The organism is Streptomyces sp. MUSC 14, assembly GCF_001866675.1.
Classification (GTDB): domain Bacteria; phylum Actinomycetota; class Actinomycetes; order Streptomycetales; family Streptomycetaceae; genus Streptomyces.
In genome coordinates this window covers 224803-275019 of sequence record NZ_MLYN01000037.1, presented here as the reverse complement: position 1 = coordinate 275019, position 50217 = coordinate 224803, and the positions used below count along the sequence as shown (strand labels likewise).

Annotated in this window: 47 protein-coding genes and 5 pseudogenes; 20 read left to right on the top strand and 32 right to left on the bottom strand. The window is 73.1% G+C overall.

All coding sequences use genetic code 11. The features are described from left to right. The 3 genes and pseudogenes from BIV25_RS24645 to BIV25_RS24635 all read left to right on the top strand — a co-directional run. Positions 1-712 (top strand): annotated as a pseudogene (locus BIV25_RS24645) (hypothetical protein); the annotation flags it as partial. 46 nt (positions 713-758) lie between these two features. Continuing rightward, entirely contained in the window at positions 759-1988 is a 1230-nt protein-coding gene (locus tag BIV25_RS24640; protein ID WP_071374570.1) for a MoxR family ATPase, read from the top strand. Then, positions 1985-3226 (top strand): VWA-like domain-containing protein, encoded by a 1242-nt coding sequence (locus BIV25_RS24635; protein ID WP_071374569.1) that lies wholly within the window; start codon positions 1985-1987, stop codon positions 3224-3226. Before BIV25_RS24640 ends, BIV25_RS24635 begins: the two co-directional genes overlap by 4 nt. A 65-nt stretch (positions 3227-3291) precedes the next feature. Here the strand turns inward: BIV25_RS24635 and BIV25_RS24630 are convergent, their stop codons facing one another. Continuing rightward, on the bottom strand, positions 3292-4431 hold the full coding sequence (locus tag BIV25_RS24630; RefSeq protein ID WP_071374568.1) for a hypothetical protein: 1140 nt from the start codon (positions 4429-4431) through the stop codon (positions 3292-3294). An 81-nt stretch (positions 4432-4512) separates the two neighbouring features. On the opposite strand from BIV25_RS24630, the gene BIV25_RS24625 reads away from it, so the two are divergent. Further along, on the top strand, positions 4513-4953 hold the full coding sequence (locus tag BIV25_RS24625; protein ID WP_071374567.1) for a MarR family winged helix-turn-helix transcriptional regulator: 441 nt from the start codon (positions 4513-4515) through the stop codon (positions 4951-4953). A 194-nt stretch (positions 4954-5147) separates the two neighbouring features. Here BIV25_RS24625 and BIV25_RS24620 read toward each other — a convergent pair whose 3' ends face one another. Together BIV25_RS24620 and BIV25_RS24615 are read right to left on the bottom strand one after the other, a co-directional pair. Then, positions 5148-5912 (bottom strand): GNAT family N-acetyltransferase, encoded by a 765-nt coding sequence (locus BIV25_RS24620; protein ID WP_071374566.1) that lies wholly within the window; start codon positions 5910-5912, stop codon positions 5148-5150. Then, the gene (locus BIV25_RS24615; RefSeq protein ID WP_071374565.1) at positions 5909-6841 is read right to left on the bottom strand and encodes an NADP-dependent oxidoreductase; all 933 of its coding nucleotides are present in this window, start codon (positions 6839-6841) and stop codon (positions 5909-5911) included. The genes BIV25_RS24620 and BIV25_RS24615 overlap by 4 nt, the downstream gene beginning before the upstream one ends. 171 nt (positions 6842-7012) lie before the next feature. Here BIV25_RS24615 and BIV25_RS24610 point away from each other — a divergent pair, with 171 nt between their 5' ends. From BIV25_RS24610 to BIV25_RS24590, 5 genes are all read left to right on the top strand, one after another. Further along, positions 7013-7618: a sulfite oxidase-like oxidoreductase gene (locus BIV25_RS24610; RefSeq protein ID WP_071374564.1), complete on the top strand. Its 606-nt coding sequence runs from the start codon at positions 7013-7015 to the stop codon at positions 7616-7618. A gap of 52 nt (positions 7619-7670) precedes the next feature. Beyond that, positions 7671-8411 carry a ferredoxin reductase gene (locus tag BIV25_RS24605; RefSeq protein ID WP_071374600.1) on the top strand — a complete coding sequence of 247 codons (741 nt, stop codon included), beginning with the start codon at positions 7671-7673 and terminating at the stop codon, positions 8409-8411. 296 nt (positions 8412-8707) lie between these two features. Beyond that, positions 8708-9292: a DUF3592 domain-containing protein gene (locus BIV25_RS24600; protein WP_071374599.1), complete on the top strand. Its 585-nt coding sequence runs from the start codon at positions 8708-8710 to the stop codon at positions 9290-9292. A gap of 187 nt (positions 9293-9479) precedes the next feature. Next, positions 9480-10448: an acetylxylan esterase gene (locus BIV25_RS24595; protein ID WP_071374563.1), complete on the top strand. Its 969-nt coding sequence runs from the start codon at positions 9480-9482 to the stop codon at positions 10446-10448. A gap of 141 nt (positions 10449-10589) precedes the next feature. Continuing rightward, positions 10590-11348: a GntR family transcriptional regulator gene (locus BIV25_RS24590; RefSeq protein ID WP_071374562.1), complete on the top strand. Its 759-nt coding sequence runs from the start codon at positions 10590-10592 to the stop codon at positions 11346-11348. Here the strand turns inward: BIV25_RS24590 and BIV25_RS24585 are convergent. Further along, a complete protein-coding gene (locus tag BIV25_RS24585; RefSeq protein ID WP_071374561.1) occupies positions 11318-12073 on the bottom strand; it encodes a class I SAM-dependent methyltransferase in 756 nt (251 codons plus the stop codon). The two genes, BIV25_RS24590 and BIV25_RS24585, sit on opposite strands and share 31 nt — an antisense overlap. 4 nt (positions 12074-12077) lie before the next feature. After that, positions 12078-12641, bottom strand: coding sequence for a PadR family transcriptional regulator (locus tag BIV25_RS24580; RefSeq protein ID WP_071374560.1), 564 nt, complete (start codon positions 12639-12641; stop codon positions 12078-12080). Positions 12642-12713: 72 nt separating this feature from the next. Here BIV25_RS24580 and BIV25_RS24575 point away from each other — a divergent pair, with 72 nt between their 5' ends. Beyond that, entirely contained in the window at positions 12714-13112 is a 399-nt protein-coding gene (locus BIV25_RS24575; protein ID WP_071374559.1) for a nuclear transport factor 2 family protein, read from the top strand. Here the strand turns inward: BIV25_RS24575 and BIV25_RS24570 are convergent. After that, positions 13081-14216: pseudogene (locus tag BIV25_RS24570) on the bottom strand (cytochrome P450). The gene BIV25_RS24575 and the pseudogene BIV25_RS24570 overlap by 32 nt on opposite strands. Positions 14217-14546: 330 nt before the next feature. Between BIV25_RS24570 and rho the strand changes: the two are divergent. Next, positions 14547-15695, top strand: coding sequence for a transcription termination factor Rho (rho, locus tag BIV25_RS24565; protein WP_071374558.1), 1149 nt, complete (start codon positions 14547-14549; stop codon positions 15693-15695). 94 nt (positions 15696-15789) lie between these two features. Further along, positions 15790-16692 (top strand): annotated as a pseudogene (locus BIV25_RS47560) (D-alanyl-D-alanine carboxypeptidase family protein); the annotation flags it as partial. 11 nt (positions 16693-16703) lie between these two features. On the opposite strand, the gene BIV25_RS54525 reads toward BIV25_RS47560, so the two are convergent. The 13 genes from BIV25_RS54525 to BIV25_RS24495 all read right to left on the bottom strand — a co-directional run bounded on the left by BIV25_RS54525 (position 16704) and on the right by BIV25_RS24495 (position 29753). Next, on the bottom strand, positions 16704-18107 hold the full coding sequence (locus BIV25_RS54525) for a glycosyltransferase family 87 protein (protein WP_071374556.1): 1404 nt from the start codon (positions 18105-18107) through the stop codon (positions 16704-16706). Then, positions 18104-19507 (bottom strand): polyprenol phosphomannose-dependent alpha 1,6 mannosyltransferase MptB, encoded by a 1404-nt coding sequence (gene mptB / locus BIV25_RS24550; protein WP_071374555.1) that lies wholly within the window; start codon positions 19505-19507, stop codon positions 18104-18106. The genes BIV25_RS54525 and mptB overlap by 4 nt, the downstream gene beginning before the upstream one ends. A gap of 142 nt (positions 19508-19649) precedes the next feature. After that, positions 19650-20588: a glutaminase gene (locus BIV25_RS24545; RefSeq protein WP_071374554.1), complete on the bottom strand. Its 939-nt coding sequence runs from the start codon at positions 20586-20588 to the stop codon at positions 19650-19652. Positions 20589-20638: 50 nt separating this feature from the next. Next, positions 20639-22048, bottom strand: a complete 1410-nt coding sequence (gene aspA / locus BIV25_RS24540) for an aspartate ammonia-lyase (protein WP_071374553.1) — start codon at positions 22046-22048, stop codon at positions 20639-20641. 59 nt (positions 22049-22107) lie between these two features. Then, entirely contained in the window at positions 22108-23124 is a 1017-nt protein-coding gene (locus BIV25_RS24535; protein WP_071374552.1) for an asparaginase, read from the bottom strand. Positions 23125-23165: 41 nt separating this feature from the next. Next, on the bottom strand, positions 23166-24605 hold the full coding sequence (locus tag BIV25_RS24530) for an amino acid permease (protein WP_071374551.1): 1440 nt from the start codon (positions 24603-24605) through the stop codon (positions 23166-23168). Next, on the bottom strand, positions 24602-25282 hold the full coding sequence (locus BIV25_RS24525) for a FadR/GntR family transcriptional regulator (RefSeq protein ID WP_071374550.1): 681 nt from the start codon (positions 25280-25282) through the stop codon (positions 24602-24604). The genes BIV25_RS24530 and BIV25_RS24525 overlap by 4 nt, the downstream gene beginning before the upstream one ends. Positions 25283-25466: 184 nt before the next feature. After that, positions 25467-26303, bottom strand: a complete 837-nt coding sequence (locus BIV25_RS24520; protein WP_071374549.1) for an undecaprenyl-diphosphate phosphatase — start codon at positions 26301-26303, stop codon at positions 25467-25469. An 85-nt stretch (positions 26304-26388) separates the two neighbouring features. Then, positions 26389-26763 carry a fluoride efflux transporter CrcB gene (gene crcB, locus BIV25_RS24515; protein WP_071374548.1) on the bottom strand — a complete coding sequence of 125 codons (375 nt, stop codon included), beginning with the start codon at positions 26761-26763 and terminating at the stop codon, positions 26389-26391. Further along, entirely contained in the window at positions 26760-27140 is a 381-nt protein-coding gene (locus BIV25_RS24510; protein WP_071374547.1) for a DUF190 domain-containing protein, read from the bottom strand. The genes crcB (BIV25_RS24515) and BIV25_RS24510 overlap by 4 nt, the downstream gene beginning before the upstream one ends. Then, positions 27137-27598 (bottom strand): fluoride efflux transporter CrcB, encoded by a 462-nt coding sequence (gene crcB, locus BIV25_RS24505; RefSeq protein ID WP_071374546.1) that lies wholly within the window; start codon positions 27596-27598, stop codon positions 27137-27139. Before crcB (BIV25_RS24505) ends, BIV25_RS24510 begins: the two co-directional genes overlap by 4 nt. Positions 27599-27712: 114 nt before the next feature. Continuing rightward, a complete protein-coding gene (locus tag BIV25_RS24500; protein WP_071374545.1) occupies positions 27713-28000 on the bottom strand; it encodes an ArsR family transcriptional regulator in 288 nt (95 codons plus the stop codon). 190 nt (positions 28001-28190) lie between these two features. Beyond that, a complete protein-coding gene (locus tag BIV25_RS24495) occupies positions 28191-29753 on the bottom strand; it encodes a glycosyl hydrolase 53 family protein (protein ID WP_071374544.1) in 1563 nt (520 codons plus the stop codon). 105 nt (positions 29754-29858) lie between these two features. Between BIV25_RS24495 and BIV25_RS24490 the strand changes: the two are divergent. Both BIV25_RS24490 and BIV25_RS24485 read left to right on the top strand, forming a co-directional pair. Next, a pseudogene (locus tag BIV25_RS24490) lies at positions 29859-30257 on the top strand (carbohydrate ABC transporter permease); the annotation flags it as partial. Further along, on the top strand, positions 30254-31285 hold the full coding sequence (locus BIV25_RS24485; RefSeq protein WP_071374543.1) for a LacI family DNA-binding transcriptional regulator: 1032 nt from the start codon (positions 30254-30256) through the stop codon (positions 31283-31285). The pseudogene BIV25_RS24490 and the gene BIV25_RS24485, both read left to right, overlap by 4 nt. Positions 31286-31633: 348 nt before the next feature. Here BIV25_RS24485 and BIV25_RS24480 read toward each other — a convergent pair whose 3' ends face one another. Then, the gene (locus BIV25_RS24480) at positions 31634-32359 is read right to left on the bottom strand and encodes a response regulator transcription factor (RefSeq protein ID WP_071374542.1); all 726 of its coding nucleotides are present in this window, start codon (positions 32357-32359) and stop codon (positions 31634-31636) included. Further along, positions 32356-33201 carry a sensor histidine kinase gene (locus BIV25_RS24475; protein WP_256256032.1) on the bottom strand — a complete coding sequence of 282 codons (846 nt, stop codon included), beginning with the start codon at positions 33199-33201 and terminating at the stop codon, positions 32356-32358. The genes BIV25_RS24480 and BIV25_RS24475 overlap by 4 nt, the downstream gene beginning before the upstream one ends. Positions 33202-33434: 233 nt before the next feature. Between BIV25_RS24475 and BIV25_RS24470 the strand changes: the two genes are divergently transcribed. After that, positions 33435-33785: a VOC family protein gene (locus BIV25_RS24470; protein WP_071374541.1), complete on the top strand. Its 351-nt coding sequence runs from the start codon at positions 33435-33437 to the stop codon at positions 33783-33785. An 88-nt stretch (positions 33786-33873) separates the two neighbouring features. Then, a complete protein-coding gene (locus BIV25_RS24465) occupies positions 33874-34293 on the top strand; it encodes a MarR family winged helix-turn-helix transcriptional regulator (protein ID WP_071374540.1) in 420 nt (139 codons plus the stop codon). On the opposite strand, the gene pqqB is transcribed toward BIV25_RS24465, so the two are convergent. After that, positions 34290-35180, bottom strand: coding sequence for a pyrroloquinoline quinone biosynthesis protein PqqB (gene pqqB / locus BIV25_RS24460; RefSeq protein ID WP_071374539.1), 891 nt, complete (start codon positions 35178-35180; stop codon positions 34290-34292). The genes BIV25_RS24465 and pqqB overlap by 4 nt on opposite strands. Positions 35181-35308: 128 nt before the next feature. Further along, positions 35309-35713: an SseB family protein gene (locus BIV25_RS24455; RefSeq protein WP_071374538.1), complete on the bottom strand. Its 405-nt coding sequence runs from the start codon at positions 35711-35713 to the stop codon at positions 35309-35311. Positions 35714-35863: 150 nt separating this feature from the next. Here BIV25_RS24455 and BIV25_RS24450 point away from each other — a divergent pair. Beyond that, positions 35864-36718 (top strand): annotated as a pseudogene (locus BIV25_RS24450) (alpha-L-fucosidase); the annotation flags it as partial. Between the two features lie 430 nt (positions 36719-37148). Beyond that, entirely contained in the window at positions 37149-38222 is a 1074-nt protein-coding gene (locus BIV25_RS24445; RefSeq protein WP_071374537.1) for an NAD(+)/NADH kinase, read from the top strand. Positions 38223-38241: 19 nt separating this feature from the next. On the opposite strand, the gene BIV25_RS24440 is transcribed toward BIV25_RS24445, so the two are convergent. The 6 genes from BIV25_RS24440 to lnt all read right to left on the bottom strand — a co-directional run bounded on the left by BIV25_RS24440 (position 38242) and on the right by lnt (position 44766). Next, complete coding sequence (locus BIV25_RS24440) at positions 38242-38916, bottom strand: ankyrin repeat domain-containing protein (protein ID WP_071374536.1); 675 nt, start codon at positions 38914-38916, stop codon at positions 38242-38244. Between the two features lie 62 nt (positions 38917-38978). Further along, a complete protein-coding gene (locus tag BIV25_RS24435; protein WP_071374535.1) occupies positions 38979-39539 on the bottom strand; it encodes a pyridoxamine 5'-phosphate oxidase family protein in 561 nt (186 codons plus the stop codon). A gap of 155 nt (positions 39540-39694) precedes the next feature. Next, complete coding sequence (locus tag BIV25_RS24430; RefSeq protein ID WP_071374597.1) at positions 39695-41614, bottom strand: GAF domain-containing protein; 1920 nt, start codon at positions 41612-41614, stop codon at positions 39695-39697. Positions 41615-41740: 126 nt separating this feature from the next. Further along, positions 41741-42556 (bottom strand): 3-hydroxybutyrate dehydrogenase, encoded by an 816-nt coding sequence (locus BIV25_RS24425; RefSeq protein WP_071374534.1) that lies wholly within the window; start codon positions 42554-42556, stop codon positions 41741-41743. Positions 42557-42611: 55 nt separating this feature from the next. After that, positions 42612-43091: an NUDIX domain-containing protein gene (locus BIV25_RS24420; protein ID WP_071374533.1), complete on the bottom strand. Its 480-nt coding sequence runs from the start codon at positions 43089-43091 to the stop codon at positions 42612-42614. A gap of 67 nt (positions 43092-43158) precedes the next feature. Then, positions 43159-44766 (bottom strand): apolipoprotein N-acyltransferase, encoded by a 1608-nt coding sequence (gene lnt / locus BIV25_RS24415; RefSeq protein WP_071374532.1) that lies wholly within the window; start codon positions 44764-44766, stop codon positions 43159-43161. A gap of 437 nt (positions 44767-45203) precedes the next feature. Between lnt and BIV25_RS24410 the strand changes: the two genes are divergently transcribed. Further along, complete coding sequence (locus BIV25_RS24410; RefSeq protein WP_071374531.1) at positions 45204-46175, top strand: O-antigen ligase; 972 nt, start codon at positions 45204-45206, stop codon at positions 46173-46175. Between the two features lie 27 nt (positions 46176-46202). Here the strand turns inward: BIV25_RS24410 and BIV25_RS24405 are convergent, their stop codons facing one another. Further along, entirely contained in the window at positions 46203-46748 is a 546-nt protein-coding gene (locus BIV25_RS24405; protein WP_071374530.1) for a hypothetical protein, read from the bottom strand. Positions 46749-46853: 105 nt separating this feature from the next. Beyond that, complete coding sequence (locus tag BIV25_RS24400; protein ID WP_071374529.1) at positions 46854-47639, bottom strand: glutamate racemase; 786 nt, start codon at positions 47637-47639, stop codon at positions 46854-46856. Positions 47640-47708: 69 nt separating this feature from the next. Here BIV25_RS24400 and BIV25_RS24395 point away from each other — a divergent pair, with 69 nt between their 5' ends. Continuing rightward, complete coding sequence (locus BIV25_RS24395; protein WP_079176861.1) at positions 47709-48872, top strand: glycosyltransferase; 1164 nt, start codon at positions 47709-47711, stop codon at positions 48870-48872. 6 nt (positions 48873-48878) lie between these two features. On the opposite strand, the gene BIV25_RS24390 is transcribed toward BIV25_RS24395, so the two are convergent. Further along, positions 48879-50174, bottom strand: coding sequence for a TerD family protein (locus BIV25_RS24390; RefSeq protein WP_177235398.1), 1296 nt, complete (start codon positions 50172-50174; stop codon positions 48879-48881). Positions 50175-50217: the final 43 nt, after the last annotated feature.

Here is a 50217-nt window from a genome sequence, read left to right as displayed (position 1 = left end):
CCGAACCGGCGGACCCCCAGACCCATCCGGGCCCGCACACCGGGACCGGCTGTACCCCGTCGCGGACAGTGCCCGCGGGGCGGATCTGCGGATCGGCACCGGGCGCGTACCGGGGGGCCTCTCCGCCGTGCCGGTGCTGCCGGACGCGGCGACCTGGATCCCGCCGGACCTGGAGCTGCTCCGCGCCGGGCTGATCACGCCGGACCGGCTGCATCCGCTGGTGGCCGCCGCGCTGGTCCCCGGGCACCGGCCGGACGGGCCGTCGTCCGGCGCCGATCCGGTGGCGGAGGCACGTGCCGTGGACTGCCGGGGCGCCCGGCACCGGATCGGTCTGGTCGACGGCGTCCTGATGCCGCTGGACCACGGACCGGACGACATCCGGCGCGAGGAACTGCTGGCCGCGCTCGGCGGCCCGGTGCTGCCGTGCCTGCGGGTCATCGACGAGGCGCACCGGCGCCCGGACTGTCTCACCGGCGTCCGGGAACGGCTGGACCACGGTGACAGCGCCGGGGCCCTGGCCGTGGTCGAGGCGCTGCTCGGTCCGGGCGCGGTGCTGCGCGACGGTCCCCTGCGGGACGAGCTGACGGCCGCGGCCGAGCGGCGCATCGCCTACGGCCTGTACCGCGCCGGTCTCACCGGCCCGGACCACGCCCACGCCGACCCGTACCGCAACCGCGTCCGGCAGCGGCGCCTCCGCCGCCACCAACGCTGAACGCCCTCTCTTCCAGGCTTACTTCACACCCCTCAGGTGATCCCACATGACTGTCTCCGTCTCCCCTGCCCCTCAACTCCACGTAGCCGAGACCTTGTTGAACCTGCTCCGTGACACCACCACCGAGCCACGCGCCGACACCCAGCTGGAGGCGCTCACCCTGGCCGTGGCCGCCGACCTTCCGGTCCTGCTGTGGGGTGAGCCCGGCATCGGCAAGACGGCGGCGCTGACCCAGCTCGCCAAGGCGCTGGACCTGCCGCTGACCACCGTGATCGCGAGCGTGCACGAGCCGTCCGACTTCTCGGGACTGCCCGTCGTAGGAGACGATCCCGCCGTGCAGGGCGTCCCGATGGCGCCGCCGGACTGGGCGGTGCGGCTGGTGCGCGCCGGGCGGGGGCTGCTGTTCCTGGACGAGCTGTCCACCGCTCCCCCGGCGGTGCAGGCGGCGTTGCTGCGGCTCGTGCTGGAGCGGCGGATCGGCGCCCTGCGACTGCCGGCCGGGGTACGGATCGTGGCCGCCGCCAACCCGCGCTCCTCGGCCGCCGACGCCTGGGAGCTGAGCCCCCCGCTGGCCAACCGGTTCGTGCACCTCCAGTGGACCCACGACCACGAGGTCGTCGTACGCGGCCTCGGCGGGACCTGGCCGCGTGCGGACCTGCCCCGGCTCGACCCGGCCCGGCTGCCCGAGGCCGTGGCGTTCGCCCGGCGCGCGGTGTGCGCGTTCCTCGGCGCGCGGCCGGGGCTCGTGCACAGGCTGCCGAACGGGGAGGGCCGGCGGGGTGGGGCGTGGCCGTCGCCCCGCAGCTGGGAGGCGACGCTGCGGCTGATCGCCTTCGCGACCGCCGCCGGTTCCTCGCGGGACGTGCTGTCGCTGCTGGTCCGCGGCACCGTCGGGGACGGACCCGGACTGGAACTGCTCGCGAGCCTGGACCGGATGGACCTGCCGGACCCGGAGTCGCTGCTGGCCGATCCGGCGGGTGCCGTGCTGCCCGAGCGCGGCGATCTGCGGCAGGCCGCGCTGGACGGGGTGGTGGCCGCGGTGCGGGCACGGCCGGAGCGGGCCCGCTGGGACGCGGCCTGGGCGCTGCTGGTGCGGGCGATGGAGACCGGCGCGCCGGACGTGGTGGTCGTCCCGGCGACCACGCTGGCCGCGCTGCGCCGGGAGGACTGGGACGTACCGGCGGTTGTCGAGCGGCTGGCCGGGGTGGTGTCGCTGTCCCGGCGGGCCGACGAGGCCGCCCGGCGCCCCGCGCGGACCGCGGGGGCCCGGCGATGACGGCGCACGCGCCCGGGGCGCTGGACCGCGGCAAGCTGTTCGCGGCCCGGCTGCACGCGGCCCGGGTCCGGCCGTATCTGGCGACGGCGTTGTTCGCGCTGCGCCCGGTGGAGTCGCGGCAGGTGCCGACGATGGGCGTCGACCGGTACTGGCGGTGCTACGTCTCCGCGGCGTTCGTGGACCGCACCCCGGTGGCGGAGTTGGCGGCGGTGTGGGTGCACGAGGTGGCGCATCTGCTGCGCGACCATCACGGGCGCGGCGACCGGGTGGCCGGCGAGCGCGGGCTGACCGGTCCGGCGGAGCGGCTGCGGATGAACATCGCCGCGGACTGCGAGATCAACGACGACGTGTACGGCGACGGGCTGGTGTGCCCCGAGGACGCCGTGACACCGGAGAAACTGGGGCTGCGCGCGGGTGAGTTGATGGAGGACTACCTGCGTCAGTTCCAGCTCGGGCCCCGCCTGGCACGGGAGGCCTGGCTGGACTGCGGCAGCGGTGCCGACGGGCTGGAGCGGCCCTGGGAGCTGGGGCCCGACGGCGCGCACGGGCTGAGCGAACAGGAGCGGGACGCGGTCCGGTTCCGGGTGGCCCAGGGCATCAGGGGCGCTCCGGGCGACACACCGGCGGGCTGGCGGCGCTGGGCCGAGGAGGTGTTCCATCCGCCGCAGCCCTGGCGCCAGTTGCTGGGTTCGGCACTGCGCTCGGCCGTCTCGGCGTCGGGCGTGGGCGAGGACTACCGCCACGGCCGTCCGGCGCGGCGTTCGGCCGGGCTGCCCGGGGTGGTGCTGCCGAGCCTGCGGCGCAGTCCCCCACGGGTCTGTGTGGTGGTGGACACCTCGGGCTCGGTCAGCGACGCCGAACTGGGCAGCGCGCTGCTGGAAGTCGCCGCGATCTGCCGGGCGTTGGGCGGGCGGCGGGACCTGGTCTCCGTACTGTCCTGCGACGCGGCGGCCCAGACCGTGCAGCCGCTGTGCCGGACGGAGGGCATCGAGCTGGTGGGCGGCGGCGGGACGGATCTGCGCAGCGGGTTCGCCCGGGCGCTGCGGATGCGGCCCGACGTGGTGGTGGTCCTGACGGACGGTCAGACTCCGTGGCCCGGAGCGCGGCCGCCCTGCCGGACGGTGGTGGGCCTGTTCGCGCGGACCGGCGGGTCGTACGACGAGGACGATCCCGGCTACCGGCCGGAGGTACCGCCCGCGTGGGCGCGGGTGGTGACGATCGGCTCGGCGTCGGGATGAGGCACGGCAGGAGCACCGCCCGCAGCCGGGCGGCGCGCTCCCTGTCGTCGGCGGCCGGCGCCGGATCAGACGCCGACCGTCTCCTCGACCTCTTCCTCAAGCTCTTCTTCGGCCTCGGCCCGCACCCTCGCCTGGTCCGCCGACGTCCGCAGCGCGCCAGAGACGGCGGGGGCGGTCGGGGCGGTGGGGACGGTGAGTGCCGTGGCCGGCTGGGCGGCGGTCTCGCCGTGACCGGCCGCGTGCCGGGCGTGGCGGGGGCGCTCGTACAGGGCGGCGATCCCGGTCACCACGAGGCCGGCCAGCAGCCAGGCCACCAGGGTCCACACGTTGCGCCCGAGGCCGTCGTCACCGAAGTACAGCAGGCTGCGGATGCCCTCGACGAAACCGGCGCCGTTCCAGAAGGCGTGCAGGGTGCCGAAGAAGCCGTTCTGGAGCTCGGGCCGGAACAACCCGCCGGAGCTGGTGAAGTTCAGCATCACGAACAGCACCATCATCGCCAGCGTGGTCCAGCGCTTGAGGAAGGTGTGCAGGCCGACGCCGATGAGGAGGATGCCCGCCGAGTACAGCCACGCCATGCCGAACAGGCTCGCGAGGTCGTGGTGCGCGAGGTGGAACACCGGCCCGGCGAGCAGGGCACCGATGCCGCCGACGACGGCGGAGACGCCGAGCGCGAGCAGCGCCCGTATCCGCATCGGCAGCGCGGCACCCGCGGCGCCGAGGGCGGCGACCGAGGCGTAGGAGCCGATGCTGACCGCGATCAGCAGGAAGAACAGGCCCTGGCCGGTGGGGTCGTCGGAGACCGGCTCGGCCACGTCGGTGATCTTCAGCGGGAGGCCCTGCCCGGCGGCGACCGGGGTGAAGACCTTCTCGACGGCAGTCGCGCCCATGTCCGAGGCGGCGCTGGCCACGAGCAGTTCGGGCGCCTTGGCGCTCGGCACGTAGGCGCCGGTCACATCGCGGGACTTCAGCAGTGCGACGGCGTCGGCGCGGGTGGCGACGGTACGGACGTCGAGCTTGTCCCCCGCGGTGTCCTTGACCGTCTGGGCGAAGACCATCGCCCGCGGGGTGGTGCCGACGACGGCGACCGGCAGGTGGTGCGGTTCGGGGGTGACGAAGGCCCCCATGTACGCGAGCCCCATGCCGATGCACATCAGCAGCGGGGTGATCAGGTGCGTCAGCACGTGGCGCAGTGCCGGTGACCTCATCGGGCGGCCTCCAATGGTTGGCTTATACAACTTCAGCTTCAAGTTGTACTATACAACTAGAACGCCTGAGGAGGTATTCCCGTGAGCTCAGCGGAGTCGGCCGTCGAGACGATCCAGCGCGAGATGACGATCTTCGCCCGCCGGGCCCGCGCCTCGGCGGGCCGTATGCACCCCGAGCTGTCGCTGGTCTCTTACACCCTGCTCAGCCACTTGGAGGAGCAGAGCGGCTGCCGGGCCACGGACCTCGCGGCGCACTACGCCCTGGACAAGTCCACGGTGAGCCGGCAGGTGGCGGCGCTGGAGCGGACCGGGCTGGTCGAACGCCGGCTGGACCCGGAGGACCACCGGGTCCAGGTGCTCCATCTCACGGAGGCGGGCGAGGAGATCCTCGCCCAGGTGACCCACAGCCGCCGGGCCGCCTTCCACGAACGGCTCGCCGACTGGCCGGAGGAGGACCTGGTCCGCTTCGCGGCGTATCTGGAGCGGTACAACGCGGGACGGGGCGACTCCGGGTCCGCGTGAGCGACGCCGGTCGGGCCGGGCAGAGCCGACCGGGCCCGGCACGCGCGGCCGACGCCGGTTTCCCCGGTTTCCCGTGACGGCTGCGGCTACGTCACCGCGACCGGCGAGATCACCACCGCACGTGGTGGTGCACCGCACACCAGAGCACGGCCGCACACGCCCGTATCCCGCGACAGCTACGGCTACGGCTACGGCTACGGCACCGGAACCGCCGCGCGGTCGCCCTCGGCCAAGTGCTCGGGGACGCGGGCCGCGCCGAACGCGGTGCTGCGGCGCAGCCGGAAGCCCAGGGACTCGTACAGCCGGATCGCGTTCGTGTTCTGGGCGCCCGTGTGCAGGAACGGCGTCTCGCCGCGCGCCCGGATGCCGTGGGCGACGGCGCGGATCAGCCGCGTCGCGAGGCCCTCGCCGCGGTGGGCCGGGGCGGTGCAGACCGCGCTGATCTCGGTCCAGCCCGGCGGGTGCAGCCGCTCCCCCGCCATGGCGATCAGCGCCCCACCGCGGCGGATGCCGAGGTAGGTGCCGAGTTCGATGGTGCGCGGCAGGAACGGTCCGGGCCGGGTGCGCGCCACCAGGTCGAGCATCTCGGGCACGTCCGCCGGGCCGAGCGGCACCGCCTCCGGGTCCGGTGCGGTGTCGAGGCCGTCGTCCACGAGCTGCACGCCCTCGACGCGGAAGGTGATCTCCCAGCCGTCCGGGACCTCGCCGCGGTAGCCCAGCAGCGGAACCTCCGCGCCGGGACCCGCCAGCGCGGCGAGGTCCGCCCAGTCCCGTGCGTCCGGCTCGTCGGGCAGGGCCAGCCACGGGGTGACGTCGGCGGGGTAGCGCACCACCCGGCCGCGCCACTCGGCGAAGTGCGCGTGCGGGCCGGTCAGCGCGGCCAGGGCGGGACGGTCGAGGATGTGCGGGGCGGCGGCGGACGTCCGGTCGTCGCCGCCCGGTCCGGCTATGAGGTTCACGCGGCCACCTCGATCACGATCTTTCCGAGGGTGTGCCCGTCCTCGACCGCACGCAACGCCCGGCCGGCCTGCTCCAGCGGGAAGGTGCGGGTGACGTGCGCGTTCAGCGCGCCGCGCACCGCGAGGTCCGCGACCGCCTCCAGGACGGCGGCGGTGCGGGCGCGCTCGACCCGGGCACCGCCGAGCGAGGCGACGGCGTCGAGCGGGGAGCCGGCCGTGATCAGCTTGCTGCGGTCCTTGAGCAGTTCGGCGGCCTCGGCGAGCACCGGCCCGCCCACCAGGTCGTACACCGCGTCGATCCCGTCGGGCACCGCGGCGCGCACCCGCTCGACGAGGCCGGGACCGGATGGACCGTAGGAGACGTGAACCGCGCCGAGCGACTCCACGAACTCCCTCTTGCCCTCGCTCGCCACGCCCACGACCCGCAGTCCGAAGGCCCGGGCGATCTGTACGGCCGCGCTGCCGACCCCGCCGCCGGCGCCCGTGATCAGCAGCGTCGTCCCGCCCGGCAGGCCGAGCTGGCGGATGCCGTCGTAGGCCGTGGCCGCGGCGACCGGGAACGTCGCGGCGTCGGTGAAGGACAACCCGGCGGGCTTGTGGACGGCCACGTCGGCGGTGAGCAGGGCGAACTCCGCGTATCCGCCGCGGGCGGTGCTGCCGAAGACCTCGTCGCCCACGGCGAAGCCGGTCACGCCCGGGCCGACCTCCGCCACGACGCCCGCGGCCTCGCTGCCGAAGACCCGGGGAAAGAGCAGCTCGTCCTCCCCGGGGCGCAGAAAGCCGTTCCGCAGCTTCCAGTCGACGGGGTTGACCCCTGCCGCGCGCACCGCGATCAGGATCTCGCCGGGGCCGGGGGTCGGACGGTCCAGTTCGGCCAGCGCCTCGGTCTCCGGTCCGCCGTGCCGCGTGTAGACATACGCCTTGGGCATGTTCTCTTCCTCGCTTCTCTCGCACTGCCACCGGTGTACCGGCACCCGCATCGAGCGCAAAGGAGAAGCGCCGCACAGCTATTCCCGGGGCCCGAAAGAGTTCATACGGGCGCAATGATCCAGGCGATGACCTGGGGCGGGGCACCCGGGACGACAGCGTACGGTTGAAGCATGAACGTCACGCGAGGCTTCACGGGCCGTCCGCGCGTCGACAACCCGGGGCTGCCGCCCGGGCAGTACGACGCGGGCGAGGACTGGCCCGTCCTGTCCGCCGAGGTCACCCCGGACCTCGCGGCGGCCGACTGGTCCTTCCGCATCGACGGCCTGGTCGAGCGGCCGCGCACCTGGGACTGGGACGCGGCGCACACGCTGCCGGAGTCGGCGTACGCCGGCGACATCCACTGTGTGACCGGCTGGTCGAAGTTCGGCGTGCGCTTCGGCGGCGTCTGCCTGGACGCGTTCTTCGACGTGGTGCGGCCCCATGGGTCCGCCACACATGCCGTGGCCCACTCCCACACCGGCTACACCACGAACCTGCCCCTCGCGGACCTCACCGGTGGGCGGGCCTGGATCGTCTGGGAGTACGGCGGCGAGCCGCTGCCGTCGGAGCACGGCGGCCCGGCGCGGCTGATCGTGCCTCATCTGTACTTCTGGAAGAGCACCAAGTGGATCGCGGGTCTCACCCTGCTCGACCACGACGAGCCCGGCTTCTGGGAGCGCAACGGCTACCACGAACGCGGCAACCCCTGGCAGGAGCAGCGGTACTCCGGTGACTGAGACGGCGACGACGAACCCGACGGCTCCGCCGGCCCCGGCCGGCGGAGCCGTCGTGCCCACGACGCGGTTCGCCGTGCCGGGGCGGATCGAGGTGAGCGGCCGGGCGGCCACGGTGTGGCAGACGGCCACACTGGCCGAGATCCGGCGCGAGACGCCACGGACGGCCACGTTCCGGCTGGCCGTGCCCGCCTGGGCGGGGCATCTGCCCGGCCAGCACCTGATGCTGCGGCTGACCGCGCCGGACGGCTACACGGCGCAGCGCCACTACTCCCTCGCGTCGGCGCCCGACGACTCGGGGCACATCGAGCTGACCCTGGACCACGTCCCGGGCGGCGAGGTCTCCGGCTGGTTCCACACGGTGGCCCGTCCGGGTGACACGGTCGAGGTGCGCGGCCCGCTGAGCGGCTTCTTCGCCTGGCCGGGCGACCGGCCCGCGCTGCTCGTCGGCGCCGGTTCCGGTGTCGTACCGCTGATGTCGATGGTGCGCCACCACCGGCTGCGCGCCCTCGACGTGCCGCTGCGTCTGCTGGTGTCCGCGCGCAGCCCCGAGGAGCTGATCTACGCGTCCGAACTGGGCGCGGAGACGACGCGCGTGTTCACGCGGAGCGCCCCACAGGGGGTGGCGGTGGGACGTATGGCGGCGACACATGTGGCGCCACACCTGGCCGAGCGGCCTTCCGGTGGATGGGAGGCCTATGTGTGCGGGTCCAACGCGTTCGCCGAGCACGCCTCCCGGCTGCTGGTCGCGGCAGGACAGCCGGTGGAGCGGATCCGGATCGAGCGCTTCGGCTGAGCCGTTCGTCCGCAACGCGGTCCGGAACATCGTCCGGCCCATCGTCGGAAGCGGGCTCGGAAGCAGGCCGGGAACACCTGTCCGGGTCGCACGCCGGGGCCGGGCGCGCGATCGTGGGGCGCATGGCTCGTTCCGCGCTCCAAGCGGGCTTGAACTCGCGGTTCGCGGCGTGAGCGAGGGGCACCGTACGGGGTACGAGACGGGTGTGGACGCTCGTGTGCGTGAGCGATGGGGGACGGCGGACCATGACGGCGGTCCGTCCGGCGCTCCGGCTCCTACGGGGCGAGGAGGTGGACATGCGGACCCGGGTGCATGGCTGGCGCTGGCAGCGCAATCCGCTGCGGCGCCGCTCGGACGTCGTGGAGGCGTGGACGGTGCTGGTGGTGTCCGTCCTGCTGTTCGTGGTGGTGCCGCTGGCCGGGATGGCCGCCGGCCTGCGTGCGTACGACCAGGCCGGCTCGCTCGCGGCGACGGCTCGTGCCGAACGCCACCAGGTGCGCGCCCGGGTGATCGGCCAACCGCCCGGCCGGGTGTCCGCCGCGGAGGGCGACCGTGAGCGCCCCTACCGCGCCCAGGTGCGCTGGACCGAACCCGGCAAGGGGACCCGGACGACGTGGACCCGGGTGCCGACGGGGACCCGGACCGGCGACACGGTCTCCGTCTGGCTCGACGCGCGAGGCCGGGATGTCGCCCCGCCGCCGGACGATGCGGCGATCGTGCAGCACGCGGTGACCGTCGGCGTGTGCGCGGCGGGCTGCGCGGCGGCCGTCGTACTCCTCGGGCACGCGGTCGAGCGCCGGATCGCGCTGCGGCACCGGATGGCGGAGTGGGAGCGCGAGTGGGAGCGCACCGGCCCGAAGTGGACCCAGCCCAGGGCGTGACAGCGACCCGACCACTGTGTCCGTCCGACGTACCAGAGCCATCCGGCAGCAAGCGCTTGCCCCGCACGTGACCAGGCGCGTCACCCGTCAGGAAACCGTAGGGGCATGCCCCACCGGGCCTGGCCAGTCCTCCGATCATCCACGTACGGTGAGCTGACGCACTGTCCCTTCACCAAGGCGGTTGTTGATGGCCCTGTTCGACCTTTCCCTCGACGAACTGCGCGCGTACCGGAGCGAGTCCACCGAGCCGGAGGACTTCGACGCCTTCTGGGACAAGACCCTGGAGCAGGCGCGCGAGCACGAACTGGACGCCCGTTTCGAGCCGGTGGACACCGGGCTGTCGACGGTCGAGGTGTACGACGTGACGTTCGCCGGGTTCGACGGCCACCCCGTCAAGGGCTGGCTGCGGCTGCCGGCCGGCGCCACCGAACCCCTGCCGCTGGTCGTGGAGTTCATCGGCTACGGCGGCGGGCGGGGGCTCCCGCACGAGAACCTGCTGTGGGCGTCGACGGGCCGCGCGCACTTCACGATGGACACCCGCGGCCAGGGCAGCGCCTGGGGCGGGGGCGGCGGCACGGCGGACCCCGTCGGCGCGGCACCGGCCTACCCGGGCTTCATGACGCGCGGCATCGACGCGCCCGAGAACTACTACTACCGGCGGGTGTTCACGGACGCCGTACGCGCGGTCGAGGCCGCCCGTTCGCACCCGCTGGCCGACGCCGGGCGCACGGTGGCGCTCGGTGCCAGCCAGGGCGGCGGCATCGCGCTCGCGGTCGGCGGACTGGTCCCTGGCCTGGTCGCGGTCGCGCCGGACGTGCCGTTCCTGTGCGACTTTCCGCGCGCGACGACTCTGACGGACCGTCATCCGTACCGGGAGATCGGCCAGTTCCTCAAGACGCACCGCGGCCGCTCGGCGGAGGTGCAGCGCACCCTGTCGTACTTCGACGCCGTGCACTTCGCGGCCCGCGGCCGGGCGCCGGCCCTGTTCTCCGCCGCCCTGGAGGACCAGACCTGCCCGCCGTCGACGGTGTTCGCGGCCTTCAACGCCTGGGCTCAGGAGGACAAGGCGATCGAGGTGTACGACTTCAACGACCACGAGGGCGGCGGCCCCTTCCACGAGGCGGCGAAGGTGCGCTGGCTGCGGTCGTACGCCTGACGGCGCGTCGTCCGTCTGACAGCGCGCGGCGGGTTTCGGCCGAACCGCCATGCCGCTCTTCCCTTGTGGTTTAGACCAATGCAATGGTGGTCGCGCAATGAGCCCGCACGGCTACGTCTTGTCACCACAGGAGGGCGCGGCATGGCCCGCACCACCCCGCACGAACCCGAGCAGAGCCACGCACCCGCGCAGCTCGACGACCGGCCCCTGTACGGGCGGATCGCGACTCTGCTGCTCGACGAACTGCACGCCGGCACCATTCCGCCCGGCGAACGGCTGCCCGGCGAACGGCACTTGGCGGCCCACTACCAGGTCAGCCGGGAGACCGTCCGGCAGGCGCTGGACGTGCTGCGCCGGGGCGGCCTGGTCGCCACCGACCGGCGCGGCAGCCATGTCACGCTGCCCGGCCGTCCCGTCGAGGCGCCGGGGACCCCGGTCTTCCCGCTCGGCGCCCGCTCGACGGACCCGTGTGCGGTCGACCGGGCCACGGTGACCTGGGAGGCGCCGCCGCCGGAGCACGCGCGGGCATTGGGCCTCGCCCCGCAGCGGCCGACACTGGTGCACCGCTACCGGTCGGCCACTCCGGACGGCCGGTCGCTGCGCACCGCGGTGACGTCGTTCTCGGCGGTGGCGCTGGCCGAGGTGGCGGAGCTGGCCCGCTACCGGGGCCGGGCCGACGGAGCCACCCCGGCGCAGCTGCGCCGGGCCTACGACTGGATGCGCAAGGCCGGTCTGACCCTGCACCACCGGGACGCCATCAGCCAGGTCGGCGACGCCTCGTCGGTGCGGGTGACCCGCCGGGTGCACGACCAGTACGCGCGGCCGCTGGAGATCACCGACCTGGTGGTCAACGAACAGGACATGCTGGTCTACGAGTTCACGCTGCCCGCCGCCGGCTGAGGCCTGCGGGCCACCACCAGCCGGACCCGCGGACTCCCGTCGCCGCGCCGCCCGAACTCCTGCAGGGCACGCACCTCGGTCACGAAGCCGGCCTCCCTCAGCTCCCGCAGCACATCACCGAGTCGGAAGGCCCGGTAGTACATGACGAACGGCGGCCGCCACAGGGCGTTGCGCACCCGCATCACCGTGTCGAAGCCGAGCAGCGCCCAGTAGCCGGGCCGCGTCGGGCGGGGCGGGGCGAGCACCGGGAAGGCGAACCGGCCGCCGGGCCGCAGGGCCGCGTTGACCCGGGCGAACAGGCCCGGCAGCTCGCTCGGCAGGAAGTGGCCGAACGCACCGAAGGAGACCACGAGATCGAAGGCGGCCGCGAACGGCAGGGCGCGGGCGTCGCCGCGCACCCAGGCGACCCCGGGCCCGCCGGCGGGCGGTCGCACCCGATGCCGGGCCACGTCCAGCATGCCCGCGCTGAAGTCGACGCCGGTGACGCTGCGGCGGCACAGCCCGGTCAGCACCTCCACGCCCGCGCCCGTACCGCAGCACAGGTCGAGCCCGTCCGCGAACGGGCCGAGCGGGGCGAGCGCCTTCGCGACGGACGCCAGCACCGCGTCCGGTGTCCGGAAGGGGGTGTGGTCGAACTTCGGGGCGAGCAGGTCGTAGCCCCGCTCGACGGACGACAGCGCCTGGACCGCGAGTTCACGCAGGGTGGGGCCTTCGGGACCGAACATCGTCTCAGCCTAGGGCCACCCGCCGGGCGAGGACCGCGAGGGCCCGCTCGCACCAGCGCAGGTTCTCCTCCTCGAAGGAGATTCCGGCCATGAGGGTGAGGTACGGCCCGACGCGCTCGGCGGTGCGCAGGTACTCCTCCTCGCCGCGCCCGTCCAGCAGGCGCTCGCGCACCCGCCGGTAGCGGTCGAGCTTTCCGCGCGCCCAGCCCCTGCGCTCCTCGATCAGCGCACGGGTCACCTCGGGGTCGCCGGCGTCCATCGCCTGGATCTTGATGAGGAGCTCGTCGCGGACGGCCGTGGGCCGCTTCGGCGGCTCGGCGGCGAACACGCTCAGCTCGGCCCGGCCGGTCGCCGTGAGCGTGAACATCCGCTTGTTGGGCCGCCGTTCCTGCTGCACGGTGCGGGCCTCGACGAGCCCGTCCTGCGCGAGACGCTCCAGTTCCCGGTAGAGCTGCTGCGGGGTGGCGGGCCAGAAGTTCGCGAGCGAGACGTCGAACACCTTCGACAGCTCGTAGCCCGAGGCCTCGCCCTCCAGCAGGGCGGCCAGGACGGCGTACTTGAGCGACATGTGGACAGGCTAACAGTCGTTGATTAATCTCATCCGCACTTATTCAATTAATTGACTATGCGAGGTGATCCGATGCGCGCGTTCCGCGAAGCGGTGGAGGCCGGGGACATCGACGCCGCCGTGGCGCTGCTGGCCGAGGACGTCGTCTTCACCAGTCCGGTCGTCTTCAAGCCGTATCCGGGCAAGGCGCTCACCGCGGCCATCCTGCGCGCGGTCTCCCAGGTCTTCGAGGACTTCCGGTACGTCCGCGAGATCGGCGCCCCGGACGGTGCCGACCACGCGCTGGTCTTCACGGCCCGGGTGGGCGACCGCGAGCTGACCGGCTGCGACTTCATCCACGTCAACGAGGACGGGCTGATCGACGACTTCATGGTCATGGTCCGTCCGCTGTCCGGCGCCCATGCCCTCGCGGAGGCCATGGGCGCGCGGTTCGACCAGATCACGAAGGAGGCGGAGGCGCGGTCGGCGTGAGCACGCCCTCGACGGGCGCGAGCCGGACGGGCAGGGTGCGCACGCTGTTGCCGACGAAGCCGGCGTGCGGCAGCGGACCGGCTTCGGCCGCGGCGGTTCCGAGGCCGGGAATTCGGGTGAACATCCGCTCCAGCGCGATCCCGGCCTCCGGCCGGGCCGGCGGCGCGCCGAGGCAGTGGCGCGCGCCGTGCCCGAGGACGAGATGACGTACGGCGCCGGTCCGGGCGGGGCGGGTGACGTCGAAGCGGCGGGCGTCGGGGCCGTGCGCGGCCGGCGGCGGAGTAACCGGCGAGGATGGGGGTGCCGTCGACGGTGAGGTCCCGCACCGGACGGCGGAACGGGAAGTAGCCCACCGGCGCGTCCCGGCGCAGCCTCCCCTCCACCACGTCCGCCCATTCCGCGCGCACGAGGTCGAGCTGGTCGCGGCGGGCGCACAGGGCGCGTACGGCGTGGGTGACGAGGTTGAGGGTGGCCTCGTGTCCGGAGGGTGGCCTCGTGTCCGGCGGCGATCATCAGGACGATGGTGCCGATCAGCTCCTGGTCGCTGAGCCGCTCGCCGCGATCCGGCCCAGTACGGCGACGAGTTCGCGGCTGGCGGCGACGGCTCGGTCGGGTGCGGCGTCGGCGGCGACGACCTGGTTGCCGAGATGGTGCAGCCGGTCGCGGAACTCGACGTCCATGCCCAGGAGTTCGCCGATGAATCCCATCGGCAGCGGCAGGGCGAAGTGCCGCCGCAGGTCGGCGACGCGGCACCGGAGTCGGCTGCGCGGGCGAGATCGTCCAGCAGAAGCACGGTCAACTCCTCGACACAGGATCTGGGTTTCAGCCCATCAGCGAGGCGTGAAGGCCCGGCCCACCAGGGACCGCAGCCGGGGCCGATCCGGCCCTCCCGCAGGGCCGTGAAGTGCCGTGCTCCCTTGGCGACTTCGGGGCGCTGGAGGAACCGTTGAGCGCCTCGTGCCCGAGTACGGCCATCCCCTCGATGCCGCCGGGCAGTTCGGCCGGGCCCACGGCACCGTCGGCCAACAGCCGCGCGTTGACGGCGTGCGGGCACCCGCCGGAGGGGTCCGGACGGTGCGGGGTCCGGGCGGCAGAGGACTCCACGGATTCTCCTGACGGTCGGGCGGGCCGGGAATGAACGCGGACGCCGTCCTGTTGACGGAAGCGGACGCACAGGTATAGTGCGACCAGCGCATGTGCGTGTCCCGTCGTACGGACACCGATGTCGCGGACTTCCCCACCAGCCCCTCGGCCATGGCGTCTGACCGGCCCGGGCTTCCTCTCAGCACCACCTCGTGACCAGGGCTTCTGTGCCGTACCCGAGGTGCCGTTCCCGCCGCCCGGAGGCATGCCGTACCCGCCGTACGCGCCTCCCTCTCGCGGCCTCCCCCCCTTCCCACGCCTTCCCTTCCGTCCGTGAAAGGACTTCCCACCATGACCACCACACTCGAACACCCTCCCGTGGCCCCGCAGGCCCCGGCCGCCCGGCTCGTCACCGGTGTCCTCGACATCGACGCGCAGGGGAAGGGGCACCTGCGGCCCGTGAACCTCCTGGCCACCCCCGCCGACCCCCAGGTCCCGGCGGCCCTGATCCGCCGCCACGGACTGCGCAAGGGCGACCTCGTCGAGGGCGTCCGCGGCGAGAAGCGGGCGCTGACCGAGGTCACGCGCGTCGAGAACCGCGCCGCGGCGGACGTGCGCGAGCGGCGCCGGTTCCGCGACCTCACCCCGCTCCACCCGCACGACCGCATCCGCCTCGAACACCCCGCGTCCGGACTGGCCGGCCGCGTCACCGATCTCCTCGCGCCGGTCGGCAAGGGCCAGCGAGGGCTCGTCGTGGCCCCGCCGAAGACCGGCAAGACGGTGCTGCTCCAGCAGCTCGCCGCGGCCGTGGCCGGCAACCATCCGGAGTGCCGGCTGATGGTCCTGCTGCTCGACGAGCGGCCCGAGGAGGTCACCGAGATGCGCCGCTCCGTGCGCGGCGAGGTGTACGCCTCCACGTTCGACCGGAGCCCCAGGGAGCACATCGCTCTCGCCGAACTGCTCGTCGAGCGGGCGAAGCGCCTGGTCGAGGCCGGCGAGGACGTCGTCGTCCTGCTGGACTCGCTCACCCGGCTGTGCCGGGCCCACAACAACGCCTCCGCCGCCGGCGGACGCACCCTGAGCGGCGGTGTCGACGCGGGCGCGCTGCTCGGGCCGAAGCGGTTCTTCGGCGCCGCCCGCCAGGCCGAGGAGGGCGGCTCGCTCACCATCCTCGCCACCGTACTGGTGGACACCGGCTCGCGTGCCGACCAGTACTACTTCGAGGAGCTGAAGAGCACCGGCAACTCGGAGCTGCGGCTCGACCGGGAAGCGGCGGCCCGCCGTCACTTCCCCGCCGTGGACATCGACGCGACGGGCACCCGCCGCGAGGAACTCCTGCTCACCGCAGCCGAATTGACGGCCGTGCACGGTCTGCGCCGGGTGCTGCGCGGTCGCGAGGGCGGTCCGTCCGGCCTGGAGACCCTGCTGGAGCGGCTGCGCACCACACCGGACAACGCCGCGTTCCTGCGGCAGATCCGGCCCACCCTGCCCGCCGGGTGACCCTCGCTCCGGGGTGCCTCGTCCGGGTTGTCCGCATGGGCCGAACGGACCGCAGCGCGCGAGGAACGGCAGCTGCCTCCCTACGTTGATCTGTATGATCAACGGACTTTCTCACCGTGTGGCCGTTTCGGCCTGTGCCCTGTGCGTGGCGGGGGTCCTGACGCTCACACCGGCCGCGGCCTCCGCCCGGCACCATGCCGGAGCCCCCGCCCCGTCCCCCGGGGAGCCCGCCCCGCCCGGCCCCCGGGCGGCGATGCCCGGCCCGTCCATGCTCTACGACTCCGGCACGCAGGTCCGGCCGCACCGGGACGCGCCCGGGGTGCCGAACGTGTCGGCGCTGTCCTGGGTCGTGGCCGACGCCCGCAGCGGGGACGTGCTGGCCGCGAGCGGCGCCCACCGCAGACTGCCGCCGGCCAGCACCCTGAAGACGCTGTTCGCCCTCACCGTGCTGCCCGCACTGCCGGGCGGGATGCGGCACACCGTGCGGAACGAGGACCTGGCGGGCATCGGCGCGGGCAGCAGCATGGTCGGTGTCAAGGAGGGGCAGACCTATCAGGTGGCCGACCTGTGGCGCGGGGTCTTCCTCCGCTCCGGCAACGACGCCGTCCACGTGCTCGCGTCGATGGCCGGCGGCTGGGACGCCACGGCCACGCGGATGCAGGCCAAGGCCCGCTCACTCGGCGCCCTCGACACCCATGTCGTCTCCCCGGACGGCTATGACGCGGACGGCCAGGTCTCCTCCGCGTACGACCTCGCGGTCTTCGGCCGGGAGGGCCTGCGCAACCCCGACTTCGCCCGCTACTGCGCCACCGCCCGGGCCACGTTCCCCGCCGAGGGCTGGTCCTTCGGGATCCAGAACACCAACCGCCTGCTGACCGGCGCGAACGGCGTGCAGCCGTACCGGGGCCTGATCGGCATCAAGAACGGCTACACCACCAACGCGGGCAACACCCTGGTGGCCGCGGCCGACCGGGGCGGACGCACGCTCGTGGTGACCGTGATGAACCCTCAGGGCGGCGGCTTGACGGTGTACGACGAGGCCCGCGAACTGCTGGACTGGGGCTTCGACGCGGCCGGTCGGGTGGATCCGGTCGGCTCGCTGGACGGACTGCGCGTCACGTCCCGCCCGGCCAAGCGCCCGGCCGCACCGGTGGCCGCCGCCGCGTCGCAGGCACCGGGCGACGGCATGGACTGGCCGCGCACGGCGGTGATCGCGGGGCTCTCCGGGCTCGGCGCGGGCGCCTTGACGGTGGTGCTGCAGCGGCGGGCCAGGCGCCGGGCCGCGCGCGACTGACCCGTCGGCAGTCCGAGCAGCAGGCCCAGCGTGATCCACGTGTAGGCGTTGCTGCCGAGGAAGCCGCCGACGCCCGAGGCGCCGTCGTACCAGAGCCACACCACGCTCGTGCACAGCACGGCGTACAGGGCGCCCGCGATCCGCGGGCGCCCGGCGCGGACCAGCACGGCGAAGGACGGCAGCAGCCACACCAGGTGGTGCACCCAGGTGATGGGGCTGACCAGGCAGGCCGCCGCCCCGGTGAGCGCGAAGGCCGCCGTCCAGTCGCCGGCCGTCACCGCCCGCCGGGTCCGCCAGGCCCACACGCACAGTGTCAGCAGGACGAGCGTCGCCCACAGCGGGCGGCCGGTCTCGCCGAGGCGGGCCAGCACGCCCTGGAGCGACTGGTTCGACACGTAGTCGAGCCGCCCCACCCGGCTGGTGTCCCACAGGGCCTCGGTCCAGTAGTAGCGGGACGCCCGCGGGTCCGCCCAGGCCGCGAGTGCGGTCGCCGCGACGGCGACGGCCGTCGCGACACCGGCCACGCGGCGACGCCCGGCGATCAGCAGCAGGCCGATGAACAGGGCGGGCGTCAGCTTCACGGCGGCGGCCAGCCCGATGCCGGCGCCGGCCCAGCGCCCCCGGCCGGTGGCGAGCAGCCAGCAGTCGGTGAGGACGAGGGCGAGGAGCACCAGGTTCACCTGGCCGAAGCTGAAGGTGTCCCGCAGCGGCTCGAACAGCGCGAGCAGACACAGCAGCAGCGCCCAGCGGAACCAGCCGTGCCGCCGCCAGCCGGCACCGGCGAGGATCCGCAGGACCACCGCCAGCGCGGCCAGGTTGATCACGAGGGACAGCGTGATCGCTGCGGTCCGGCCCAGCGGGGCCAGCGGCAGCATGGTGAGGGCGGCGAACGGCGGATAGGTGAAGCCGTACGCGGTGCCGGGCACGTGGTAGTCGTAGATCCGGCCGCCGTGGCGGACCCAGGTGTGCACCGTCCCGTAGTAGACACGCAGGTCGAAGAAGTCGCGCAGCAGCGGCACGGTCGCGGTGAAGACGGTGACCGCGGCGACGAGGACGAGGACCAGCAGCAGCCGGCCCGTGCGGGTACGCGGCCCGATCGGACCGGTCAGCGCGCTCATGCGGTACGTCCCGGGGCCGGGGCCTGCGCCGCCTGGTGGGCCTGCCACAGCACGACCACGCCGAGCACCCCGCCGGAGACCGCGAGCACCAGCTGCCCGAGGTCGGCGGGGCCGCCGCTGGGCAGGACGGCGAGGGCGAGCACGCCTGCCAGGGCCGCGACCCGGTGCCGTACCGGGGTCTCGGGCGCGGCGGCGGCGATGAGGAACAGTCCCCACAGCAGGTACCAGGGGCGGATCGCCGGGCCGAAGACGGCCACGGTCAGCAGGCTCAGCCCGAGCGCGTACTCCGGCTTCAGGCGCAGCCGGAGCCATATCAGCGCGACGACCACGGCGGTGACCGCGAGGCCCAGCAGATGCCAGGCCGGCACGGCGAGCGGGGCCAGGCCGCTGCCGAGGTGGTGGAGCAGGGCGCCGGTGGCCCGGCCGAGCAGGCTCGTCAGGGCCCAGTTCTGCGGGGAGACCGGGGTGGTCAGCGCGCCGATCCAGCCGTAGCCGGTGCCGGCGACGGCCGTGGCGGCGACCGTTGTCGCGGCAGCGGCGGCCGCCGTCGTCAGGACGGCGGGCAGCGGGCGGCGGCCGGAGCGGACCTGGAGCGCGAGCACCGCGAGGAGCCCGAGCGCGGCCGGCGCCTTGACCAGGGCGGCCAGCGTGACGAGGACGGCCGCGAGGACCCCGGTGGCCGGCCGGCGCCCGCGTGCGGCGACCAGGCCGAGCCCCAGCAGTCCGAGCATCAGGGCGTCGTTGTGGGCGCCCGCCACCAGGTGCAGCAGGACCAGCGGGTTGAGGGCGCCGAGCCAGAGGGCCGCGGCCGGGTCGGCGCCGCTGTGCCGGGCGAGCCGGGGCAGCGCGAGCGCCATGAGCGCCACGCCGAGCAGGGCGACCAGGCGCATGCCCAGCAGGCCCGCGGGCAGTTCGCCGCGGGTCAGGCCGGACAGCGCGGAGGCCAGCCCCAGGAAGGCGGGGCCGTAGGGGGCGCCGGTGTGCTGCCACATGGGCGCGACCTCGTCGGCGAGCGGGCCGCCGAGCTGGGCCGGGCCGTGGGCGTAGACGTCCATGTGGGCGTCGACCATGGCGCCCTGCGCGAGATAACTGTAGACGTCCCGGCTGAACAGCGGCGGCGCGAGCAGCAGCGGGGCCGTCCACACGGCGAGGACGAGCAGCAGGGCGCGCGGGCTGGGCGGCCGGGGTCCGCGGACCAGGCGGCCGAGCAGCACCCAGGCCGCTATCAGCAGGACGACGCCGAAGTACACGCCGACCAGGCCGAGTGCCGCCTGTGCCGAGGCGGGGGCCAGCAGATCCTGCACGGGCAGGGCACCGGCGGTCTCACCGCCCAGCGCGAGGAAGGCGGTACCGGCCAGCCCGAGCAGCTGACAGCGGCGGAGATCGACGGGGAATGCCATGGCCAACACTGAGTCAGCGTGTCGACGTCGGGTGGCCGGAAGACTACGGTCCCACCACCGAAGGGCGGCCCGGACGTGTCCGGCGTGTGAGAAACCCTCCCCCACCCCGCACGCATCTCCCGAACCGAACCTCCCGAACCGCTCAGAACACCGACAAACCGGTCAGCGTCGTGAAGCGGTCCAGCGCCGCCACCCCGGCCACCGAGTTGCCGCGCTCGTCCAGGCCGGGGCTCCACACGCACAGCGTGCAGCGGCCCGGGACGACCGCGATGATGCCGCCGCCCACTCCGCTCTTGCCGGGCAGGCCCACGCGGTAGGCGAAGTCGCCGGCCGCGTCGTACGTCCCGCAGGTCAGCATGACCGCGTTGACCTGCTTGGCCTGGCTGCGGGTGAGCAGCCGGGTGCCGTCGGCGCGGATGCCGTGCCGGGCGAGGAAGCCGGTGGCGAGGGCCAGGTCGGCGCAGGAGGCGGCGACGGAGCACTGCCGGAAGTACTGGTCGAGCAGCACCGTCACGTCGTTGTCGATGTTGCCGTAGGAGGCCATGAAGTGGGCGAGCGCGGCGTTGCGGTCACCGAAGGCGGTCTCGGATGCGGCGACCTCGTGGTCGAAGTCCAGTGCCGGGTTGCCGCTCTCGGCGCGCAGGAAGTCCAGGAGCTGTCCGGCGGCGTCCTCGGTACGGGTCTGGAGGCGGTCGGTGACGACGAGCGCGCCCGCGTTGATGAACGGATTGCGCGGGATGCCGTTCTCGTACTCCAGCTGGACCAGGGAGTTGAACGGGTTGCCGGAGGGCTCGCGGCCCACGTGCTCCCAGAGTTCGTCGCCCTCGCGGGCCAGGTCGAGGGCGAGCGTGAAGACCTTGGTGATCGACTGCGTGGAGAACGGTTCGCGCCACTCCCCCACCCCGTACACGGTGCCGTCCAGTTCGGCGACCGCCATGCCGAAGCAGCGCGGATCGCGGGCGGCGAGGGCCGGTATGTAGTCGGCGGGACGGCCGCGGCCGGGGGTGTGGCCTATCTCCTCGGCGATGCGCTCCAGGACCGGCAGGAAGGTGTGGGACGACGTCGTTGTCATGATCGCCATTGTGCCTCCCGGCCGGTCCCCGAGCGTAATCGAGCGCGCGTTGCCGCAGGTCAGGCGAGCGGTGCCCCGTTGCCCGCAAGGATCTCGGGGCGCAGCAGGCCAGCCAGCCGCTCGGCGGGCAGCAGGCCCTTCTCCAGCACGAGTTCGGCCACGCCGCGGCCCGTGACGAGGGCCTCCTTGGCGATGTCGGTGGCCGCCGTGTAGCCGATGTGCGGGTTGAGCGCCGTGACCAGGCCGATGGAGTTCTCGACGCTCGCGCGCAGCCGCTCGGTATTGGCGGTGATGCCGTTCACGCAGCGCTCGGCCAGCGTCAGGCAGGCGCTCTGGAGATGCGTGATCGACTCGGACAGCGAGTGCAGGATGAGCGGCTCGAAGGCGTTGAGCTGGAGCTGTCCGGCCTCGGCGGCCATCGTGATGGCGACGTCGTTGCCGATCACCTCGAAGGCGACCTGGTTGACCACCTCGGGGATGACCGGGTTGACCTTGCCCGGCATGATCGACGAACCGGCCTGGACGGGCGGCAGGTTGATCTCGCCGAGGCCCGCGCGCGGTCCGGAGGACAGCAGCCGCAGGTCGTTGCAGCTCTTGGACAGCTTGACCGCGACCCGCTTGAGCACGCCGGACATCTGGACGAAGGCACCGCAGTCCTGGGTGGCCTCGACCAGGTTGGCCGCGGTGACCAGGGGGAGTCCGGTGATCGCCGACAGGTGCCGGCGGGCGGCCTCGGCGTACCCCGGGGACGCGTTGAGGCCCGTGCCGATCGCCGTGGCGCCGAGGTTGATCTCATGGATCAGCTCGACAGCCTCGGCGAGACGGCTGCGGTCCTCCTCGATCATGACGGCATAGGCCGAGAACTCCTGCCCGAGCGTCATCGGCACGGCGTCCTGCAACTGTGTACGGCCCATCTTGAGCACGTCACGGAACTCGACGGCCTTGCGGGCGAACGAGTCCTGCAGCACCGCCATGGCCTTGAGCAGTCCACGTACCGCGAACACCGTCGCTATCTTGACGGCGGTCGGGTAGACGTCGTTGGTTGACTGACCCAGGTTGACGTCCTCATTGGGGTGCAGATACGTGTACTGCCCCTTGTCGTGCCCGAGCAGTTCCAGCGCCCGGTTCGCCACGACCTCGTTGGCGTTCATGTTGGTCGACGTGCCGGCGCCGCCCTGGATGACGTCGACGACGAACTGGTCGTGCAGCGCGCCCGCCCGGATCTCCCGGCAGGCGGCGACGATCGCCTCCGCCTTCTCGGGCGCCAGCAGCCCGAGCTCCTGGTTGGCCAGCGCGGCGGCCTCCTTGACGGCGGCCAGGGCGTCGATCAGATGCGGGTACGCGGAGATCGGCGTACCCGTGATGGGGAAGTTCTCGGTGGCCCGCAGGGTGTGCACACCCCAGTAGGCGTCGGCGGGTACGTCACGGTCGCCGAGCAGGTCGTGCTCGCTGCGGGTGGCGGCGGTCATGAGGGTTCGGGTCCTCTTTTTCTGAGGGGTGAGGGTGATCGGTGGTCGGTGACGGCGGACTACGCGCAGGTGGTGAAAGGAACCGGGTCGAGGGCACGCACAACCCGCACCGACCCCACCGGCTCCCCGCCGCCGAGCAGCGGCTCACCCGCGAACTCGGTCAGCAGCCCGGGATCCACGCCCGCGCGCGCGAGCGCCGCCGCGGCGACCGGGATCCGCGCCCGGTTCGCCCCGTCGGCGATCTTCACGGCGATGGCCCGGCCGTCCGGCAGCGCGGCGACCTGCACGCCCTCGAAACCGTCCTTGGCGAGCAGCCCCGGCACGGCCCGCATCAGCGCGGCCACGTCCCGGCCGGAGCCGGAGGCCATCTCGGCGTGCTCGCGCATCGCGTCAGCGACCTTGGCCTCCGGCGTGCCGGGCGCGGCCGAGGCGATCCGGGCGAGGGCGCGGGCGAGGCCGTGCAGGGAGATGGAGAACAGCGGCGCCCCGCAGCCGTCCACGGTGACGCGGGCGACGCGCTGGCCGGTCAGGTCCTCGACGATCTCCTGGATCGCCTGCTGGAGCGGGTGCGCCGGGTCGAGGTAGTCCTCCAGCGTCCAGCCGTTGAGCGTGGCGGTCCACAGCATGGCCGCGTGCTTGCCGGAGCAGTTCTGCGCGAGCCGGGAGGGCAGCCGGCCCTCGCGGACCCAGGCGTCCCGGACAACCGGGTCGAACGGCATGTCGGGGACGTTGCGCAGGTCGTCCTCGGTGAGTCCGGCGAGTTCGAGGATGCGTCGGGCGCCGGCGAGGTGGCGCTCCTCGCCGGAGTGGCTCGCGGCGGCCAGCGAGAGCAGGTCGCCGTCGAGCGGCAGCCCGGCCCGCAGCATGGCCACGGCCTGGAGGGGCTTGACGGCCGAGCGCGGGTAGAAGGCGGCCTCGATGTCGCCGAGCTGGAACTCCACCCGGCCGTCGGCGCCGAGGACGACGACGGAGCCGTAGTGGATGCCCTCGACGACCCCGCCGCGGACGAGGTGGGCGACGGGAGCGTGGAGGGGTTCGCGGACGACGGGTGCGTCGGCGGGGGAACTGCTGTACATCACTGCCTGTATCGATGGGTCGGGTCGGGCCGGTTCGCGGGTCACGCGTCGGCGCCGGTGGACGAGCGCGCTATGCGGCCGCGGATGGCGTACCAGCCCGTGACCAGCGCTGCGACGATCAGCGGCAGGCACAGCACGGTGGTGCGTCCGGCGCCGCCGTCGGCGTACATGAGGACCAGGACGGAGACGAGGAACGCCACCGTCACGATCTCGGTCCAGGGGGAGCCCGGCAGCCGGTAGGACGGCCGGGTCAGCTCGCCCTTCTGGGTCTTCCGCCAGAAGAGCGCGTGACAGATCATGATCATGCCCCAGGTCGCGAGGATGCCGATCGCCGCGAAGTTGAGGACGATCTCGAACGCGTCGGCGGGGACGACGTAGTTGAGGCCCACACCGAGGACACACATACCGCTGGTGAGCAGGATCCCGCCGTACGGGACCTGGCTGCGGCTCATCTTCGCGGTGAACTTCGGCGCCGAGCCGCTCATGGCCATGGAGCGCAGGATGCGGCCGGTGGAGTACAGGCCGGAGTTGAGCGAGGACATGGCCGCGGTGAGGACGACGAGGTTCATCACGCCGCCGGCCGCCGGGACGCCGATGTGGGACAGGACCGTCACGAAGGGGCTCTCGCCGGACTTGTAGACGTTCCAGGGCAGCAGCATCGAGAGCAGGACGACGGAGCCGACGTAGAACAGGCCCACGCGCCACATGATCGAGTTGATCGCCTTCGGCATGATCTTCTCGGGGTTCTCGGTCTCACCGGCGGCCACGCCGACCAGTTCGACGGAGGCGTAGGCGAAGACGACACCCTGGATGATCAGCAGCATGGGCAGCAGGCCGTTGGGGAAGATGCCGCCGTTGTCGGTGATCAGGGACGGGCCGGGCTGATGGCCGTCGACCGGGTGCTGGGTGACCAGCAGGAAGATGCCGATGCACATGAAGATCACCAGCGCGCTGACCTTGACGATCGCGAACCAGAACTCCAGTTCGCCGAAGATCTTGACCGAGATCAGATTGACGGTCAACACAACGGCGAGGGCGATCAATGCGATCAACCATTGAGGGATGTCCGAGAACATGCCCCAGTAGTGGGTGTACGTGGCGACCGCGGTGATGTCGGCGATGCCGGTGGTGGCCCAGTTCAGGAAGTACATCCACCCGGCGGTGTACGCGCCCTTCTCACCCAGGAACTCCCGGGCGTACGACACGAAGGCGCCGGAGGACGGGCGGTACAGGACGAGTTCGCCGAGGGCGCGCACGACCAGGAAGGCGAAGACGCCGCAGACGGCGTACGCGATGAACAGGGAGGGTCCGGCGTCGGCGAGCCTGCCGCCCGCGCCGAGGAAGAGACCGGTGCCGATGGCTCCGCCGATGGCGATCATGTTGACGTGCCGGTGCTTCAGGCCTTTGCTGTAGCCGGCGTCTCCGGCGTCGACATGGCCGGACGAGGGGCGCGTCTCGTCTTTGAGGTGCTGCTCGCTCACGCCTCGGGTCCGCCTTCCGTGGGGAGGTCGTCCGTCCGCTGGGGACGCACGATGTCGGTGAGGGTCGTCTCGACGCGGTCCAGGTGGTGGCTCATCGCCTCCACCGCGTCGGGTTCGGAACCGTCGATCAGCGCTTCGACGATCTCCCGGTGCTCGCGGTTGGACTGCTCACGGCGACCGCCCAGTTCGTTGAGGAAGGCCGACTGACGCGCCAGTGCGTCGCGGATCTCCTCGATGACCCGGCGGAAGACCGGGTTCTGGGCGGCCTCGGCCACGGCAAGGTGGAAGAGGGTGTCCATCGCGACCCACGCGGTGGTGTCCGTCTCCCGCTCCATGCGGTCGAGCAGGTGCGCCAGGTGGTCCAGGTTCTCGGGTGTACGGCGCAGGGCCGCGTACCCGGCGACCGGGATCTCGATGTGCCGGCGCACCTCGAGCAGGTCGCTGGCCGCGTAGTCGCCGAAGGTGGGGTCCTCGACGGCGTTCGCGACGACGAAGGTGCCCTTGCCGGTCCGGGAGACCGTGAGGCCCATCGTCTGCAGGGCGCGCAGCGCCTCGCGCAGCACGGGCCGCGACACCTCGAGGGTGCGGCAGAGCTCGGCCTCGGAGGGGAGCTTGTCGCCGATGGCGTAGTCGCCGCGTTCGATGGCGCCGCGGAGGTGGCCGAGGACAGCTTCCATGGCGCTCACGCGCCGGGGGCTCCGACCACCTGTCTGGCTGTCTGACAGGTTCACGAGTGACGATCCTGCGGGTTGCCCGCAGGGGCTGTCAAGACATCCAGTAAGGAAACATGCACGGGGTGCGGCGCCTGAAAACAGGCATCCGCACCCCGTGCATGATCAGCGATCTTCGGTCGGTCTTCGGTCAGGCGTTGAGCGCACCCGTGGCGAGCAGGCCGAGCAGGCCCACGCCGATCACGATCCGGTAGATCACGAACGCGTTGAAGGAGTGCTTGGCGACGAACTTCAGCAGCCAGGCGATGGAGGCGTAGGCGACGACGAAGGACACGATGGTGCCGACGGCCAGCGGGGCCGCGCCCACCCCGGCGCCGAGGGCGTCCTTCAGCTCGTAGATGCCGGCGCCGGTCAGGGCCGGGATGCCGAGGAAGAACGACAGCCGGGTGGCGGCCACGCGGTCGAGGTCCAGGATGAGCGCGGTGGACATGGTGGCGCCGGAGCGGGAGAAGCCGGGGAAGAGCAGGGCGAGGATCTGGGAGCAGCCGACCCACATGGCGTCCTTGAACGAGGTGTCGTCCTCGCCGCGCTTGTGCCGTCCCATCTGGTCGGCCGCCCACATCACGCCGGAGCCGACGATCAGCGAGCCGGCCACCACCCACAGCGAGCCGAGGGCGCCGTCGATCAGCGGCTTGGCGGCCAGGCCCACGACGACGATCGGGATGGTGGCGGCGATCACCCACCAGGCGAACTTGTAGTCGTGGTGGTAGCGCTCCTCACGGTTGGCCAGCCCGCGGAACCAGGCGGAGACGATCCGCTTGATGTCCTTGAAGAAGTACACGAGCACGGCGGCGATGGCGCCGACCTGGATGACGGCGGAGAAGCCGACGACGGACTTGTCGTCGACGGGGATGTTCATGAGCCCCTCGGTGATCTTCAGGTGACCGGTGGAGGACACCGGGAGGAACTCGGTCACCCCCTCGACGACTCCGAGGACGACGGCCTGACCGACGGAGATGGCGCTCATGGGATCCAGTTCTGGGAAAGAGGAGGGGAAGAATTGGTCGACATTCCTGTAGACAGTCTTACTATGCCCGACCGTAGGGCAAGAACTAGGCAAACAGCGCACCGGCGAGGGCGAACCCCGCGAACGCCGCCGCGAGCCCGGCCGCCACGCTCGCGACGACGTTGACGGCAGCGTAGAGCCCCGAGCCCGCCTCGGTCAGCCGCAGGGTCTCGTAGGAGAAGGTCGAGTACGTCGTCAACGCCCCGCACAGCCCGGTACCCAGAAGAAGTTGCAGGTGAGGGCCTGCGGCGCCGGCGGACACAGCACCCGCGAGCGTTCCGAGGACCAGGCTTCCTGCGACGTTGACGACGAACGTACCCCAGGGGAAGACCGAGTCGTGGCGGGCCTGTACGGCGCGGTCGGTGAGGTAGCGCAGGGGTGCACCGACCACGGCCCCCGCGATCACCAGGAGCCAGTTCACAACGAACTTTTACCTTTTACATCACCTGTGTCAGGACCTGCGGCCCGCCCCACGTACCGCACGACCTCGCACGCGTCCAGCGTCACCAGCCCCTCGTGGACCAGTTCGTCGAGCTGGGGCAGGAACGCCCGTACCCGCTCCTCGGTGTCGACGACGACCACCGCGACCGGCAGGTCCTCGCTCAGGGACAGCAGCCGGGAGGTGTGGATGCGGGAGGAGGCGCCGAAGCCCTCGATGCCTCGGAAGACACTGGCTCCGGCAAGTCCGGCCGCGTGGGCGCGGTGCACGATCTCGGAGTACAGGGGCTTGTGGTGCCAGGTGTCGTCCTCACCGATGTAGACCGTCAGCCGGAGGGCCCGGCCGCTGAGCGACGTCATCGTTGCCTCCCGAGCAGCAGCCGGCGGGCCGCGACCGAGCCCAGCCACACCGCAGCGAGGGCCGCGCACAGGGTCCCGGCGAGATAGGCGAGCCCGGCGCCCGGGCGGTCGGCCTCGACCAGCCTGCGGCTGTCGACGGCGTAGGTGGAGAAGGTGGTGAAGCCACCGAGGACCCCGGTGCCGAAGAAGGGGCGCACCAGGCGGTGGGCGGCCCACACGTCGGTGATGAGCACCATGAACACGCCGATCACGGCGCAGCCGATCACATTGGTCCAGAAGGTGGCCCAGGGGAAGGAGCCCGGCGGCGTGGGCAGGGCGAGGGCGAGACCGTAGCGGGCACAGGCGCCGAGGGCGCCGCCGACGGCGACCACGGCGACGATCGGTGCCTGCCCGCGCCACTCGGGCCTGCGCCGCGCCGCGGCAGGGACACGGATGCTCTCGGTTTCGGGGGCTGTCATGCGCTCGCGCCTCCTGTCCGGCCTGCCCCGCTATGGGTGATCACGACCGGGCACCAGCGTACCGCCGCCCCGGCGGGCGGGGGCGGCGCGCGGATCCGCTCCCGGGGCCGGAGCTCACCAGCCCTTCTCGAAGACGCGCGCGACCTCGGCGATGCGGATCTCGTCGCGCCGGTAGCAGACGCGGCAGCGCACGCGGCGGGTGCGCAGCAGGCCGAGCCGGGTGAGGAAGTCGAGATGGGCGCGGGCCGTGCGGGGCGGGACGCCCAGCTTGACGGCCACGGCCCGCGCGGTGACACCTGTCTCGGCGAGGTCGCCGCTCCCGCGGGCCGGGAAGTGGGCCGCGGGGTCCTTGAGCCACTCCAGGATGGTGTGCCGTATCCGGCCCGAGGGTGCTCCCGTCATCCGTCCGCCCTCCGTCGCCGCCTCCTCGTACGCAGTGTTCCCACTGTGGCCCGGGCGACGCCGTCGCGCGCGGCACTCGGCGCCCGTTGTCCGGTACGGAACGGGCATGCGGCCGAGGAGTAACGGGCCCGGGCCGTGTACGACGACGGGGCCCGGCCGCCCCATACGGCCGGGCCCCTTCAGCGGTGGTTCAGCGGTGGCTGAACCACGTCATGGAGGAGAGCGCCTTGTCGTCGTAGCCGAACAGGGCCTGGTTCTCCCAGCCGTTTCCGGAGGTGGCGTCGGTCGGGTCCCAGCCGTTGCCGGACACGGCGGTCCAGGTGGCCTCCCAGTAGAAGACGCCGAGGCCACGACCGCCCGGGACCGCCTCCACGATGCTCGCGACGTCGTTCATCCACTCGGTCTGGCCGGCGACCGTCGCCGGGTAGCCGCTCACCAGTTCGCTCGTGGTGTCGATCTGGTTCTCCAGGGAGTCGTCCTGGGCGAGCGTGAACGGGTAGGCGGTCTCGGCGACGAAGACGGGCTTGCCGTAGCGGGAGGCCGCGTCGTCCAGGGTGGTCTGGAAGTCGGAGAGCGGACCGTGCCAGTAGCCGTAGTAGGACAGGCCGATCGCGTCGAACTTCACGCCGTTCGCGACCGCGTTGTCGAACCACCACTGCATGCCGGACTTGTCCCCGCCCTTGGCCAGGTGCAACGCGACGACCGTGGACGAACTGACCGCCTTGGCCGCGTCGTAGCCCGAGTCGAGCAGACCGGCCAGCTGGCTCCAGTGGGACGTGGAGCCCTCGGACCACAGGATGCCGCCATTGATCTCATTGCCGATCTGGACCATGTCGGCGGTGGTGCCTTGAGCCTTCAACGCCTTCAGGACGTCGTACGTGTGGTGGTACACGTCCGTCTTGAGTTGACTGTATGTATGGCCCGTCCATGCGGCCGGCTTGGTCTGGGTTCCGGGGTCCGCCCAGGTGTCCGAGCAGTGGAAGTCGACCAGGAGCTTCATGCCCTGGGCCTTGATGCGCTTGGCCATCGCGAGGACGTGCGCCTTGTCGTTGAAGCCGTCCGCCGGGTTCACCCAGACCTTCAGGCGGGCGTAGTTCATGCCGTACGACTCCAGGATGGCCAGGGCGTCGCCCGTGGTGCCCGAACTCGTCTTGTAGACACCGCCCTTGGCCTCGCTCTTGGCGAGGGAGGAGATGTCGGCGCCGTGGATGGACGTGCCGGTGGTGCCGGGCGTGAAGGTCAGGTCGTCAACATTGATCCACTTGCCGGCGTTCGCGTCACTGTTGATGCTGATGGTGCACTGGCTGTTCGTCACCTTGATCGGCGTGACGATACGGATCCACCCACCGGACGAGATGGGCAGATCGGTGCGCTGTTCCGCACTCCCGCAATTCTTGAGCGCCATGTACGCGGCGTTCTGCCCGCCGCTGGAGCGGACCCAGGCGGTCAACGTGTAGGCGCCGTTCGTCAGGCCCGACAGGTACTGGTACGTCTCCCCCTTGTAGGCGGACGCCGCGTACTGGGTGAGGCGGTAACTGCCGCTGTGGCCACCGGACTCGGTGTACGAGGCGCCGGTGTCGCCGTACTCCGACCAGCCGGTGGGTGCGGCCGTGCCGGTGCCGTCGGCCTCGAAGCCGCCGTTGCTCAGCGAGCTCGCGGCGTGCGCCGCCTGCGCGGGCAGGAAGGTGAGGGCGAGTCCGGCCGTGAGGGGCAGCAGCAGGGCTCCGGTGGTGCGTCCGGGATGGAACTTCATCGTCCGTCGTCCCTTCGACGTGACTGGCGAGGGGTGTCCTCCGGCGGGGCTGGAGGAGAACCCCTCCGCCCGCGGCTCTCGTGGCACACGCGGGCGGAGGGGAGCCTCTCCCCGTACGGGGTCTACCTCGCCCGGATCTACTCCGTCGCGGCCGTCCCCGCCGACGTGGTGGAGGCCGGGCGGATGGACGGGGCGAGCGAGTGGCGGATCTTCACCCGGATCGCACTGCCGATGATGGTCCCGGGCATGGTCACCGCGTTCCTGTTCCAGTTCGTCGCGATCTGGAACAACTTCCTGCTGCCGTTCACCATGCTCAGCGACGACGAGAAGTTCCCGCTCACGCTGGGCCTCTACACGCTGCTGGAACAGGGTTCCAACACCCCGGCGCTGTACACCCTCGTGATCACGGGCGCCTTCCTCGCGGTCCTCCCGCTGATCGCCTTGTTCCTGGTCATTCAGCGGTTCTGGAGCCTCGACCTGCTGTCCGGGGCCGTAAAGTCATGACCATGAGCAATCCGGGGGGCCGGCGCAAACCGCCGACGATCCACGACGTGGCGCGCGAGGCAGGCGTCTCGCGCGGCACCGTCTCGCGCGTGCTCAACGGCGGGCACTACGTCTCCCCCGCCGCGCAGGAGGCGGTCGACGCCGCCATCCGCAGGACCGGGTACGTCGTGAACCGGCACGCCCGCTCGCTGATCACCGGACGCTCCGACTCGGTCGGCTTTCTGCTGACCGAGCCGCAGGAGCGGTTCTTCGAGGACCCCAACTTCAATGTCCTGCTGCGCGGTTGCACCCAGGCGCTGGCCGCGCACGACGTGCCGCTCCTGCTGATGCTGGCGGGCACCGAGGACGAACGGCGCCGCATCACGCGGTACATCACCGCCGGGCACGTCGACGGGGTGCTGCTGGTCTCCAGCCACTCCGGTGATCCGGTCGCGGAGGAACTGCGCGAGGCGGGCGTGCCGCTCGTCGCCTGCGGCAAGCCCATCGGCCTGGGCTCGAAGGTGAGTTACGTGGCCCCCGACGACCGGGACGGCGCACGGGACATGGTCCGGCATCTGCTGTCGCTGGGCCGGCGCCGGATCGGTGTGGTCACCGGACCACTGGACACGCCGGGCGGTGTGGAGCGGCTCGCCGGGTACGAGGAGGTGCTCACCGAGGCCGGTATCGGTGTCGACGAACGGCTCGTCGTGTCCGGCGACTACAGCCGGTCGAGCGGTGAGGCGGGCGCGGAGCGGCTGCTGGCGCGGGCCCCGGACGTGGACGCGGTGTTCGTGGCCTCCGATCTGATGGCCCAGGGCGTGCTGGCCGCGCTGCACCGGGCCGGGAGGCGAGTGCCGGATGACATCGCTGTCGGCGGCTTCGACGACTCCCCGGCGGCGACGGCGGCCACTCCGGCCCTGACGACGATCAGGCAGCCGTGGGACCGGATCAGCAGCGAGATGGTGCGGGTGCTTCTCGCGCAGACCGGCGGGGAGGACCCGGCGGCGGTGATCCTGCCGACGGAACTCGTCCGACGCGAGTCGACGTAGACGCTCCGCTGGAAAAACCGGGAAAGAGCGTCAGACCTCTACGACTCCGTCAGGACCGATCGCACAGTTCCCCACACCCCCACGGAAAACGACCAAGCCGGTTCCACACCGGCGGCAGTGACCCTGCCGACGGAACTCATCCGACGCAGGCCGACATAGACGCTCCGCTGGAAAAACCGGGAAAGAGCGTCAGACCTCTACGACTCCGTCAGGACCGATCGCACAGTTCCCCACACCCCCACGGAAAACGACCAAGCCGGTTCCACACCGGCGGCAGTGACCCTGCCGACAAAGCTCGTCCGACGCGAGCCTACGTAGACGCTCCACTGTGAAAGCCGGGAAAGGGCTTCAGACGTCTACGGCTCCGCGAGGACCGATCGCGCAGTTCCCCGCGCCTCCGCGGGGCACGACCAGGCCGGTTTCGTAGGCGAGCACCACCGCCTGGGCCCGGTCGCGCAGGCTCAGTTTGGCGAAGATGCGGGCCACGTGGGATTTGACCGTGGCCTCGCTCAGGGTCAGTTCGGTGGCCAGTTCCGTGTTGGACAGGCCGCGGCCCATCAGGGTCAGGACCTCGCGTTCGCGGGGTGTGAGCGCGGCCAGGTCGGCGGGCGGCGTCGTCGCCGCGTGCCCGGCCTCGGCCGCGTAGCGCTCCACCAGGCGCCGGGTGATCTGCGGGGCGAGCAGGGCGTCGCCGGTGCAGACGAGGCGGACGGCCGCCGCGAGGTGCTCCGGGGTGACGTCCTTCAGCAGGAAGCCGCCGGCGCCGATCGACAGGGCCTCGTACACGTACCGGTCCAGGTCGAAGGTGGTCAGCATGAGGACCCGGCAGTCGGGAGTCCGTTCCAGGATGCGCCGGGTGGCCTCCAGTCCGTCCATGACCGGCATGCGGATGTCCATCAGCACGACGTCCGGGCGCAGTTCACGGACCGCGGCGACCGCCTCTGCGCCGTCGGCGGCCTCGCCCACGACGTCGATGCCCCGGGCAGTGAGGATCAGCCGGAAGCCGGTACGGATCAGGGTCTGGTCGTCGGCGATCAGGACCCGGGGTGCCCGCCCGGGCGCGCCGGCCGTCATGGGCGGTCCAGGGGTATGCGGGCGCGGACGCGGTAACCGCCGCCGAGCCGGCGCCGGGCGTCGAAGTCACCGCCGTAGACGGCGACCCGTTCGCGCAGGCCGAGCAGGCCCCGGCCGGTGCCCTCGGCACGCGGTCGCGGGGAGCCCGGTGCCGTACCGGTGAGCACACTGGGGCCGGAGTTGAGCACCTCGACGCGCAGTGCGTGGTCGGCGTAGCGCACGCTCACCTCCGCGGTGCCGCCGTCGCCGTGCCGCAGCGCATTGGTCAGGGACTCCTGGACGATGCGGTAGGCGGTCACGTCGACGCACTGGGGCAGCGGGCGCGGTTCGCCCAGGACGCGGACCTCGACGGGGAGCCCGGCGAACGTTATCCGGTCCACGAGCGAACCGAGCCGGTCGAGTCCGGGCTGCGGGGCGAGGGGCGTGCCCGCCGGGTCGGCGTCCGCAGCCGCCTCGGTGTCCGTGCCGTCGGGGGCCGGGGCCAGCAGGCCCAGCAGGTGTCTGAGGTCGGTCATCGCGCCCCGCCCGGCGTCCTCGACGGCTCTGAGCGCGGTCGCGGCCTCGTCCGGCATGGTGCCCAGCACCTCGCGCGCGGCGCCCGCCTGGACGACCATCAGGCTGACCGTGTGACTGACGATGTCGTGCAACTCCCGGGCGATCCGGTCGCGTTCGGCCGCGATCGCCGCTTCGGCGGCGCTCTCCCGCTCCCGCTCCAGCAGCCAGCCCCGCTCCCCGACGGCCGCCCGCCAGCGCCGCCGGGTGCGCACCAGCGCCACCGTCAGTCCCACGACGGCCGCGCACGCCACCGCGAGCGCCGCCGCGAGCACCTCGTCCTCCCCCATGACGTTCATGGTCGCAGACGGCACCGACATCCACATCGGCCCGGGGATCCAGCCTGCCTGCATCGCCGGGATGAGGGCGGCTCGGTGCGTGACGGGCGCCACCCGGGTGAAGATCACGGGCCGGCGTCGGCAACCGGTCAGGATCGGAGAAGCCGGGGCGGGCCGACCGGTCCTAGCGTGGGTGCACCGGCGGGACGACCCGTCGGGCCGCGCATCGCGAAGGAGTGAGTTCCATGACCACAGGCGTGCAGACGATCATCTACCCCGTCAGGGAAGCGAAGGCCGCCAAGGCACTGTTCACCGCCCTGCTGGGCGTCGAGCCGTACGCCGACGAGCCGTACTACATCGGTTTCAAGGCCGCCGGGCAGGACGTCGGGCTCGACCCGAACGGGCACGCGCAGGGCCTGACCGGGCCGGTGCCGTTCTGGCACGTCACCGACCTGCGCGAGCGGCTCGCGGCGCTGGTGGAAGCGGGTGCCGAGGTGCTCCAGGACGTGCGGGACGTGGGCAACGGCCGGCTGATCGCCTCCGTGAAGGATCCCGACGGAAACCTGATCGGCCTGCTCCAGGACCCGACCGCCTGAGGTCCGGTCGCATGGGCCCCGGTCACCACCCGCACCACAAACTAGTTGCACACTCAACGATTGGCCGGATCGGTGCTACGGTGCGGGTATGGCAGTCAAGACGGCCGACGCCCGGCTCGAGGAACGGTGGCGGGACATCCTCGCGGTGCACGCGCGCACGATGTGCGAGATAGACCGGGCTCTGCACCCGCACGGACTGGGCGCCAGCGATTTCGAGGTGCTCGACATCCTGGCGACCGAGTCGCCCGCGCCGGGCGAGCAGTGCCGGGTGCAGAACCTGGTCGGCCGGGTGCACCTCAGCCAGAGCGCGCTGTCCCGGCTGATCAGCCGGCTGGAGAAGGACGGGCTGGTCGAGCGCTCGGTGTGCATGGAGGACCGGCGCGGGGTGTGGGTGGCGCTCACTCCCAAGGGCCGCGCCCTGCACGAGGCGGTGCTGCCGCTCCAGCGGGCGGTGCTGGAGCGGATGCTCGCCGAGCAGGACGCCGGGGCCGCGACTGCGCAGTCCTAGAGCAGCAGTTCGGCCCCGTCGTCCAGCACCTCGGCCCCGTTCCCGGCGGCACGCGCGCGTGCCGGTGACGACGGGTCGAGCAGCGGGTTGGTGTTGTTCAGATGGGTGTAGATCCGGCGCGCCCCGGGATGCCGGGCGAGGGCGGCGAGGGTGCCGTCCGGACCCGTGACCGGCAGATGCCCCATCGCCGCCTGCCCGGCGCCGGACCGTACCGCCGTCCCCATCTCGTCGGCCGCGTAGAACGTGCCGTCGAGCAGCACGCAGTCCGCCTCGGCGCACAGCTCGTCCAGCTCCGCGCTCCAGGCGCCCACGCAGGGCGCGTACACCAGCACTCCCCCGCTGGCCAGGTCCTCGACGCGGTACGCCGTCACCCACGGGCCGACCGGCCGCGGCGCCTGCGCCGCTATGTACTTCGGGATCTTCGCGCCCACCGGATGGGCCGTGACCACCAGCCCGCCGGCCAGCACGAAACCTCCGTCGGCCAGGGTGTCCGCCCATTCCCAGGGGGCGTAGCGGTCCAGGGCGGCGCGCACGGGGGCGAGGGCCGCGCGGACCGGCGGAGCCGCGTAGACCTTCAGGCCCGCCGCTCCCCGCAGCTCGCCGAGTCCGGTGACGTGGTCGGCCTCGGCGTCGGTGAGCAGGACCCCGCGCAGCGGGGTGTCGCGGGGGCCGGGGCCGGGCCACAGTGCCGGTGTGGCGGTGAGCTGGGTGCGCAGATCGGGCGAGGCGTTCAGCAGCCACCAGTCGCGGCCGTTGCCGGTGACGGCGGCGCACTCCTGGGTGCGGGAGGGCAGCCTGCCCTCCCGGGCGGCCGCGCACAGCGCGCAGGCGCAGTTCCACTGCGGGAAGCCGCCCCCGGCGGCGGTACCCAGCAGGACGACCCTCACGATGGCCCCTCCACGATCGACCGACCTTTCTCCCGCTGGGGTCTTCCCCTCGCGAGGAGAGTGACCACCCCGGCGCGGGGAGCAGTTCCGGCCGTTCGGTCGCCCAAGGGGCGGGTGAGGGCGTGTGTTCAGCGGGCCAGCAGCGTCCGCACCCCTTGTGACGTCAGTGTCAGGGCGTGGGCGGAGTTGCCGTCTATGGCCAGGGCCAGGTCCTCGTCGGGCCACTGTGCGGCGAGGGCGCCGAGCGGGACGAGGCGGTAGCGCGAGATGAACGGCAGCAGCCGGCCCAGCTCGCCCTCCGTGGTGAAGACGGGAACGACCGGTTCGCCTCCGGGCTGTTCCAGGACGGGCAGGGCCAGCGAGGAGGCCTCGGCCCCCTCCTCCTCGTCGAGCGCGTCGTCCGGCACCGGGACGAGCACGTCGCTGTGCGCGAGGGTGTCCAGGGCGGCCTGGTCCTCGGCGTTCACGGCCAGCGCGTCCAGCGCCTGCTGGGCCGGTGTCGGCCGGTGGTCGTGTGCGGCGGATGCATCCATGGCAGATCCCCAGGTAGCTACGGTGATGCGACCTCCCGGGCGGGTCCGTGCCCGGGTGCTCCCGGTCGCGTACCCGCTGGGCTCGGGGGCATGCGTGGCGATCGCGGGGAGGTCTGGTGAGCACGCGGGCGGGCGCCCCGGCGTGTCCCCATGCCGATGCGGCCCTGGTTCCGTGAGGCCAAGCCGGCCGTCTTCGTCCACTGGGGCGTGTACGCGGTGGACGGAGTGCCGGAGTCCTGGTGCTTCTGCACCGGGCAGGTCTCCCACGGGCGGTACATGAAGCAGCGGGACGGTTTCACGGCGTCCCGTTACGACCCGCACGCGTGGGCGGAGCTGTTCGCCCGTGCCGGTGCCCGGTACGCCGTGCTCACCGCGCGTCATCACGACGCGGTGGCCCTGTGGGACAGCGCGCACGGCGGGCTGGACGTGGTCCGCCGCACCCCGGCGGAGCCCGACCTGATCGCCGGGTACGCGGACGCGCCGCGCGAGCGCGGCCTCAAAGTGGGCCTGTGCTCCTCCCATTCGGACCGGAACCACCCCGGCTACGCGAGCACCCGCCACCCCGCCCCGGACGAGGATCCCCCGAACCCCCTCGCGCACGCCCGGCCCGGTGCGGAGGACCCCGTCGCCTGGGCACGATCTCGCCTACCGGGACGGACAGGTCGGGGAGCTGGTGGACCGGTTCCGGCCGGACCTGCTCTGGTTCGACGGCGAGTAGGAGCGCACCGAGGAGCAGTGGGGCCGGACGCCCTGGCCGCGCGGATCCTGGCCGGGAACCCGGACACGGTGCTCAACGCGCGCATGCTCGGCCACGGCGACTACGCCACCCCGGAACAGGGCGTGCCGCTCCAGGCGCCCGACGGCCCCTGGGAGTTGTGCCTCACGGTCAACGACTCCCGGGGCTTCCAGCACCGGGACACGATCCCGACGGAGCAGGCGGAGCGGCTCACGGGGCTCGGGGCATGGATCGCCCGGCACACCGAGGCCGTGTACGGCACCGTCGCCCATGGCGCTGTGCGAGCCCCGCTCGCGAGCCGGGCGGCGCGGGCGGACTCGGGGTGGTAGGCAGCCACGCCGATCCCGGTCACCGCCATGCACACAAGGGTCGTAGGCGCCGTCGCGAGCGGCGAGCAGCCAGGGGATCGTGCGGCGATCGGTGAGGGCGCCGGACAGCGGGTGTGTCACGGAGGACAGCAGGGAGGCGGGCCAGGACGACACCGGAGGCGGCGGCGTAGCCGTACCCGCGCCCGGCGACGGGGAAGGGGAGCGGACCCTCTCCGCCGGCGGAACCCTCGCCCGTGGCCCGCGGCCCGCGGCGTGGCGCGTCCGGTCGCGGCAACCGGCGGCGTGGCGCGTGCCGCCCCGCCGGGGTGCGCGGCGAGGATGGCGTTCGGTGACGGGCCCGGGAGCAGCCGGTGGAAAGGCGGAGGCGGGTATGACGGTGAACCGTGTCGGCCTGGTGGTGCACGGCGGACGGCCCGAGGCGGTGGTCGCCGCACGGGCCGTGCGCGAGTGGTGCGCCGAGCACGCGGTGGGCTGTGCCGACATCGACGTGTGGCAGGAGGGCGCGCGGCACAGTGCGCTGGAGGAGGTGGAGGCCGCGGGCGATCCGGATCTGATCGTCACCCTCGGCGGCGACGGCACGTTCCTGCGCGGCGCCCGGCTGGCCGCCGAGCACGACGCCCTGGTCCTCGGCGTCGACCTCGGCCGGGTCGGCTTTCTGACGGAGGTTCCGGTCTCCGCGGTGCGCGTGGCGCTGGACGCGGTACGGGACGGGCGGATCACGGTCGAGCGCCGGATGCTGCTGACGATGCGCGCGTCGTGCCGGCTGGAGGTGCCGGCGCAGATGGAGGCGCTGATGCGGTACGGGCGCGGGCCGATGCTGCCGCCGCCCCGGGTGCGCCCCGAATGCGAGACCGGGAACGAGTGGGGCGTGGCCCTGAACGTCACGGCGCTGAACGACGTCGTCGTGGAGCGGCTGACCCGGGACCGCCAGGTGTCGGTCGGCGTCTATCTGGCGGGCCGGCTGCTCGCCTCGTACTCCGCAGACGCGCTGCTGGTGGCAACGCCCACGGGGTCGACGGCATACAGCTTCGCCGCGGGCGGTCCGGTGGTCTCGCCGCGCGCCGACGGGCTCGTCTTCACGCCGGTAGCCCCGCACATGGTGTTCAACCGCTCGGTCGTGGCCGCCCCCGACGAGCCCATCGGGCTGCGGGTGCTGGAGCGTTCGGGCCAGGCCGCGGTGAGCATCGACGGGCAGTTGCGCGGGGTGCTGAGCCCCGGGGACTGGATCGGCGTGTACGCCGCTCCGCACCGGCTCAAGGCCGTGCGGCTGGGCCCGATGGACTTCTACGGCCGGCTGCGCGAGCGCATGAACCTCACCGACGCCCCGGCCGCGCTGGCCGACGGCGAGGCGGCTCCGCTGTGGCCGGTCAGCACTCCCCCGCCCGGCGACCTGGCCCACCTCGCGCTGCCCCCGGCCCCGGCCGACGGACCGCCCCCGGCGTGAGCCGGGTTCGCCGGGCGCGCTACAGCTGCCCGCCCTCCTGGATGTTCACCCCGTCGATCGTGACGACGTCCGTCCGCTCGGAACCCCCGACGACGCGGATCCAGCTGTCCACGGTCAGCTCGCGCCCGCTCAGGGCGATCTTGAAGCCGCCGTACATTCCGGGGACGGGGAACCAGCACACCGGGTGCGCCAGTTCGGTCAGCACCTCCACCTCCGGCAGCCGCATCCCCTGCTGGGTCGCGAGGTCGGTGCCGTCCTCCAGTCCCGCCCGGTGCCGGATCAGCCGGTGCAGGTGGTACTGGAGGCGGCCGGACACGTCGGCGGGCAGCGGGTGCCGGACGTCCGGGCACAGCGGGGCGGTGAGGTGGTGGTGGCCGCGTTGCGCGGCGATGTCCACGGCGCGCGCCCCGTCGCCGGTGCGCAGGGTCCGCCACGCGCCGGCCTCCAGCAGCCGCTCGACCGTCTCGGCCGGGGCACCGTGCCAGGCGGCCTGGTGCAGGGGCGTGAATCCGCTACGGCCTTCCAGCCGCGCGGTGTTGACCCAGTCCCGGTTCTTGTCGAGGAGGGCGAGCACGTTCCGCCAGTGACCGTCCCGGGCGGCGTCGGCGAGCTGGTCGCGCCGTGCCGCGTATTCGTCCTTGAGGCTCGACCTGCGGGTGACGCCGTCCCAGTGTGCGACTTTCTCGTGATCCACACGGGTGAGTGTAGGAACCGGCCGTGGGCCTCCGCCACATCGGTCCCCCTTGCGCGAGAGCGTCAGAACACCCACCGCGTGTGCGTGTAGACCCCGTTGTCCCGGCCGAAGCCGTACGCCGTGTCCGGGGCCACCGCGAACAGCACCGCGTCCCCCGCGCGGAACGCGTCCCCGATCCCGTGGAAGGTGCCCTCGGGCGAGGTGATGTGCGCGCCGTACTTCGCCTCGTACGCCGCGATGACCTCCTCCGTCACCGCCGGATCGGCCACCCGCTCCGCCCTGCCCTCGACCACGAGGTCGAGCCCCTCGGTGAGCGAGTTGCCGCCGGTGGTCAGCGCGCAGTGGGCATGATGGGCGAGGTTTCTCGCCTTCTGTTCCCCCGGGCCGGTGGAGAAGTACAGCACCCCGGCGTGCCAGGCGGCGATCACAGGGGTCACGTGCAGCCGGCCGTCGCGGCGCACCGTGGACACCCAGAAGATCTCGGCGGCCTCCAGGTGCCGCTGGGCCTCGGCCCATTCGGTGGCGGTGACGTCCTCGGCACCGGGCCGGGGCCGGAGCGCGGAACTGTAGCGGGCGTCGAGCGAGGCCGTGGGCTGTGGCCGCGCGGGTTCTCGTGTCGGCATGACGGGTCTCCTTCCTCTCCTCCCTCATAACGACCGCCGGGCCGTGCGGAAATCATCGCCGCACCGGCCCCGTGCACCATCAGCTCCCTGCGTCCCAGGCGGGAGCGGGAGACCCAGGCGGGAGCGGGAGGACGAGCGACACGTCCGTACGGGCATCAGCGTCTGTCCGGGGCGGCCAGCCGGTGCAGTCTCAGGGCGAGTTGGATCTCCAGGGCACGGGCGGGGGTCTGCCAGTCCGCGCCGAGGAGCCGGCCCACGCGCTCCAGGCGCTGGGCGACCGTGTTGACGTGGACGTGGAGGGTGTCCTTGGTGCGGGCCGGGCTCATGCCGCAGGAGAAGAACGCGTCCACGGTGCGCAGCAGTTCGGTACCCCGCCGTTCGTCGTACGCCACGATCGGGCCCACGGTGCGCTCGACGAATCCGGGGACGTCCCGTTCGCCCGCGAGAAGCAGGCCGAGGAAGCCGAAGTCCTCGGCCGCCGCGCCGTCCCCGGCCCGGCCCAGCAGACGCAGCGCGTCCAGGCAGCGGCGGCCCTCGGCGTAGGCGCCGGCCACGGTCTCGGGCTGGGCGGCGAGGCCCGTGACGGGGGCGGAGGCGCCGACCGTGACGGGTTGGCGGACGGTCCTGCCAAGGTGGCGGGCGGTGCGGCGGGCCACCTCCGTGGCACTGTCCCCGGCGCCGAGCGGCAGCAGCAGGACGGTGCCGCCGTCGCGCGCGGCGGCGAGGCCCTGCCGGGTGGCGGCGAGATGGGAGGCTGCCGCCCACAGGCGCCGGCGGGCCGCGGCCTCCTCGTCGGCGTCGGCGGCCGGGCCGTCGAGGCGGGCGGCGAGGACGACATGTGTCGCGTCCAGGTCTGCATGGAGCCGGGCGGCGCGCTCGCGCAGCAGGCGCGGGTCCCGGTCGCGGGCGTCCAGCAGGTCGTCCAACAGTTCGCCCCGTACGCGCTGTTCGGCCTCGGCGGCGGAGCGGCGGGCGAGCAGGAGCAGCGAGGTGACCATCGCCGCCCGCTCCAGCGTGCGCTGGTCGACGGGGTCGAGGCCGGGGTGTCCGCGCAGGACCAGCGCGCCGAGGACTTCGCCGCCCGCGGCCACCGGGGCGATCCAGTCCCTGCCGTGCCGTGCGGCATGCCCCGCGGCCCGTGCGGTCTCCAGTGCCTCGGCCGGTGCCGCACCGGTATCGGTGAACTCCACGGTGCCGTCGAGGACTTCGGAGACGGCGGCGGCCACGTCGTGCACCCCGCCGCCGCGCAGGACGAGTTCGGCGAGCCGGTCGTGGACGTCCGAGGCGCGTTCGATGACCGCACTGCGGTCCCGGATGATCTCGTTGGCGCTCTCCAGGCCTGCCAGCGCCGCGCGCGTCTCGGTGAGCAGGTTGGCGGTGTCGATCGCAGCGGCGGCGAGCGCGGCGAAGGAGCCCAGCAGGGCGATCTGCTCGCGTTCGAAGACGCGGGCCCGGCGGTCGGCGGCGAAGAGGACGCCGATGACGTGCGGGCCGAGCACCAGGGGGACACCGAGGATGGCGACCAGGCCCTCGTCACGGACGCCGGCGTCGATGGTGCGGGTGTGCTGGAAGCGGGCGTCCTCGAAGTAGTCGTCGGTGACGTACGGCCGTGTGGTCTGCGCGACCAGTCCGCCGAGCCCCTCCCCCAGGCCGAGCCGGAGCTGCTGGAAGCGGGCCGAGACGGAACCCTCGGTCACGCGCATGTACGTGTCGCCGTGCGCCGGGTCGTTCAGGGTGAGGTAGGCGACGTCCGTGCCGAGCAGGGAGCGGGCACGCTGCACGATCGCCCGCAGGACGGCGTCCAGATCGCGCAGGCCCGCGAGATCGTGGGCGGTCTCGAAGAGCGCGGAGAGCTCCGCCTCACGGCGCCGGCGTCCCTCCAGCTCGGCCCGGACGCGCAGCGCGTGCGCCCTGGCCTGCTCCAGCTCGGCGATCCGCGCGGCCGGCCGGCCCTCGGCGCGGGCGAGCAGCACCGGCTGCTCGTACGCCTCCACCGAGGCGTCGCGGGCCAGCAGCTCCAGGTACGGGACCTCGGGGCTGCGGCGGGGTGCCGGCTGGACGTGATCGCGAGACATGGTCACAGGATTCCGCATCATCGGCCCGGCCCGCCGAGCCTGTGGACAACTCCCCGCACTCCCCGCACTCCCCGGCACCTCCTCGGGCTGTCGGGGCTCCGAGCCGGAGGCTCCCGGCCCTCCCCGTCAGTGGGCGGTCCACCCGCCGTCGAGCACCAGCGACGTGCCGGTGACGAAGGACGCCTGGGGGCTGCACAGATAGGCCACGGCCTCGGCGACCTCCTCCGGTTCGATGAGCCGCCGCACGGCGCTGTCCTTCAGCAGGACCTCGGACAGCACACGCTCCTCGGGGATGCCGTGCGCCCGTGCCTGGTCCGCGATCTGCTTCTCGACCAGAGGGGTGCGCACATAGGCCGGGTTCACACAGTTCGAGGTGACCCCGTGGGGCGCTCCCTCCAGTGCGGCCGTCTTGGACAGGCCCTCCAGACCGTGCTTGGCGGCCACATAGGCCGACTTGAAGGCGGAGGCACGCAGACCGTGGACCGAGGACACGTTGACGATCCGGCCCCAGCCCCGCGCGTACATGTGCGGCAGCGCGCCGCGGATGAGCCGGAAGGGCGCCTCCAGCATCACGGTGAGCACCGTGTGGAAGACGTCGGGCGGGAACTCCTCGATGGGGCGCACCAGTTGCAGGCCCGCGTTGTTGACCAGCACATCGGTACCGGCGGCGGCCCGCTCGGCGGCGTCGAGGTCCGTGAGGTCCAGGACGTGCGGTACGACGGTGCCGGGGAGGCCTGCGGCCCGCTCCGCCTCCCCCGCCAGCTCGGCCAGGCCCATCGCGTCGCGGTCGACGGCCCGAACCTCGGCCCCGGCGGCGGCGAGCCGCAGCACGCACGCGCGGCCGATGCCGCCGGCGGCACCGGTGACGAGGGCGGTGCGGCCGCCGAGGTCGGGAGAGGACGGCTGGGAGTGCGGGCCGGACGGAAGGCTGGAGGCGGTCATGTGCCGACCCTAAGCAGCACCCGCCCCGTCACCACATGTGGTGCGCACCCACACTTCAGTCAACAGTCGTAGGGTCAAACCATGTGGGTTCCTCGCACATGGCCTGCTTGATCCGGAAGAGACCGAACTCGTTGAGGTCGGGCAGCGCGTCCGGGGCGAACCAGCCCACCTCCAGCGACTCGTCGTCGTTGACCCGGGCCTCGCCGCCCACGGCCCGGCAGCGCAAGGTGATGTCCATGTACTGGCAGGTGTCGCCATTGGGGTAGGTGACCGGCTCCAGGGCCTGCACCAGGACGATCCGCTCGGCGACACAGCGCACCGCGGTCTCCTCGAAGACCTCCCGCACGGCGCAGGCCGCGGGCTGCTCACCCGGGTCCGCGATGCCGCCGATCACCGACCACTTACGGGTGTCGGACCGCCGGCCCAGCAGGACCCTGCCCTCGTCGTCGAAGACGATCGCGGTGACCCCGGGAAGCCAGAGCAGCTGCTGGCCGGCCGAGGCCCTGAGCGTGCGGATGAAGTCAGGAGTAGCCATGGCCTCGACCCTAACCGGCCCGGCGGGCCCTCCCCTGTCGGTCCGGGACCACAGACCGGTCGTGCGGTCATGCGCCGCCGGTGCGCCGGGCGCGCAGCCCGGACCCGATCGCCCACCCGAGGCCGCCCGCGGCAACCAGCACGAGCGCGATCTCGGGGAGGATGCCCAGCTCGGTCGCGGGGGTCTCGGAGGTGCGCAGCGGCACCTTCTGCACGAGGTAGGCGGGCACGAACATGCCGGTCTTCTGCGTGATCCTGCCGTCCGGCATGATGATCGCGCTGACCCCGCTGGTCACCGGCACGGTGACGGTGCGGCTGTGCTCGACGGCACGGATCCGGGACATGGCGAGCTGCTGGTAGGTCATCTCGCTGCGGTCGAAGGTGGCGTTGTTGCTGGGCACGGAGATCATCTCCGCGCCGTCGGTGACCTCGGAGCGCACAGCCCAGTCGAAGGCGGCCTCGTAGCAGGTCACGAGCCCGACCTTGGCGCCGTCCATGTCGAACACGCCGGGCTTGCTGCCCCGGCTGAAGTCCTGGCGGACCATACCGGTCCAGTTCTTGTTGATCGCACCGACGAGCCCGCGCAGCGGGAGGTACTCGCCGAAGGGCTGGATCTGCCGCTTGTCGTAGGTCTGCGCCGGGCCCTTGGCCGGGTCCCACAGGATCTGCTCGTTGTAGAGCTTGCCGTCGCGCTCCACGACCGCACCGACCGAGACGGGCACGCCGACCGCCTTGGCGGCCTCGTCGATGACGGCGGCCGCGTCGGGGTTGGCGAAGGGGTCGATGTCGGAGGAGTTCTCCGGCCAGAGCACGAAGTCGGGCCTCGGGACCTTGCCCGCCTTGATATCGGCGGCGAGCCTGAGCGTCTCGCGCACGTGGTAGTCGAGCACGGCCCGCCGCTGGGCACTGAACTCCAGCCCGGAGCGCGGCACGTTGCCCTGGATGACCGCGACGGTCCGGGTGCCGGCCTCGGCCCTGTCGCTCACCAGCGGCCGTGCGGCCACCGCGCCCACCACCGGGACGGCCACGCTCAGCAGGGCCGCGGCTGCGGCCGACCGCCGCACCGCCCGGGTGCGCCGCCCCTCGATGACCAGGCGTACGACCTCGTAGAGGCCGAAGCCGCACAGCACCACGGCGAAACCGAGCACCGGGGTGCCGCCCACCGCGGCCAGCGGCAGGAAGACACCGTCCGCCTGACCGAACGCGATCTTGCCCCAGGGGAAGCCGTTGAACGGTACGCGCGCGCGTGCCGCCTCGCCCGCGATCCATACGGCCGCGGCCCACACCGGCCAGACGGGCAGCCTGGAGACGGCGGCGACCCCGACGCCGACCAGGGCGATGAAGATCGCCTCGACGGCGACCAGAGCCAGCCAGGGACCGGGGCCGACCTCCACACCGGTCCACACGAGCAGCGGCAGCAGGAAGCCCAGCCCGAAGAGGTAGCCGAGGCCGAGGGCCGCCTTCCAGCTCCGGCCGCGCAGCACCCAGCCGAAACCGGCGAAGGCGGGCAGCGCCAGCCACCACAGGGGGCGCGGCGGGAAGCTGACGTAGAGCAGCACTCCGCAGAGCACGGAGGCGAGGGCCGGGACCAGGCGCAGCAGGCGGGCGCCGCGCGTGCCGGAGGCGGACGGCTGGAGCTGGTCCGGCTGGTCCACGGAGGTTGCGGTGACGGTCACCCGGGTGAGTGTACGGCGGCCGACCTGGCCGCGAACAGCACGGTTCCCGGGCCGGTGCCGGCACCGGCCCGGGGCGATCTCCGCTGGTCACCGGCGCGCGGCGAGCCGCCCGACCCTGAGCGCCCAGCGTGCCGGCACCCCCGGCCCGGCCTCGGTCCGCCCCCTTCTCGCCCCACTCCTCATCACGTTCTCACCCCGCTCCTCATCACGACGATCCGCCGCATCTCGTGCCCAAAGCGGTCATCAGCCGCTACGGTGTGCCCAGCCTCGGCAGCGCGGCCGGATGCGGCGCCGCACCCTGTCGTGGCCTGGCATGGGTGCGGGGGACGAGGGGCGGCGGGGTGGGCTCGACCGGGATGAGGCCTGTGGCCGGTACGGCCGCAGCGAACACGGTGAACGCCGTGAACGTCAGAGGAAACGTTTCTGACGGCGCGGGCATGATCTTGCTCGGGGCCTGCGCCGGGTGGGCGCTGATCACCGCGGCGGCCCACGACGGACGGCCCGAGGGCGTGCTGCTCGCGGTGCTGGCCGTGACCGCCGGTCATGCCGTCGGCCGGGTATCCGGAGCCCTGCTCCCGGTGGCCGCGCCCTGCGTCGGCGCGCTGGCCGCTCTGGCGCTGGCCGTGGCACAGCCCGATCTCTCCCCCGGTGTCTGGTACGCCAGTCCGCTCGGCCACGCCGGCGGCACGGCCGCCCTGCTGGCACTGGCCACGGGAGCCGCGTGCTGTGCCGCCTGGTCCGCGCCCGGACCGGCACCGCGGCTGGGGTTGCGGGCGCTGGCCGCCGCCGTCGTACCGACCGCGGCCGTCCTCGGCTCGACGGCCGGCTGCGCGGCGAGCACCGCCGTCCTGCTGTGTGGGCTGGCCGCGGGCTCGGTGACGCGCCGGGGTCTGTCCCTGCTGGGGCTGGCCGCGGCGGCGGCCCTGGTCGCAGGGGCGACATGGGCGCTGGCCGCCGGTGGGCTGCCCGACGGGCTCGCGGACGTGCTCGAAGGGCGGCTCACCGTGCACCGGGTGGGGCTGTGGCAGGACGCCCTGCGGATGGCGGAGCGGCACCGGGGCCTCGGGGTCGGTCCGGACCGGTTCGGCGAACCGAGTCCGGCGGCGACGCAGACGGTGCCCTCCGACGGCAAGCCGCACTCGGCCCTGTTGCAGGTGGCGGCGGAGCAGGGCCTGGTCGGGGTGGTACTGACCGGGGCCGCCTTCTGCTGGGCGCTGCACGCGTTGTGGCGTACGCCCCGCTCGACGCCGGTCGCCCTCACCACGGGCGCCGCCCTGACGGCGCTGGCCGCGCTCGCCTCGCTGGGCAACGCGCTGAGCTTCACGTCGGTGACGGCGGGCGCCGGACTGCTGGCCGGGTGGGCGACGGCACGGCCCTGGGCGCGCGAGGGCGCTGAGTCGCGACTCTGAGCGACGGGGCCGCCCGGGTGGGCGGCGTCAGGCGGCCGGACCGGGCGTGCCGGTCCGCAGCCGGGCCCGGATGACCCGTACCGCCGACTCCGCGTTGTCCACCGTGATCGTGAAGGTGTGACCGTCCCACAGGCGCAGCACGACGCCCTCGCCCCGGCGCACGACGACCGCGGTGCCCTTCTCGGGGCGCCACCGGTAGCCCCAGCCGCCCCAGTGCCGGGGCGTGACCAGGGCGGTGAAGTCGGCGCCGGCCACCTGGGAGAGCGGGATGCGGCGGCGCGGGAGACCTATATGACCGCAGCGCACCTCGACGCACTCCTTGTCGAGCCTGAGGTCCACGTGCACGAAGGCGAGCGTGCCGAACAGGACCAGCAGTCCGGCCGCGATGCAGCCCACGACGGACATCGCCAGCGGGGCGATGCCGGAGGTCCAGGCAGAGTCCACGGCCAGCTCGATGCCGAGCGCCATGCATGCCGCGCCCACCAGGGCCAGCAGCCACTGGACGCGGTTGGTGGCCCGCCCGGTCCAGACGTCGGGGTGTGTGGGGTCCTCGGCGTGGGGGTGGTCCCTCATATGCATGAGGTTACTCAGGTTTCGCCGCGCGGGTACCGGCGTGCGGAGGACGACGGGGCCGGGCGGGGCGCGACGGGCTCGTGTCCCCTCCGCCGTCGCCGCCGGTCAGCGAACCGCGCTGACGGCCCGCAGGAAGCGGCCTTCCTCGTACGCCAGGGCGGTGTCGGGGAGCGTGGCCTCGCGGCCGCTGAGCAGCACCGTGAGAGTGGTGTCGGCGACGGCGTCGGGGGCCGGCTCGGCGCCGACCCGGCGCAGGGCCTGGGCGGCCACCGCAGCGGCGGTGCCGTGCAGGACGAGCGGCTGGGCGTCCGGGCGCTGGACGGCCGCGCGGATCCGCTCGCCGACCAGCTCGTAGTTGGTGCAGCCGAGGACGACGGTGGTGACGTCCTCGGGGGTGCGGGCGGCGGCCGAGGCGATCGCGGCCTCGACCGCGGCCTCGTCGGCGTGGTGCACGGCGTCCGCGAGGCCGGGGCACGCCACCTCGGTGACGCTGACACCGGCGGCGAACTGCTCGATCAGACCGCGCTGGTAGGCGCTGCCGGTGGTGGCGGGGGTGGCCCAGATGGCGACGTGGCCGCCGCCCGCAGCGGCCGGCTTGATCCCCGGGACGGTCCCGATGATCGGCAGCTCCGGTTCGAAGCGGGCCCGCATCTGCGGCAGGGAGTGCACGGACGCGGTGTTGCAGGCGACGATCAGGACGTCGGGCTCGTGGGCGGCGGCCGCCTCTGCCACGGCGATGGCCCGCTGCGTGATGTCCTCCGGGGTCCGCGGCCCCCAGGGCATCCCGTCCGGGTCCCAGGAGAGCACGAGATCCGCGTCGGGCCGCAGCCGCCGTACCGCGGCGGCGGCGGGGAGCAGGCCGATTCCGGAGTCCATGAGCGCGATCTTCACCCGGCCACGATAGACGATCCGCCCCTGCGGGCCGCCCGGGTGGGGCAGACTGCGGCCGTGAGCGCCCTGATGTGGATCACCGCCGTCTCGCTGGCCGCCTGGTGCTGGCTGCTGCTCTGCCAGGGATTCTTCTGGCGCACGGACGTACGGCTGCCGCCGCGCCGGGACCCGGACGCGTGGCCGTCCGTGTGCGTCGTCGTACCGGCCCGGGACGAGGCCGCGGTGCTGTCGGCGAGCCTGCCGTCGCTGCTGGCGCAGGACTATCCGGGGCGGGCGGAGGTCTTCCTGGTCGACGACGGGAGTACGGACGGCACCGGCGAGCTGGCCCGGGAGCTGTCCCGGCGGCACGGCGGCCTGCCGCTGACGGTGGGCTCGCCCGGGGAGCCGCCGGCGGGCTGGACGGGCAAGCTGTGGGCGGTGCGGCACGGCATCGGCCTGGCACGCGCGCGTGATCCCGAGTATCTGCTGCTGACGGACGCGGACATCGCGCACGCCCCGGACAGCCTGCGCGCGCTGGTCGCGGCGGCGGGGGCCGGGGGCTTCGACGTCGTGTCGCAGATGGCACGGCTGCGGGTGGAGAGCCTGTGGGAGCGGCTGGTGGTACCGGCGTTCGTCTATTTCTTCGCGCAGCTGTATCCCTTCCGCCGGATCGGCCGCCGGGGATCGCGCACGGCCGCGGCGGCGGGCGGCTGTGTCCTGTTGCGCGCGGACATGGCGGAGCGGGCGCGCATCCCGGACGCCATCCGGCACGCGGTGATCGACGACGTGGCGCTCGCGCGCGCGGTGAAGGGCGTCGGCGGCCACGTCTGGCTGGGGCTGGCCGAGCGGGTGGACAGCGTGCGGCCCTATCCGCGGCTGCACGACCTGTGGCGGATGGTCTCGCGCAGTGCCTACGCCCAGTTGCGGCACAACCCGCTGCTGCTCCTCGGTACGGTCGCCGGGCTCGCCCTGGTCTACCTGCTGCCGCCCGCCGCACTGGTCGCGGGCGCGGCCGGCGGGAGCGTGGCGACGGCCGTGCTCGGCGCCCTGGCGTGGGCGGTGATGGCGGGGACGTACGTGCCGATGCTGCGCTACTACGGCCAGCCGGTCCGGCTCGTTCCGCTGCTGCCGTTCACCGCGCTGCTGTACTTGCTGATGACGGTCGACTCGGCCGTGCAGCACTACCGGGGGCGCGGGGCCGCCTGGAAGGGCCGTACCTACGCGCGTCCCGATGCCGTGCCCGACGAGGGCTGAGCCGGGTCACTTGCGGCCGGGCGTCCAGTTCATGCCCCAGCCGTAGGCGCGGTCCACGGTCCGCTGGGGGCTCACTCCGCGCTCCGGCACCAGGTAGCGCGCCTCGCGCTGGACGAGGAGGTCCCCGCCGGTGTTCGTGATCAGGGCGAGTGCGCACACCGTCGAGGGGACGGTGCACTCGTCGAGCGAGAAGTCGATGGGGGCGCCGTGCTGCGGGCGGAGGGTGACGGTGGCGTGCAGGTCGGCGAAGGAGTTGGCACCTTCGTAGATGGTGACGAAGACGAGGATGCGCCGGAAGTCCTGCCGGTGGTCGAGATTGACGGTGAGGTTCTCCCCGGCGGCCACGGCACCGGTGCGGTCGTCGCCGTCGAGGTGGATGTACGGCGGCCGGTGCAGCGATCCGAAGGCGTTGCCGAGGGCCTGGACGACTCCCTTGCGGCCGTCGGCGAGTTCGTACAGGGCGCACAGGTCGAGGTCGAGGTCCCGGTGGCCACCGCCTCCCCAGCGACCGCCCCAGCCCGAAAGCTGTTTGCCCGTCTGCCAGTTGAGGTTCACGCGCAGGGCACCGGATGTTCCGCCCTGCTTGGCGAGCGAGACGGAGGGGGCGGCCTTGGTGAGGGTGACCTTGGACAGGCGGACCGGCGCGGCGGGCGGCGCGGCGACCGGGGGTGCCACGGGGGGCGTCGGCGGCGGGGGCGGCGCGGTCGGGAGCGAGGGCGGCACGGGGGGCGTCGCGGGTGCCGGCGGCATCGTCACCGTGGGCGGTGCGGCGCGCTGCGGTTCGTCCACGGAGATCCCGAAGTCCGTTGCCAGGCCTTCGAGTCCGCTGCTGTAGCCCTGGGCGACGGCGCGGAACTTCCAGCCGCCCTGGCGGCGGTAGAACTCGCCGAGCACGAAGGCCGTCTCCGAGGTCGCGCCGGGGCTGTCGAAGCGGACGACGACGGAGCCGGTCGCGCCGTCGGTCACCTCGATGTAGAGGCCGGGGACCTGTGCGAACGTGCCGCCGTCGGCGGAGGCGGCGAGGACGATCCGCTCGATCGCGCCCTCCACGCGCGCGAGGTCGACGGAAAGCGTGTCGGTGATCTGTCCGCCGGCCGTCCGTTTGCCCTCGTGCCGTACGGCGCCGGAGGGGTGCGCGGGCTGGTTGTAGAAGACGAAGTCCCCGTCGGAGCGGACCCGTCCGGCGGCGAGGAGCAGCGCCGAGGCGTCCGCGTCGGGCACGCCTGGTCCGGAGCGCCAGCCCAATTCGACGCGCAGGGCCGTGGTCGGCACCAGCGCGTTCGACCCTTTCGGCATTGACATGTCCCACCCCAATCCGTGTCGGCTCCCGGGCATCCCCGGCCGT

What these genes read in the sequence shown, in the direction of transcription:
- BIV25_RS24410 (WP_071374531.1), top strand. Translation starts at nt 45,204, where the DNA reads ATGATCTTGCTCGGGGCCTGCGCCGGGTGGGCGCTGATCACCGCGGCG.
- BIV25_RS24575 (WP_071374559.1), top strand. Translation starts at nt 12,714, where the DNA reads ATGCGCGCGTTCCGCGAAGCGGTGGAGGCCGGGGACATCGACGCCGCC.
- BIV25_RS24485 (WP_071374543.1), top strand. Translation starts at nt 30,254, where the DNA reads ATGACCATGAGCAATCCGGGGGGCCGGCGCAAACCGCCGACGATCCAC.
- BIV25_RS24510 (WP_071374547.1), bottom strand. Translation starts at nt 27,140, where the DNA reads ATGACGTCGCTCAGCGGCCGGGCCCTCCGGCTGACGGTCTACATCGGT.
- BIV25_RS24500 (WP_071374545.1), bottom strand. Translation starts at nt 28,000, where the DNA reads ATGACGGGAGCACCCTCGGGCCGGATACGGCACACCATCCTGGAGTGG.
- mptB (WP_071374555.1), bottom strand. Translation starts at nt 19,507, where the DNA reads ATGGCATTCCCCGTCGATCTCCGCCGCTGTCAGCTGCTCGGGCTGGCC.
- BIV25_RS24580 (WP_071374560.1), bottom strand. Translation starts at nt 12,641, where the DNA reads ATGTCGCTCAAGTACGCCGTCCTGGCCGCCCTGCTGGAGGGCGAGGCC.
- BIV25_RS24420 (WP_071374533.1), bottom strand. Translation starts at nt 43,091, where the DNA reads ATGGCTACTCCTGACTTCATCCGCACGCTCAGGGCCTCGGCCGGCCAG.
- BIV25_RS24495 (WP_071374544.1), bottom strand. Translation starts at nt 29,753, where the DNA reads ATGAAGTTCCATCCCGGACGCACCACCGGAGCCCTGCTGCTGCCCCTC.
- BIV25_RS24630 (WP_071374568.1), bottom strand. Translation starts at nt 4,431, where the DNA reads ATGAGGTCACCGGCACTGCGCCACGTGCTGACGCACCTGATCACCCCG.
- BIV25_RS24395 (WP_079176861.1), top strand. Translation starts at nt 47,709, where the DNA reads ATGTGGATCACCGCCGTCTCGCTGGCCGCCTGGTGCTGGCTGCTGCTC.
- BIV25_RS54525 (WP_071374556.1), bottom strand. Translation starts at nt 18,107, where the DNA reads ATGAGCGCGCTGACCGGTCCGATCGGGCCGCGTACCCGCACGGGCCGG.
- BIV25_RS24585 (WP_071374561.1), bottom strand. Translation starts at nt 12,073, where the DNA reads ATGTTCGGTCCCGAAGGCCCCACCCTGCGTGAACTCGCGGTCCAGGCG.
- BIV25_RS24615 (WP_071374565.1), bottom strand. Translation starts at nt 6,841, where the DNA reads ATGCCCAAGGCGTATGTCTACACGCGGCACGGCGGACCGGAGACCGAG.
- crcB (WP_071374546.1), bottom strand. Translation starts at nt 27,598, where the DNA reads ATGACAGCCCCCGAAACCGAGAGCATCCGTGTCCCTGCCGCGGCGCGG.
- BIV25_RS24595 (WP_071374563.1), top strand. Translation starts at nt 9,480, where the DNA reads ATGGCCCTGTTCGACCTTTCCCTCGACGAACTGCGCGCGTACCGGAGC.
- BIV25_RS24475 (WP_256256032.1), bottom strand. Translation starts at nt 33,201, where the DNA reads ATGGGGGAGGACGAGGTGCTCGCGGCGGCGCTCGCGGTGGCGTGCGCG.
- BIV25_RS24480 (WP_071374542.1), bottom strand. Translation starts at nt 32,359, where the DNA reads ATGACGGCCGGCGCGCCCGGGCGGGCACCCCGGGTCCTGATCGCCGAC.
- BIV25_RS24425 (WP_071374534.1), bottom strand. Translation starts at nt 42,556, where the DNA reads ATGACCGCCTCCAGCCTTCCGTCCGGCCCGCACTCCCAGCCGTCCTCT.
- BIV25_RS24405 (WP_071374530.1), bottom strand. Translation starts at nt 46,748, where the DNA reads ATGAGGGACCACCCCCACGCCGAGGACCCCACACACCCCGACGTCTGG.
- BIV25_RS24590 (WP_071374562.1), top strand. Translation starts at nt 10,590, where the DNA reads ATGGCCCGCACCACCCCGCACGAACCCGAGCAGAGCCACGCACCCGCG.
- BIV25_RS24465 (WP_071374540.1), top strand. Translation starts at nt 33,874, where the DNA reads ATGGCAGTCAAGACGGCCGACGCCCGGCTCGAGGAACGGTGGCGGGAC.
- BIV25_RS24525 (WP_071374550.1), bottom strand. Translation starts at nt 25,282, where the DNA reads ATGGAAGCTGTCCTCGGCCACCTCCGCGGCGCCATCGAACGCGGCGAC.
- BIV25_RS24445 (WP_071374537.1), top strand. Translation starts at nt 37,149, where the DNA reads ATGACGGTGAACCGTGTCGGCCTGGTGGTGCACGGCGGACGGCCCGAG.
- BIV25_RS24430 (WP_071374597.1), bottom strand. Translation starts at nt 41,614, where the DNA reads ATGTCTCGCGATCACGTCCAGCCGGCACCCCGCCGCAGCCCCGAGGTC.
- BIV25_RS24390 (WP_177235398.1), bottom strand. Translation starts at nt 50,174, where the DNA reads ATGTCAATGCCGAAAGGGTCGAACGCGCTGGTGCCGACCACGGCCCTG.
- BIV25_RS24610 (WP_071374564.1), top strand. Translation starts at nt 7,013, where the DNA reads ATGAACGTCACGCGAGGCTTCACGGGCCGTCCGCGCGTCGACAACCCG.
- BIV25_RS24455 (WP_071374538.1), bottom strand. Translation starts at nt 35,713, where the DNA reads ATGGATGCATCCGCCGCACACGACCACCGGCCGACACCGGCCCAGCAG.
- BIV25_RS24535 (WP_071374552.1), bottom strand. Translation starts at nt 23,124, where the DNA reads ATGTACAGCAGTTCCCCCGCCGACGCACCCGTCGTCCGCGAACCCCTC.
- BIV25_RS24470 (WP_071374541.1), top strand. Translation starts at nt 33,435, where the DNA reads ATGACCACAGGCGTGCAGACGATCATCTACCCCGTCAGGGAAGCGAAG.
- BIV25_RS24435 (WP_071374535.1), bottom strand. Translation starts at nt 39,539, where the DNA reads ATGCCGACACGAGAACCCGCGCGGCCACAGCCCACGGCCTCGCTCGAC.
- BIV25_RS24545 (WP_071374554.1), bottom strand. Translation starts at nt 20,588, where the DNA reads ATGGCGATCATGACAACGACGTCGTCCCACACCTTCCTGCCGGTCCTG.
- BIV25_RS24635 (WP_071374569.1), top strand. Translation starts at nt 1,985, where the DNA reads ATGACGGCGCACGCGCCCGGGGCGCTGGACCGCGGCAAGCTGTTCGCG.
- BIV25_RS24640 (WP_071374570.1), top strand. Translation starts at nt 759, where the DNA reads ATGACTGTCTCCGTCTCCCCTGCCCCTCAACTCCACGTAGCCGAGACC.
- aspA (WP_071374553.1), bottom strand. Translation starts at nt 22,048, where the DNA reads ATGACCGCCGCCACCCGCAGCGAGCACGACCTGCTCGGCGACCGTGAC.
- BIV25_RS24520 (WP_071374549.1), bottom strand. Translation starts at nt 26,303, where the DNA reads ATGAGCGCCATCTCCGTCGGTCAGGCCGTCGTCCTCGGAGTCGTCGAG.
- BIV25_RS24600 (WP_071374599.1), top strand. Translation starts at nt 8,708, where the DNA reads ATGCGGACCCGGGTGCATGGCTGGCGCTGGCAGCGCAATCCGCTGCGG.
- rho (WP_071374558.1), top strand. Translation starts at nt 14,547, where the DNA reads ATGACCACCACACTCGAACACCCTCCCGTGGCCCCGCAGGCCCCGGCC.